The sequence below is a fragment of the Novosphingobium sp. FW305-C-111 genome (assembly GCF_058783565.1).
In genome coordinates this window covers 57,672-112,292 of record NZ_JBYSYP010000010.1, presented here as the reverse complement: position 1 = coordinate 112,292, position 54,621 = coordinate 57,672, and the positions used below count along the sequence as shown (strand labels likewise).

General features: G+C 66.7%; 56 protein-coding genes and 1 tRNA gene (2 of these 57 running past the window's edge). 19 read left to right on the top strand and 38 right to left on the bottom strand.

Annotation, left to right across the window (positions count from 1 at the left end; genetic code table 11):
• The 10 genes from rpmE to pyrH form a co-directional block, all read right to left on the bottom strand.
• Window positions 1–61, bottom strand: partial view of a 50S ribosomal protein L31 gene (gene rpmE / locus AC3WLD_RS12780; protein WP_492557349.1) — the start only. 164 nt of this gene lie to the left of the window's left edge; only the first 61 of its 225 coding nucleotides appear in the window; the start codon lies at window positions 59–61; its stop codon lies off the left edge, out of view.
• A 119-nt stretch (window positions 62–180) separates the two neighbouring features.
• Window positions 181–651, bottom strand: a complete 471-nt coding sequence (gene fabZ, locus AC3WLD_RS12775) for a 3-hydroxyacyl-ACP dehydratase FabZ (RefSeq protein ID WP_492557348.1) — start codon at window positions 649–651, stop codon at window positions 181–183.
• A 27-nt stretch (window positions 652–678) separates the two neighbouring features.
• Window positions 679–1,386, bottom strand: coding sequence for an OmpH family outer membrane protein (locus AC3WLD_RS12770; protein WP_492557347.1), 708 nt, complete (start codon window positions 1,384–1,386; stop codon window positions 679–681).
• A complete protein-coding gene (gene bamA / locus AC3WLD_RS12765) occupies window positions 1,386–4,130 on the bottom strand; it encodes an outer membrane protein assembly factor BamA (RefSeq protein WP_492557346.1) in 2,745 nt (914 codons plus the stop codon). Before bamA ends, AC3WLD_RS12770 begins: the two co-directional genes overlap by 1 nt.
• Before the next feature lie 228 nt (window positions 4,131–4,358).
• The gene (gene rseP / locus AC3WLD_RS12760) at window positions 4,359–5,474 is read right to left on the bottom strand and encodes an RIP metalloprotease RseP (protein ID WP_492557345.1); all 1,116 of its coding nucleotides are present in this window, start codon (window positions 5,472–5,474) and stop codon (window positions 4,359–4,361) included.
• Window positions 5,471–6,634, bottom strand: a complete 1,164-nt coding sequence (gene dxr / locus AC3WLD_RS12755; RefSeq protein WP_492557344.1) for a 1-deoxy-D-xylulose-5-phosphate reductoisomerase — start codon at window positions 6,632–6,634, stop codon at window positions 5,471–5,473. Before dxr ends, rseP begins: the two co-directional genes overlap by 4 nt.
• A 1-nt stretch (window position 6,635) precedes the next feature.
• A complete protein-coding gene (locus tag AC3WLD_RS12750; protein ID WP_492557343.1) occupies window positions 6,636–7,361 on the bottom strand; it encodes a phosphatidate cytidylyltransferase in 726 nt (241 codons plus the stop codon).
• A gap of 186 nt (window positions 7,362–7,547) precedes the next feature.
• Window positions 7,548–8,258 carry a polyprenyl diphosphate synthase gene (gene uppS / locus AC3WLD_RS12745; protein WP_492557342.1) on the bottom strand — a complete coding sequence of 237 codons (711 nt, stop codon included), beginning with the start codon at window positions 8,256–8,258 and terminating at the stop codon, window positions 7,548–7,550.
• Window positions 8,255–8,812: a ribosome recycling factor gene (gene frr, locus AC3WLD_RS12740; RefSeq protein ID WP_492557341.1), complete on the bottom strand. Its 558-nt coding sequence runs from the start codon at window positions 8,810–8,812 to the stop codon at window positions 8,255–8,257. The genes uppS and frr overlap by 4 nt, the downstream gene beginning before the upstream one ends.
• A 2-nt stretch (window positions 8,813–8,814) precedes the next feature.
• Window positions 8,815–9,537, bottom strand: coding sequence for a UMP kinase (pyrH, locus tag AC3WLD_RS12735; protein WP_492557340.1), 723 nt, complete (start codon window positions 9,535–9,537; stop codon window positions 8,815–8,817).
• A gap of 319 nt (window positions 9,538–9,856) precedes the next feature.
• Here pyrH and AC3WLD_RS12730 point away from each other — a divergent pair, with 319 nt between their 5' ends.
• Window positions 9,857–10,297 carry a hypothetical protein gene (locus AC3WLD_RS12730; RefSeq protein ID WP_492557339.1) on the top strand — a complete coding sequence of 147 codons (441 nt, stop codon included), beginning with the start codon at window positions 9,857–9,859 and terminating at the stop codon, window positions 10,295–10,297.
• Between the two features lie 64 nt (window positions 10,298–10,361).
• On the opposite strand, the gene tsf is transcribed toward AC3WLD_RS12730, so the two are convergent.
• Both tsf and rpsB read right to left on the bottom strand, forming a co-directional pair.
• The gene (gene tsf / locus AC3WLD_RS12725) at window positions 10,362–11,306 is read right to left on the bottom strand and encodes a translation elongation factor Ts (protein WP_492557338.1); all 945 of its coding nucleotides are present in this window, start codon (window positions 11,304–11,306) and stop codon (window positions 10,362–10,364) included.
• Between the two features lie 99 nt (window positions 11,307–11,405).
• On the bottom strand, window positions 11,406–12,164 hold the full coding sequence (gene rpsB / locus AC3WLD_RS12720; protein WP_492557337.1) for a 30S ribosomal protein S2: 759 nt from the start codon (window positions 12,162–12,164) through the stop codon (window positions 11,406–11,408).
• A gap of 371 nt (window positions 12,165–12,535) precedes the next feature.
• Between rpsB and AC3WLD_RS12715 the strand changes: the two genes are divergently transcribed.
• The gene (locus AC3WLD_RS12715; RefSeq protein WP_492557336.1) at window positions 12,536–12,805 is read left to right on the top strand and encodes a hypothetical protein; all 270 of its coding nucleotides are present in this window, start codon (window positions 12,536–12,538) and stop codon (window positions 12,803–12,805) included.
• On the opposite strand, the gene AC3WLD_RS12710 is transcribed toward AC3WLD_RS12715, so the two are convergent.
• Genes AC3WLD_RS12710 through AC3WLD_RS12700 form a run of 3 tightly spaced genes read right to left on the bottom strand, consistent with a single transcriptional unit; the run spans window position 12,753 to window position 15,232 of the window.
• Window positions 12,753–13,595 carry a CDP-alcohol phosphatidyltransferase family protein gene (locus AC3WLD_RS12710; RefSeq protein ID WP_492557335.1) on the bottom strand — a complete coding sequence of 281 codons (843 nt, stop codon included), beginning with the start codon at window positions 13,593–13,595 and terminating at the stop codon, window positions 12,753–12,755. The genes AC3WLD_RS12715 and AC3WLD_RS12710 overlap by 53 nt on opposite strands.
• Entirely contained in the window at window positions 13,592–14,341 is a 750-nt protein-coding gene (locus AC3WLD_RS12705; protein ID WP_492557334.1) for a phosphatidylserine decarboxylase, read from the bottom strand. Before AC3WLD_RS12705 ends, AC3WLD_RS12710 begins: the two co-directional genes overlap by 4 nt.
• A gap of 42 nt (window positions 14,342–14,383) precedes the next feature.
• A complete protein-coding gene (locus AC3WLD_RS12700; protein ID WP_492557333.1) occupies window positions 14,384–15,232 on the bottom strand; it encodes an alpha/beta fold hydrolase in 849 nt (282 codons plus the stop codon).
• Window positions 15,233–15,503: 271 nt separating this feature from the next.
• Between AC3WLD_RS12700 and AC3WLD_RS12695 the strand changes: the two genes are divergently transcribed.
• The 9 genes from AC3WLD_RS12695 to AC3WLD_RS12655 all read left to right on the top strand — a co-directional run bounded on the left by AC3WLD_RS12695 (window position 15,504) and on the right by AC3WLD_RS12655 (window position 24,321).
• Complete coding sequence (locus tag AC3WLD_RS12695; RefSeq protein WP_492557332.1) at window positions 15,504–16,715, top strand: tyrosine-type recombinase/integrase; 1,212 nt, start codon at window positions 15,504–15,506, stop codon at window positions 16,713–16,715.
• Between the two features lie 92 nt (window positions 16,716–16,807).
• Window positions 16,808–17,362: a hypothetical protein gene (locus tag AC3WLD_RS12690; RefSeq protein ID WP_492557331.1), complete on the top strand. Its 555-nt coding sequence runs from the start codon at window positions 16,808–16,810 to the stop codon at window positions 17,360–17,362.
• An 827-nt stretch (window positions 17,363–18,189) separates the two neighbouring features.
• Complete coding sequence (locus tag AC3WLD_RS12685; RefSeq protein WP_492557330.1) at window positions 18,190–18,399, top strand: helix-turn-helix domain-containing protein; 210 nt, start codon at window positions 18,190–18,192, stop codon at window positions 18,397–18,399.
• Window positions 18,400–18,571: 172 nt separating this feature from the next.
• Complete coding sequence (locus AC3WLD_RS12680) at window positions 18,572–18,787, top strand: hypothetical protein (protein WP_492557329.1); 216 nt, start codon at window positions 18,572–18,574, stop codon at window positions 18,785–18,787.
• Window positions 18,784–18,975: a hypothetical protein gene (locus tag AC3WLD_RS12675; protein WP_492557328.1), complete on the top strand. Its 192-nt coding sequence runs from the start codon at window positions 18,784–18,786 to the stop codon at window positions 18,973–18,975. Before AC3WLD_RS12680 ends, AC3WLD_RS12675 begins: the two co-directional genes overlap by 4 nt.
• Before the next feature lie 84 nt (window positions 18,976–19,059).
• Entirely contained in the window at window positions 19,060–19,869 is an 810-nt protein-coding gene (locus AC3WLD_RS12670; protein WP_492557327.1) for a MarR family transcriptional regulator, read from the top strand.
• 64 nt (window positions 19,870–19,933) lie between these two features.
• Window positions 19,934–23,134: a hypothetical protein gene (locus AC3WLD_RS12665; RefSeq protein WP_492557326.1), complete on the top strand. Its 3,201-nt coding sequence runs from the start codon at window positions 19,934–19,936 to the stop codon at window positions 23,132–23,134.
• A gap of 102 nt (window positions 23,135–23,236) precedes the next feature.
• Window positions 23,237–23,662 carry a hypothetical protein gene (locus tag AC3WLD_RS12660; RefSeq protein ID WP_492557325.1) on the top strand — a complete coding sequence of 142 codons (426 nt, stop codon included), beginning with the start codon at window positions 23,237–23,239 and terminating at the stop codon, window positions 23,660–23,662.
• Window positions 23,663–23,664: 2 nt separating this feature from the next.
• Window positions 23,665–24,321, top strand: coding sequence for a hypothetical protein (locus tag AC3WLD_RS12655; protein ID WP_492557324.1), 657 nt, complete (start codon window positions 23,665–23,667; stop codon window positions 24,319–24,321).
• Between the two features lie 108 nt (window positions 24,322–24,429).
• On the opposite strand, the gene AC3WLD_RS12650 is transcribed toward AC3WLD_RS12655, so the two are convergent.
• The 4 genes from AC3WLD_RS12650 to AC3WLD_RS12635 all read right to left on the bottom strand — a co-directional run bounded on the left by AC3WLD_RS12650 (window position 24,430) and on the right by AC3WLD_RS12635 (window position 26,600).
• Window positions 24,430–24,870, bottom strand: coding sequence for a hypothetical protein (locus AC3WLD_RS12650; protein WP_492557323.1), 441 nt, complete (start codon window positions 24,868–24,870; stop codon window positions 24,430–24,432).
• A 258-nt stretch (window positions 24,871–25,128) separates the two neighbouring features.
• Window positions 25,129–25,530, bottom strand: coding sequence for a hypothetical protein (locus AC3WLD_RS12645; RefSeq protein ID WP_492557322.1), 402 nt, complete (start codon window positions 25,528–25,530; stop codon window positions 25,129–25,131).
• 366 nt (window positions 25,531–25,896) lie between these two features.
• The gene (locus AC3WLD_RS12640; protein WP_492557321.1) at window positions 25,897–26,361 is read right to left on the bottom strand and encodes a hypothetical protein; all 465 of its coding nucleotides are present in this window, start codon (window positions 26,359–26,361) and stop codon (window positions 25,897–25,899) included.
• A 153-nt stretch (window positions 26,362–26,514) separates the two neighbouring features.
• Window positions 26,515–26,600: transfer RNA gene (locus AC3WLD_RS12635), tRNA-Tyr, on the bottom strand.
• A gap of 164 nt (window positions 26,601–26,764) precedes the next feature.
• Between AC3WLD_RS12635 and rlmB the strand changes: the two genes are divergently transcribed.
• Together rlmB and AC3WLD_RS12625 are read left to right on the top strand one after the other, a co-directional pair.
• A complete protein-coding gene (rlmB, locus tag AC3WLD_RS12630; RefSeq protein WP_492557320.1) occupies window positions 26,765–27,580 on the top strand; it encodes a 23S rRNA (guanosine(2251)-2'-O)-methyltransferase RlmB in 816 nt (271 codons plus the stop codon).
• Window positions 27,581–27,604: 24 nt separating this feature from the next.
• Complete coding sequence (locus AC3WLD_RS12625) at window positions 27,605–28,459, top strand: hypothetical protein (protein WP_492557319.1); 855 nt, start codon at window positions 27,605–27,607, stop codon at window positions 28,457–28,459.
• 94 nt (window positions 28,460–28,553) lie between these two features.
• Here AC3WLD_RS12625 and AC3WLD_RS12620 read toward each other — a convergent pair whose 3' ends face one another.
• From AC3WLD_RS12620 to AC3WLD_RS12610, 3 genes are all read right to left on the bottom strand, one after another.
• Window positions 28,554–28,826, bottom strand: coding sequence for an HU family DNA-binding protein (locus AC3WLD_RS12620; RefSeq protein ID WP_492557318.1), 273 nt, complete (start codon window positions 28,824–28,826; stop codon window positions 28,554–28,556).
• Window positions 28,827–29,005: 179 nt separating this feature from the next.
• Window positions 29,006–31,423, bottom strand: coding sequence for an endopeptidase La (lon, locus tag AC3WLD_RS12615; protein ID WP_492557317.1), 2,418 nt, complete (start codon window positions 31,421–31,423; stop codon window positions 29,006–29,008).
• Window positions 31,424–31,515: 92 nt separating this feature from the next.
• Window positions 31,516–33,132 carry an AMP-binding protein gene (locus AC3WLD_RS12610; protein ID WP_492557316.1) on the bottom strand — a complete coding sequence of 539 codons (1,617 nt, stop codon included), beginning with the start codon at window positions 33,130–33,132 and terminating at the stop codon, window positions 31,516–31,518.
• Window positions 33,133–33,260: 128 nt separating this feature from the next.
• On the opposite strand from AC3WLD_RS12610, the gene AC3WLD_RS12605 reads away from it, so the two are divergent.
• Complete coding sequence (locus tag AC3WLD_RS12605) at window positions 33,261–33,431, top strand: Flp family type IVb pilin (RefSeq protein ID WP_492557315.1); 171 nt, start codon at window positions 33,261–33,263, stop codon at window positions 33,429–33,431.
• Here AC3WLD_RS12605 and AC3WLD_RS12600 read toward each other — a convergent pair whose 3' ends face one another.
• From AC3WLD_RS12600 to AC3WLD_RS12585, 4 genes are read right to left on the bottom strand one after another with little or no spacing between them, the layout of a single operon-like run.
• Window positions 33,432–35,636, bottom strand: a complete 2,205-nt coding sequence (locus AC3WLD_RS12600; protein WP_492557314.1) for a CaiB/BaiF CoA-transferase family protein — start codon at window positions 35,634–35,636, stop codon at window positions 33,432–33,434.
• Between the two features lie 5 nt (window positions 35,637–35,641).
• The gene (locus AC3WLD_RS12595) at window positions 35,642–36,082 is read right to left on the bottom strand and encodes a Zn-ribbon domain-containing OB-fold protein (RefSeq protein WP_492557313.1); all 441 of its coding nucleotides are present in this window, start codon (window positions 36,080–36,082) and stop codon (window positions 35,642–35,644) included.
• Between the two features lies 1 nt (window position 36,083).
• Window positions 36,084–37,301: a thiolase C-terminal domain-containing protein gene (locus tag AC3WLD_RS12590; RefSeq protein WP_492557312.1), complete on the bottom strand. Its 1,218-nt coding sequence runs from the start codon at window positions 37,299–37,301 to the stop codon at window positions 36,084–36,086.
• Window positions 37,302–37,351: 50 nt separating this feature from the next.
• Window positions 37,352–38,053, bottom strand: coding sequence for a FadR/GntR family transcriptional regulator (locus AC3WLD_RS12585; protein ID WP_492557311.1), 702 nt, complete (start codon window positions 38,051–38,053; stop codon window positions 37,352–37,354).
• Window positions 38,054–38,155: 102 nt separating this feature from the next.
• Between AC3WLD_RS12585 and AC3WLD_RS12580 the strand changes: the two genes are divergently transcribed.
• From AC3WLD_RS12580 to AC3WLD_RS12570, 3 genes are all read left to right on the top strand, one after another.
• On the top strand, window positions 38,156–39,271 hold the full coding sequence (locus AC3WLD_RS12580; protein ID WP_492557310.1) for an amidohydrolase family protein: 1,116 nt from the start codon (window positions 38,156–38,158) through the stop codon (window positions 39,269–39,271).
• Between the two features lie 97 nt (window positions 39,272–39,368).
• On the top strand, window positions 39,369–40,970 hold the full coding sequence (locus AC3WLD_RS12575) for a pilus assembly protein TadG-related protein (RefSeq protein ID WP_492557309.1): 1,602 nt from the start codon (window positions 39,369–39,371) through the stop codon (window positions 40,968–40,970).
• 14 nt (window positions 40,971–40,984) lie between these two features.
• On the top strand, window positions 40,985–41,221 hold the full coding sequence (locus tag AC3WLD_RS12570) for a hypothetical protein (RefSeq protein ID WP_492557308.1): 237 nt from the start codon (window positions 40,985–40,987) through the stop codon (window positions 41,219–41,221).
• Between the two features lie 3 nt (window positions 41,222–41,224).
• Here the strand turns inward: AC3WLD_RS12570 and AC3WLD_RS12565 are convergent, their stop codons facing one another.
• From AC3WLD_RS12565 to AC3WLD_RS12520, 10 genes are all read right to left on the bottom strand, one after another.
• Entirely contained in the window at window positions 41,225–41,854 is a 630-nt protein-coding gene (locus tag AC3WLD_RS12565; protein ID WP_492557307.1) for a response regulator, read from the bottom strand.
• A complete protein-coding gene (locus tag AC3WLD_RS12560) occupies window positions 41,851–43,500 on the bottom strand; it encodes a sensor histidine kinase (RefSeq protein WP_492557306.1) in 1,650 nt (549 codons plus the stop codon). Before AC3WLD_RS12560 ends, AC3WLD_RS12565 begins: the two co-directional genes overlap by 4 nt.
• 51 nt (window positions 43,501–43,551) lie before the next feature.
• Window positions 43,552–43,911 (bottom strand): adenosylmethionine decarboxylase, encoded by a 360-nt coding sequence (gene speD, locus AC3WLD_RS12555; protein WP_492557305.1) that lies wholly within the window; start codon window positions 43,909–43,911, stop codon window positions 43,552–43,554.
• Window position 43,912: 1 nt separating this feature from the next.
• Window positions 43,913–45,523 (bottom strand): NAD(P)-binding protein, encoded by a 1,611-nt coding sequence (locus AC3WLD_RS12550; protein ID WP_492557304.1) that lies wholly within the window; start codon window positions 45,521–45,523, stop codon window positions 43,913–43,915.
• A complete protein-coding gene (locus tag AC3WLD_RS12545; protein WP_492557303.1) occupies window positions 45,513–47,087 on the bottom strand; it encodes a polyamine aminopropyltransferase in 1,575 nt (524 codons plus the stop codon). The genes AC3WLD_RS12550 and AC3WLD_RS12545 overlap by 11 nt, the downstream gene beginning before the upstream one ends.
• A 167-nt stretch (window positions 47,088–47,254) precedes the next feature.
• The gene (locus AC3WLD_RS12540; RefSeq protein ID WP_492557302.1) at window positions 47,255–47,464 is read right to left on the bottom strand and encodes a DUF350 domain-containing protein; all 210 of its coding nucleotides are present in this window, start codon (window positions 47,462–47,464) and stop codon (window positions 47,255–47,257) included.
• A 22-nt stretch (window positions 47,465–47,486) separates the two neighbouring features.
• The gene (locus AC3WLD_RS12535) at window positions 47,487–47,630 is read right to left on the bottom strand and encodes a hypothetical protein (RefSeq protein ID WP_492557301.1); all 144 of its coding nucleotides are present in this window, start codon (window positions 47,628–47,630) and stop codon (window positions 47,487–47,489) included.
• Window positions 47,630–48,886: a DUF4178 domain-containing protein gene (locus AC3WLD_RS12530; protein ID WP_492557300.1), complete on the bottom strand. Its 1,257-nt coding sequence runs from the start codon at window positions 48,884–48,886 to the stop codon at window positions 47,630–47,632. Before AC3WLD_RS12530 ends, AC3WLD_RS12535 begins: the two co-directional genes overlap by 1 nt.
• Window positions 48,883–49,506, bottom strand: a complete 624-nt coding sequence (locus tag AC3WLD_RS12525) for a DUF4178 domain-containing protein (protein WP_492557299.1) — start codon at window positions 49,504–49,506, stop codon at window positions 48,883–48,885. The genes AC3WLD_RS12530 and AC3WLD_RS12525 overlap by 4 nt, the downstream gene beginning before the upstream one ends.
• A 60-nt stretch (window positions 49,507–49,566) precedes the next feature.
• A complete protein-coding gene (locus tag AC3WLD_RS12520; RefSeq protein WP_492557298.1) occupies window positions 49,567–50,559 on the bottom strand; it encodes an SPFH domain-containing protein in 993 nt (330 codons plus the stop codon).
• A gap of 626 nt (window positions 50,560–51,185) precedes the next feature.
• Between AC3WLD_RS12520 and AC3WLD_RS12515 the strand changes: the two genes are divergently transcribed.
• Both AC3WLD_RS12515 and AC3WLD_RS12510 read left to right on the top strand, forming a co-directional pair.
• The gene (locus AC3WLD_RS12515) at window positions 51,186–52,301 is read left to right on the top strand and encodes a glycoside hydrolase family 130 protein (protein WP_492557297.1); all 1,116 of its coding nucleotides are present in this window, start codon (window positions 51,186–51,188) and stop codon (window positions 52,299–52,301) included.
• Between the two features lie 64 nt (window positions 52,302–52,365).
• Window positions 52,366–53,340 carry a sensor histidine kinase gene (locus AC3WLD_RS12510; protein WP_492557296.1) on the top strand — a complete coding sequence of 325 codons (975 nt, stop codon included), beginning with the start codon at window positions 52,366–52,368 and terminating at the stop codon, window positions 53,338–53,340.
• Here AC3WLD_RS12510 and AC3WLD_RS12505 read toward each other — a convergent pair.
• Both AC3WLD_RS12505 and hppD read right to left on the bottom strand, forming a co-directional pair.
• Complete coding sequence (locus AC3WLD_RS12505; RefSeq protein ID WP_492557295.1) at window positions 53,337–53,882, bottom strand: VOC family protein; 546 nt, start codon at window positions 53,880–53,882, stop codon at window positions 53,337–53,339. The genes AC3WLD_RS12510 and AC3WLD_RS12505 overlap by 4 nt on opposite strands.
• Window positions 53,879–54,621 carry the 3' portion of a 4-hydroxyphenylpyruvate dioxygenase gene (gene hppD, locus AC3WLD_RS12500; protein ID WP_492557294.1) on the bottom strand. 358 nt of this gene lie beyond the right edge of the window, so only the last 743 of its 1,101 coding nucleotides appear in the window; the start codon falls outside the window, past its right edge — the gene reads right to left on this strand; it ends in the stop codon at window positions 53,879–53,881. Before hppD ends, AC3WLD_RS12505 begins: the two co-directional genes overlap by 4 nt.

Below are 54,621 nucleotides of genomic sequence, written 5' to 3'. Positions count from 1 at the left end.
CGGTGCCGTCGGTCATCTGCACCTTGATCATGTGGTAGTCGGGGTGGATATCGGCCTTCATGGACTTGCTCCTTGATGGCCGGTTCCGACCGGCCTGGGATGCGGGAAAGCGGGGCGCTTAGCGGGATTCGCGGGCAAGCGCAACCTTCTCCCCTCCCGCAAGCGAGAGGGGGTGCTTACTCAGCTGTCGGCGATCATCGCGGTGAAGCTGCACTCGGTCGCCACCTTGTCGCCCAGCATGGCCTTGCCGGCGAACTTGCAGACACGGCTGCGCTTCTGGACGAAGGTCACATGGAGGTCGAGCAGGCAGCCGGGCTCCACCGGCGTGCGGAACTTCGCTTCCTCGATCGCCATGAAGTAGACCAGCTTCCCCGTGCCCGACAGGCCGAGCGACTCGACCGCCAGGACGCCGGCGGCCTGCGCCAGCGCCTCGATCTGGAGCACGCCGGGCATGATCGGGCGGCCGGGGAAGTGTCCCTGGAAGAACTGCTCGTTCATGCTGACGGCCTTGACCGCGTGGATCGACTGGTCGGGGACCAGCGCGACCACCCGGTCGACCAGCAGCAGGGGATAGCGGTGCGGCAGCGCCGCCATCACTCCCACTACGTCGAGCGTCTTCACGTCCACGGCTTCACCGCTGCCTTCGGTCACGCCGGTGCCCCCTTCACGCGAACCGGATCAGCGGCCTTCGGGGGCCGGACCGGCCGGCTGCGCCGGGGCAGCGCCGGGCTGAGCACCCTGCTGCGCGGCCTGGGCGGCGGCAGCTTCACGCTGGGCGCGCGGCATCCAGCCCTGCGGCGGGACCAGCTGCGCCGAGGGCAACAGCGCGTTGAGTTCGGCAAGGACGGCCTGGTTCATGTCATAGGCTGGATCGCCGCGCACGACGGTGTCCTGGCGGACGGCGAGCGTCACGCCCTTCTTGGCCATCGCCTGCTGCAGCGCGGTGCCGAGCTTGTCCTCGAGCTGTTCGATCACGTACTGGCGCGAGAGGTCGAGCGGGGCGAGCATCTGCTGCAGTTCCTGCTGGCCGGCCTGTTCGATCTGGCGGATCTGCAGCGCCTGCTGCTGGAGCGCGTTCCGGTCGGCCTTGGGGTTCTTCGCATCGGCGTCGAGCTTGTCGTAGAGCGGCTTGAGCTGCGCTTCGATCTGGGTCTTGCGGGTCTGCGCGGCGTCGATCGTCGCCTTGTAGGTCGTCGGGCGAAGGTTCTCGGCCTGCTGGTATGCAGCCGAGTTGAACACGATGCCTTCGGGATTCACGACGCCGATGCCGGCAACGATGCCCTTGGCAGCGGGGGCGTCCTTCGCGGCAAAAGCAGCCTGCGGCGCAGCGACGATAGCGAGGCCGAGGGCCGAGCAGAGCAGCGCGCGGTGGATCATGGTCTTCATCAGAATTGGGTTCCCACGTTGAAGGTGAAGGACTTGGTGTCGTCGCCAGGGGCCTTCATCAGCACCTTGGCAAAGTCGATGCGGAACGGTCCGAACGGCGAGTTCCAGTTCACGCCGATGCCCACCGAGATGCGCGGCTTCGGCGTGTCGCCCAGGTAGATTTCCCGGAACGGCTGGATCGTCGTCCCCAACGCCTGGTTGGCGTTGCTGGTCAGGCACGACGGGGGGTTCGGGTTGATCGGATTGGTGCTCGTCGAAGTCGCGCTGGCGGTGCAGACGCCGTTGACGAGGCTCGCGGTATCGATCTGCGTGTAGAGGGGCGAACCGCTCTGGTCGCGTGACTGGATGAACGTGCCGGCCGGATACGGGCTCGACTGGAGCACCGGCGCCGTGATCCCCCAGACCGCGCCGGCATCGGCGAAGATCGAGGGGCGCAGGCCCAGCTCGCGCGCGCCCGAGCCCAGCGGAATCTCGAGTTCTGCGTGGGCGAGGTAATAGTACTTGCCGCCCAGCGCGTCGTCGGTGACCTGATTGCGGTCGGTCACGACCACGAACTTGGTCGGGTCGTTCGGGAACGCCGGGTCGGCGATCAGCGGCTGGCGGATCACGCGGGGGCCGACGCCGCGAATGTCGAAGCCGCGGATCTGCGGTTCGCCGAGGTAGAAGCGGTCGGTCAGGCGGATGTCGTCGATGCCCTGAGCCGAGGAACCCCGGTTCTGCAGCGCCTTGATCGCCCCGCCCTCGCCCGACAGCGAGAAGATGAACCCGCCGCCGATCGGGAAGTAGCGCGCCGCGTTGGCGCGGATGCGGGCATACTTCACCGAGCCACCGAGACCGGCGAAATCGGTGCTGAGAACACCCTGGAAACCACGGGTCGGGCGAACGCGGTTGTCGAGCGTGTCATAGACCAGCGACAGGCCGAGGATCGAGCTGGTCCGCTTGCCGATGGCGTCGCACAGGTAGCGGCCGGCGAGCAGCGGGTTGCAGCTCTCGTTGCCGTTCTGGTCGATCGAGAAGAACTGCGTCTTGTCGAGCGTCACATCGTCGAGGTTGAAGGTATAGCGCCCGATCAGCGACATGTACTCGGTCAGCGCCACGCCTGCGCGCAGCTGGAAGCCGGTGGTCGCCTGCTTGTAGGTCGTGTTGCGCGAATTGTTGAAGTAATTGAAGCTGTTGTAGTCGCGCCGGTAGACGTCGATGCCGGCCGAGATGTTGCGGTCGAACAGGTACGGCTCGGTGAAGCTCAGCTGGACCGAGCGCGAATAGCGCGAATAATCCACACTCGCGCCCACCGTCTGGCCGCGGCCGCGGAAGTTTCGCTGCTGGATCGAGGCCTGGAGAATGAAGCTTTCAAGGCTCGAGAACCCGGCCGAGAGCTGGAGTTCGCCGGTCGGCTTTTCCTCGACGTTGGCCTCGAGCACGATCCGGTCGGGCGCGCTGCCCTGCTTCTGCTCGACCTCGAACTTCTCCTGGAAGTAGCCGAGCGACTTGATGCGGTTGGTCGAGCGCTTGACCTGGAACGCGTTGAACGCGTCGCCTTCGGCCAGGCGGAATTCGCGGCGGATGACCTTGTCCTGCGTCAGCGTGTTGCCGTTGACGTCGACCCGCTCGACATAAACGCGGGCCGCTTCCGCGAGCTGGAAGGTCACGCCCATGGTGAGCGTTTCCTTGTCGCGGTTGAACTGCGGACGGACGTCGGCGAAGGCATAGCCCAGGCCGCCGGCAGCCTCGGTCAGGCTGTCGACGGTGTCCTCGACCAGCTTGGCGTTGTAGGTATCGCCTTCCTTCATCGGCAGGTTCTTGGCGAGCTGATCGCCATCGAAGTCGCGCAGCTGGCTGTCGACGCCGATCTTGCCGAACTTGTACTGCTGGCCTTCCTCCACCACGTAGGTGATGATGAAGTCCTTCTTGTCCGGCGTGAGTTCCGCGACCGCGGAGACCACGCGGAAGTCGGCATAACCCTTCGTCAGGTAGAACTGGCGCAGCTTCTGCTGGTCGAACGCGAGCCGGTCAGGATCATAGCTGGTGCCCGAGCTGAAGATCTTGGTCAGCCCGGCCTGCTTGGTCACCATCTCGCCGCGAAGCTCCCCGTCGGAAAACTTCTCGTTGCCGATGATGTTGATCTTGCGGACCTTGGACTTCGGCCCCTCGGTGATCTCGAACACGATATCGACGCGGTTCTGGTCGAGCATGACCATCTTCGGCTCGACCGTCGCGGCGAAGCGGCCCTGACGCTTGTAGAGCTCGATGATCCGGGCGACGTCGGCGCGAACCTTGGACCGGGTGAAGATCTGGCGCGGCGAAAGCTTGATCTCGGGGAGGATCTTGTCCTCCTTGAGCCGCTTGTTGCCTTCCAGGATGATGCGGTTGATGACCGGGTTTTCCTTCACCTCGATCGTCACCGCGCCGCCGTTGTTGCGGACCCGGACGTCGGAGAACAGCTCGGTCGCGAAGAGGTCCTTCAACGCCTGGTCGCCCAGGGCCTGGGTGTAGGTGTCACCCACCCTGAGGCGGATGTAGGACCGGATCGTATCGGGCTCGAGCCGCTGTGCGCCGACGATGTTGACCGAAGTGACGGTATCGCCCTGCGGCGCGACCGGCGCGGGCGCGGGTGCCACGGTGGTTGCGATCTGTGCGAAGGCGACCGCCGGAATGCCTGCCAGCACCGTTGAGGCCATCAGTGCGACGGCGGTGCGGGTGGAGAACTCGGCAGGTCCGGTCAGGCCCGAAAAACGTCCAATCATCGGCAAGCGCCATCCCGTATCTTGTTGCGAACGGACGCTCCCGGATGGGCGGCGGCCGGTCGCGGCAAACAATGCCGCCCTGTGCCCGATGCAGCGATGCCAATCAAGCGAACTTGGCGGCGCATGGCCCGGACGACCCCGGTTTGGCCCCGCGAGTTGTGGAGAACCGGCCCCCCGACCGGCCGGGAGCGGACGTTGCCCCCGAATGACCCTTCCTGTGCCCGCGCCTCAGCTTCCGAACAGCTTCAACGACATCAGGTCGTTTGCCGTCACGAACAGCATCAGCGCGAGGACGAAGGCAAGACCGGTGCGAAACGCCCATTCCTGCCCGCGCGCGCTCACCGGCTTCCGGCGGACCGCTTCGGCCGCGTAGAAAGCGAGGTGACCGCCGTCGAGGACCGGAATTGGCAGGAGGTTAATGAACCCCAAGTTAATCGAGATCATCGCGACGAACCACGCGTAGTTCTGCCAACCCGAGACCAGCTGTTCGCCCGAGAACTTGGCGATCTTGATCGGCCCGCCAAGCTCCTGCACCTCGCGCTTGCCGGTGACGATCTGGACGATTCCGGTGACCATCATGTCGATGATCGAGCCGGTCTGGCGCACGCCCTCGACCACCGCCTGCACCGGTCCTACCGGCACGACCTCGGCGCTCGCCGGACCGATTCCGAGGTAGCCGATCCGCTGGGTATTGCCGAACTTGTCGCTTTCGACCTTTTCGCCGGCAACGACCGGCAACGGGGTCCGCGCACCGCCCCGCTCGACCACGATCCCGAGGTCTTCGCCGGGATGCTGGCCGACGGCCATGCGAACATCGAGGAAGTTGTCGACCTCGTTTCCGCGGATTTCCACGATCCGGTCGCCGACCTTGAGCCCGGCCTTCTCGGCAACCGAGCCGGCCTGGACCTCGCCGATCACATTCGAGACGACCGGCTTGCCATAAGCGAGCGCAAACCCGGCGAGGATCAGCACCGCGAACAGCAGGTTGGTCACCGGCCCCGCCAGCACCACGAGCGCACGCTGCCACAACGGCTTGCCGTTGAAGGTCCTGGCGCGCTCCTCCGGCGGGAGCGAGAGCCATTCCTCGCTCGGCTGGCTGGCCGGGTTCATGTCACCGGCGAACTGAACGTAACCGCCGAGCGGCAGAAGCGAGAGCTTCCAGCGGGTGCCGCGCTTGTCGGTCCAGCCGGCCAGTTCCTTGCCGAAGCCGATCGAGAACACGTCCGCCTTCACCCCGAACCAGCGGCCGACGAGGTAGTGACCCATCTCATGGATGAACACGAGCGGGCCCAGCACGAGCAGGAAGCCCAGGATCGTGATCAGCAGGCCTGGGGATTCGCTCAACGCACGGGCTCCATCAATTCGCGCGCGCGGATGCGGGCCTCCCGGTCGACCGCGATGACCTCGTCGAGCGAGGCCGGTGGCGGCGGGACGCCCGCATCGAGCGCTGCTTGCGAACATGCCACGATCCGGGTGAACGGAAGGTGACCTGCCAGGAATGCGGCGACCGCAATTTCGTTGACCGCGTTCAGCACCGCGGGAGCCGCGCCGCCAGCAACGACCGCCTCGCGCGCCAGCTTGGTCGCCGGGAAGCGCACTTCGTCGGGAGCACGGAAGGTCAGTTCGCCGATCGCGGCGAGGTCGAGCGGCGTACACGGCGTGTCCATCCGCGCCGGCCACGCCAGCGCCGAGGCGATCGGCACGCGCATGTCGGAGGGGCCAAGCTGGGCCAGCGTCGAACCGTCGCGGTACTCGACCATCGAATGGACGATCGACTGCGGGTGGACGATGATCCGCAGCCGGTCGCTGCCCACCGGGAACAGGTGGAAGGCCTCGATCAGTTCGAGGCCCTTGTTCATCATCGTCGCCGAATCGACGCTGATCTTCGCGCCCATCGACCAGTTGGGATGCCTGACCGCCTCGGCCGGGGTGGCACCGTGCAGACGTTCGAGCGGCCATTCGCGGAACGGCCCCCCGCTCGCGGTCAGGGTGATGACGCGGACGTGGTCAAGGTCGTTGCCGGCGAGGCACTGGAAGATCGCGTTATGCTCGCTGTCCACGGGCAGGAGCGTCGTACCGTGCTTCGCGACCGCCGCCAGCATGACGTCGCCGGCCGAAACGAGCGCCTCCTTGTTGGCGAGCGCGACAGTCCGCCCCTGTTCGATCGCCGCCATTGTCGGAGCCAGCCCGGCGCAGCCGACGATTGCGGCAACGGTGATGTCGGCAGGGCGCGATGCCGCCTCGACCAGCGCCGCCTCGCCGCCGGCAGCTGCGATGCCCGACCCGGCCAGCGCCTCGCGCAGCGCTCCAAGGTTCGCTTCATCGGCCACCACGGCGACCTCGGCCCGGAACTCCCGTGCCAGCTTGGCGAGCTCCGCGGCATTGCCGTTGGCGGTCAGCGCGACGACCTGCCAGCCTACCGGATTGCGGCGGACAAGATCGAGGGTCGAGGCGCCGATCGAGCCGGTCGCGCCGAGGATCGAGATGCGGCGGGGTCCGTTCATCTCAGCCCAGCCCCACCGCCCACGCGGTGCCGGCGATGATCGCCACCGGCAGCAGGCCATCGACCCGGTCGAACACCCCGCCGTGTCCAGGGATCAGCCGCGAACTGTCTTTGACCCCGGCCCGCCGCTTGAGCCAGCTTTCGTAGAAGTCCCCGGCCTGCGCCGCGACCGCCAGCCCCGCCCCGACCAGCGCGGCGACGCCGATATTGGTCACGGCCAGCGCCTGCGACAGGCTCGCACCCGTCGCACTGTCGGCGGAGATGAGGTAGCCCGCGAAGAGCGTGGCCCCGGCGGTCCAGATGCCCGCCGCCGCCATGCCCCCGGCGAGGCCCGACCAGGTCTTCGACGGACTGATCTTCGGCGCGATCTTCGGACCGCCGAGCGCGCGGCCGGTGAAGTAGGCGCCGGTATCGGTGCAAATGACGAGGCCCAGGACGACGATCAGCAACGGCACCGGCATCACGATCAGCGCGAGTGCGGCCCAGCCGACATAGAACGCGCCGGTAATCGCCGCCGTCCCCATCCGCACCGGATCGGGCGCGATCTTGCCGGCGAGCTGGACGTATTCGGCGAACACCGCAAACGCGACAAACGCGATGAAGCCGTCGAGCCAGATCCCGCCCAGCCACAGCGCGGTGCCCGCCACCAGCAGCATGACGACGGCGGAAGCGACGCGGACCGGCAGGTCGGAGCGCGCGGGGGCAGTCGGAGTTGCTGGCTCGCTCACATCCATCCCCCGAAGACATCGTCACCCTGAACTCGTTTCAGGGTCCCCTCTCGCATTGCTCCGAAAGGCTTGATGGACTGCGCAAATCGCGAGGCTGCTCTTCCGGAAAACTTCGGAGGAGTGCGGAGGCGGGATGCTGAAACGAGTTCAGCATGACGTGGGGTCAGTCGGAAGGGTGCGGGAAGCTCAACGTCCGCCATAGCGGCGCTCCCTTGTCGCGAACTGTTCAAGCGCTTCCTCAAGATGCGCGGGGGTGAAATCGGGCCACAGCACGTCGGTGAACCACATCTCCGCATAGGCCGCCTGCCACAGCAGGAAGTTCGACAGGCGAACTTCGCCCGAGGTGCGGATCAGCAGGTCGAGCGGGGGCAAGTCGGCGGTGTCGAGCTCCGCCTCGATGCTTTCCACGGTCACCGCGCCCTTGGCGGCGGCGGCGGCGGCGGCGCGGGCGATCTCGTCCTGCGAGCCATAATTGAGCGCGATGACCAGCGTGGTCCCGGTGTTGTGCGCGGTCTTCGCCAGCGCATCTTCGATCAGCTCGACAAGATCGGACGACAAGGCTTTGTAATTGCCGATGATCTTGAGACGGACCTGATTCGCCACGAATTCGTCGAGGTCCGAGATGATGAACCGCTTGAGCAGGCCCATCAGCGCCGAAACCTCGTCCTCAGGGCGCCGCCAGTTCTCGGTCGAGAAAGCATAGAGGGTCAGCGCCTCGAGCCCCATGCCCCGCGCCGCGCGGACCAGCTTGCGCACGGCTTCGACCCCGCGCTGGTGGCCGACCACGCGCGGCAGGTGGCGCTTCTTCGCCCACCGCCCGTTGCCGTCCATGATGATGGCGACGTGACGGGCGCCGTGGCCTTCACCACCGCCACGCGAGGCGGGAGCGGCGGTCACTTGCCGAGAATTTCCTTTTCCTTCTGCGCCGCTGCTTCGTCCGCAGCCTTGATCTGCTCGTCGGTCAGCTTCTGGAGGTCAGCCTCGGCGCGCTTGCGCTCGTCCTCCGAGATTTCCTTCTTGCTCTCGTCGGCCTTGAGCGCGTCCATGCCGTCGCGGCGGACGTTGCGGATGGCGATGCGCGCGCCTTCGGCATACTTGCTGGCGAGCTTGGCCAGCTCCTTGCGGCGCTCTTCGGTCAGGTCCGGGATCGGCAGGCGCAGGTTGTTGCCGTCGTTGATCGGGTTGAGCCCCAGCCCGGCCGAGCGGATCGCCTTCTCGACGGGGGCGATGTTCGACTTGTCCCACACCTGCACCGACAGCAGCCGCGGCTCCGGCGCGGAGACGGTCGCCACCTGGTTGAGCGGCATGTGCGCGCCATAGACCTCGACCGTGATCGGATCGAGCAGCGCGGTGTTGGCGCGGCCGGTGCGCAGGCCGGAGAGATCGCCCTTCAGCGATTCCACCGCGCCCTTCATCCGGCGTTCGAGATCGGCCTTGTCGTACTTGGCCATGGTCAGGCTCCCTTCTGCACGACCGTCTGGGTTCCCTCGCCCGAAAGCACCCGGGCGAGGTTGCCCTGCTCGCGGATCGAAAAGACGACGATCGGAATTGAATTGTCACGGCACAGCGCGACCGCGCTGGCGTCCATGACCTTGAGATTGTCCGCCAGCACCGTGTCGTAATCCACGGTATCGTAACGCTTTGCCGAAGGATTGGTCTTCGGGTCCGCGTCGTAGACACCGTCGACGCTGGTGCCCTTGAACAACGCGTCGCAGCGCATTTCGGCCGCGCGGAGCGCCGCGCCGGAATCGGTGGTGAAATAGGGCGCGCCGACACCGGCGGCGAATATCACGATGCGGCCCTTCTCGAGGTGGCGCTCGGCGCGGCGGCGGATCACCGGCTCGCACACCTGGTCCATCTGCACGGCAGACTGGACGCGCGTGCCGACCCCCAGCTTCTCGAGCGCCGACTGCATCGCGAGCGCGTTCATCACCGTCGCCAGCATGCCCATGTAATCGGCCTGGGCGCGGTCCATGCCCTTGGCCGCACCGGCCATCCCACGAAAGATGTTGCCGCCGCCGATGACGAGGCAGATCTCGAGGCCCGTCTCCTTCGCCGCCTTCACCTCTGCTGCGAGGCGCGCGACGTAATCGGTGTCGATGCCGAACTGCTGCTCACCCATCAGCACCTCGCCCGACAGCTTCAGGAGGATTCGTTTGAAGCGGGGCTCGGCCATGGGGTCCAGTCGGTCTGAGGGTTGCGGGGGCGCCAGACGCATTAGGGGGGAGCGCCCGGATTGCCAAGGGCGGAGGTTGGGGGCAGGTTGGGAAATGGAAGGCGGTGTCGGTTCGATGAAAGCATGGCGGTGCCTGATTGCGGTGTCCCTGCTCGGCGTCGCCGGGTGCAGCGTGAGCGCTTCGTCCGACTTAACTTGTACCCCGCCGGCGCAAAAAGCCTACGAGCCCGTCTTGACCGATCTCCAATCATACTTCCCTGCCCGTCTCGCCACGGAAGGAGAGCGCGCAGGAGGAAAGTGCCATCCCCGGTTGCCCCCGGTGATCGCGGAAATGGTCTCGTCGATGCTGGCCGATCTCAAGGAGCCGGTCATTTCGACAGGGCAAAGCGATGCCCTGCGGTTCGTCTGGACGGGATCGTACGGCGGCTATGCCGTCGTCCGGATCGAGCCGCGCGACGGGGGAAGGTGGCTGGTTTCGCGCCATCGGCCCGACGGTGTCGGTGGGCTGGAGACCCGCACCGAGCGCGCCTTGTCGGATGACGAAACCGCCCGGCTGGAGGCACTGCTCGCCAAGGATCCGTTCCGAGATTCCACCGAAGCAGGGCGTATAGGCCTCGATGGCAGCGAATGGTTGCTCGAGCGGATGGAGGGCGGGCATTACCAGCTCGTGCAGCGATGGTCGCCGGAGAAGGCCCGCGTGCGAGAGACAGGCCTCTATCTCTCTGGGCTGGCCGGCTTCGGGCCGCCTCAAATGTATTAGGCCAACGAAAAGGGCCGGGAAGCGCATCACTCCCCGGCCCCTTCGATCAAGCTTGGCGTGAAGCTTACTTCAGGCCCGCAGCCGCCGCGACTTCGGCCGCGAAGTCCGTTTCGGCCTTCTCGATGCCTTCGCCGAGCTGGAAGCGGACGTAGTCCTTCAGCACGATCTTCGCGCCGGCTTCCTTGCCCGCGTTGTCGACGACCTGCTGGATCGGGGTCTTGTTGTCCATCACGAAGACCTGGCTGAGCAGCGCATTTTCCTTGGCGAACTTGGCCACCGCACCGTCGGCGCGCTTGGCGAGGATCTCGGCCGGGATTTCCTTGCCGGACTTGGCGGCTTCCTCGGTCGCCTTCTCGAGCGCGATCTTGCGTTCACGCTCGAGCGTGTCGGCGTCGAGGTCGTCGGCCGAGAGCGCCTGCGGGAACGCGGCGGCGATGTGCATCGCGATCTGCTTGCCGAGCGCTTCGAGCTTGTCGGCCGGGGCTTCCGATTCGAGCGCGACGAGCACGCCGATCTTGCCGAGCAGCGGCGCGGCGGCGTTGTGCATGTAGGGCACGACCACGCCGTTCGAAACCGAGACGGTCTTCATCCGGCGGACCTGCTGGTTCTCGCCGATGGTCGCGACGTTGTTGGTCAGCTTGTCGGCAACCGTTCCCCCCTCGGGGTAGGCTGCGCCCTTCAGCGCCTCGACATCGTCCGACGACGCGCCCAGCGCGACTTCGGTGGTCTTGCGAACGAAGTCCTGGAACTGCTCGTTCTTGGCGACGAAGTCGGTTTCCGAGTTCACTTCGACGGCCACGCCGCGGGTGCCCGAAACGGCCACGCCGACGAGGCCTTCGGCGGCGGTGCGGCTCGACTTCTTGGCGACGGCGGCGAGGCCCTTGGCGCGCAGCGCATCGACCGCGGCTTCGAAGTCGCCGTTCGATTCGTCGAGGGCCTTCTTGCAGTCCATCATGCCGGCGCCGGTGCGCTCGCGCAGGTTCTTAACGTCAGCGGCGGTGTAAGCCATTGCGTTCATCCTTTTGAATACGCTTGAAACAGGTTGGCCGCGGCAGGGTCTGCCGCGGCCGGATTACCTTGGAGTGACAGGACCGACCGGCCCCATCGCTCACGCCTCGGCGGCGGCTTCCTCGGGAAGCGGCTCGTCCATCGCGCCGATGTCCGCGCCCGAAGCCACGGCGGCGTCACGGCCGCCTTTGGTCGCGGCAGCGGCAACCGCCTCGCAGTACAGGCGGATGGCGCGGCTGGCGTCGTCGTTCGCCGGGACCGGGAACGCGATGCCGTCGGGCGAGACGTTCGAATCGAGGATCGCGACGACCGGGATGCCGAGGACGTTGGCTTCCTTGATCGCCAGCTCTTCCTTGTTGGCGTCGATCACGAACATCACGTCGGGGATGCCGCCCATGTCGCGGATGCCGCCGAGCGACAGCTCGAGCTTGTCGCGCTCGCGGGTCAGCTGGAGCACTTCCTTCTTGGTCAGGCCCGCGGTGTCGCCCGAGAGCTGCTCTTCCAGCGTCTTGAAGCGCTTGATCGAGCCCGAGATGGTCTTCCAGTTGGTGAGCATGCCGCCCAGCCACCGGTGGTTGACGAAGTGCTGGCCCGAGCGGCGCGCGGCCTCGGCGATCGGTTCCTGCGCCTGGCGCTTGGTGCCGACGAACAGGACCTTGCCACCCGCCTGGACGGTGGCCGAGATGAAGTCGAGCGCGCGGGCCATCAGCGGCACGGTCTGCGACAGGTCGAGGATGTGGATGCCGTTGCGGGCGCCGAAGATGTACGGCTTCATCCGCGGGTTCCAGCGGTGGGTCTGGTGGCCGAAGTGCGCGCCGGCCTCGATCAGTTCGTGCATGGTGACGACGGGAGCCGCCATAGGTAATTCCTTTCCGGTTGTGCCTCTGGGATGCAGGAACCGCCGCGGAGAGCCCGCCGGATCGGCACCGGTATGTGCGCATCCCATGTGGATTTGCCCGTGAGTGAATCGACCGAAAACCGGTGCGAATCCCTGCGGGACGGGCGCCCTTAGACCAGATTGTGCGGGATAGCTACCCCCTGCCGACCCACCAGTTGCCGCATCCCACAAGCGCCCTGCCGCAATTCCCGCTTGACAGCGTGGAACAAAACAGGAACATTGCGACTCACCGGAGCGCACTCAGGAACAGTTAACCGACGATAGAGTTTTCCACAACAGATCCACAGGCATCCCACAGGGTTTGCAGATGGAGCATTCGAGGAACAGGTTCGATGTCCGCCATTCTAGCCACGCTCGTATTTGCCTTTGCCGGAACGCTGTCGATCGCCGTCATGGCGGCAACGTGGCGTCGCCATGGCGAGCAGGTGCGGGCGCTGGTTCGCGCTTCGCGCGCGGTTGCGGACCTGCGAGACGTGACGGTGACGACCTTTGCGCCTGTTCCGGTCGGAACGGTCGCTCTGCCCCGGACCCGCAAGCAGGTCGTTCGCGTCAGTACCCGGTCGGCGGTCCGTCCTCAGTCCGCGCAGCGCGCTGCCGCCTGACCCGCGCATATCGGATCACGCCCAGCGGCATGAGTGCGAGATAGACCGCACAGATCCCTACCAGCGTCCACCACGGTTCGGTCAGCAAGGCGGCGATCACCAGTCCGCCCAGCGCGATCAGTTCCAGCCGTACGCTCCGGCGGGGGCGCAGGGACGCCCAGCTCAGCGTCGGCATGTTCGAGATCATCAGGAAGGCGACGCCGACCAGCCATGGTCCGGTCAGGAGCGGCGAGCGGAACAGGTCGTCGCCGGTCGCGATCCACAGGTAGAGCGGCAGGAACGCAAGGCCCGCGCCGACCGGTGCCGGCACTCCGGTCAGGAATCCGGCCGACTTGTGCGGCTGGTCTTCGACATCGATCCGGGCGTTGAAGCGCGCAAGGCGCAGCGCGCAGGCGATGGCCACCGCCAGCGCGGCGAACCATCCGGCGCGCGGGGCTTCCTGAAGCGACCAGAGAAACACGATCAGCGCCGGTGCGACGCCGAACGAGACGTTGTCGGCCAGGCTGTCCAGCTCGGCGCCGAAGCGCGACTGGGCCTTCAGCAGCCGGGCGATGCGCCCGTCGATGCCGTCGAGCAACCCGGCAATGATCACCGCGAGGACAGCCTTGCGCCAGTCTTCGGCGACCTGCACCGGATCGGTCCCGGACGCGGCCGTCACGGCGAAGCGGATCCCGGTCAGCCCCGAACAGAGCGCCGCTGCGGTAATCGCATTGGGGGTCATCGCCCGCAGGGTCAGTCCCCCGGGCAGACGGCGACGCCGGAGCGGCGGTCCCTCCGGCAGCTCGCTCACTGGCTGACGCCCTCGATCAGCGGAGCCTGGCCGATTTCCGCGAGGACGGTCTCGCCCGCGACGCACTTCTGGCCCATGAGCACGCGCGGCTCGGTGCCGGCGGGCAGGTAGACGTCGACCCGGCTGCCGAAGCGGATCAGTCCGACGCGCTGTCCGGCCGCAACCATGTCGCCGGCCTTGACGAACGGGATGATGCGCCGCGCAACCAGGCCGGCGATCTGGGTAAAGCCGATCTGGAGGCCGTCACTGCGCTCGACGAGGAAGTGCTGGCGCTCGTTGTCCTCGCTCGCCTTGTCGAGATCCGCGTTGAGGAACTTGCCGGGGATATAGACCACCCGGCGAATCGTCCCCGCAATCGGCGAGCGGTTGATGTGGACGTCGAACACCGACATGAAGATCGACACGCGCGTCACCGGCTCGGCGCTCATGCCGGGCGATCCGCTGCCGTCCTCGGCGATCAGCTCATGCGGCGGCGGCACCTTGCGAATCAGGGTGATGAGGCCGTCGGCCGGCGCGACGACGAACCGCTCGTCATGCGGAGTCACCCTGTGCGGATCGCGGAAGAACGCGAGAATGCCCAGCGTCAGCCCGGCCAGCGGCCAGGCGATGGTTTCCCACGCAAGGAACGCGGTGACGATGCACAGGGCCGCCGCTATCAGGCCGAACTTGCGGCCTTCGGGATGGATGGCTGGCCATGACCAGCCGGCACTGCCGCGACCGCGGTTGTCGAGTATTTCTCCGGGCATCGGACCCATCTAGGGACTGCCACCGAAGGGGACAAGCGAAACTCAGGCTGCCGCGTGCGCGCTCGCCGGCATAACCCGCGAGAGAAATTCGATGACCGCCTCGTTGAACAGGTCATTCCGATCGCCCGCGACCATGTGCCCCGCCCCGCCGATGTCGGCGACCTCGAGCGCGGGAATCCTGCGCCGCAAGTCGGCAATACCCTCGTCGGTGACGATGTCGGACTTCAGCCCTCGGACCAGGAGCGTCGGAATCGTATCGATCCCGTGTGCCTCGTCGAGTATGTCGAGAATGTGCGCGTGATTGCGCGGACCGGCGATGAAGCTCGGATCCCAGTGCCAGCGGAAGCGTCCGTCGTCGCCCTCGCGCAGGTTCTTGCGCAGGCCGTCGAGACTCTTCGGTCGCTCGCCGCCCTTGTAGGCAGAAATCGCGTCTGCCGCCTCGTCGAGGCTGGCGAATCCATCGGGATTGGCAGTCATGAAGCCGACGATCCGTTCGACTCCTTCCGCGGCCATCACCGGCACCACGTCGACCAGCACGATTGCGGCCGGCTCGAGCCCGGAGGCTGCCGCAGCGAGCGCCGAGAGCCCGCCCAGCGACGCGCCGACGAGGGCGTAGGTCGGATGCGAAACCGCGGCGATCCCGCGCAGGTCCGCAACCCGGCGCATGATCGAATAGTCCCCCGACGGGTTCCAGTCGCTGTCACCGTGCCCGAGCAGGTCGTAGTTGAGGACGTGGTAGCCAGCCGCCGCCAGCTCCGATCCCGCCTTGTCCCAGCTGTGCCGGGTCTGCCCGCCGCCATGGCCGAGGATCACCGTCGGCGCCCCGGCCTGGCCCAGTTCGTCGGCCGCGATGCACAGGCCGCCCTCTACCGGAATTATTGTCGTAGTCATGGCGATTAACTGCGCGATTAAACGGCGCTTGGCAACCAAGATGGATGATAACGGTCCGGCTCTGGAAGGGCTGGTTGGTGGACAGGGCTTCTTCCGAACTTCTAACTTCGGACGATATCTTGGCCTATCACGCAATAGCATTTCGACACTGATATCCCTTGAATTTCAGGGATTTTCGCAGGTTGAAGCCCTCGCTCCCTATCCCAACCTGTCTTGACCTATCTCCAAATCGCGTGCAGTGTTGTGGGGACGATTGTGGGGACATGGCAGCATGGGCAAGCTTACCGCGCTCGGAATCAAGGCCGCGACGAAGCCGGGCAGCTATCAGGACGGGCGCGGTCTCATGTTGCTTGTGAAGCCGTCCGGCGCCCGATCGTGGATTCTCAGACTCCAGGTGAATGGCAAGCGCCGCGACTTCGGCCTTGGCGCGCTCGCGGACGTGGGGCTCGCCGAGGCGCGGGTACGGGCTGACGAGATCCGCAAGCAATGCCGCGCCGGCATTGATCCCGTAGCGAAGAGACGCGCCGAACGACTGGCACTCGCTGGCATCCCGACATTCAAGGCGGCCGCCGAGCAAGCGCATGAAGAGCAAAAGGGCGGGTGGCGCAACCTGAAGCACCGTGACGATTGGCTGAGCAGCCTTCGCCTGTACGCCTTCCCCTCGATCGGAGAGACGCGGATCGATCAGATTGACCCGCCGATGATCCGCGACGTGCTTTTGCCCATTTGGCTGGAGAAGCCGGAGACCGCACGGCGGGTCCGGCAGCGGGTGCGCGCTGTCATGGGCTGGGCCGCTTCGAAGGGCTTCCGCCCGGCGATCGATATGTCAGTGATGGACGCCGGCCTTCCGCGCCAGCCGAAGCGCACCGGGCACTTCGCCGCGATGGACTGGGAGAAGGTTCCGGACTTCTTCAGCAAGCTCCGCAGCGGGCAGGAGACCGTTGGACGGCTGGCGCTCGCCTTCACCATCTTGACCGCGGCACGCTCGGGCGAGACGCGCGGGGCGACTTGGGAGGAGATCGACCTAGAGGCCGCAGAGTGGCGCATTCCGGGCTCCCGGATGAAGGCCGGACGCGATCACGTTGTCCCCCTCTCCCCGCATGCGCTGGCAGTGCTCGAGCAAGCGAAGAAGCATCGCAGCGGCCAGCCGGGCGCGCCGATTTTCCCGGGGCGCAAGGGCGAGCCGGTCAGCGACATGACTTTGACGAAGATCCTTCGCGACATGGGCCTGAGCGAGACGGTTCACGGCTTCCGCTCGGCATTCAAAGACTGGGCGAGCGAGGCAACCGGCTTCCCGGATGCGGTGAGCGAGGCAGCGCTCGCCCATGCCGATCAGGACAAGACCCGGGCGGCATACAAGCGAACGGATTTCCGCAGGATGCGTGTCGAACTCATGGCCGCTTGGGGCAGCTACTGCACCGCGTCCGGGCAAGTGAGCGACCTTGCCGCTCGCCGCGCGAAGAAGGCCGCCGAGGCCGGATAGAGTTTCACTGGGCTTGCCCGATGGAAGCGGGGGGCGGAGCGGGTCGCAACGCTCCGCCCCCCTGAACACCCCCGACTAAACAGGAGTCGAAAATGTCTGTGAGCGAACTACCGATGAAGAGCCTCTCCAGCAAATGCCAGGCCGCCATGATGGAGCGCGCCGACCCGGTTGCGGACTATTGGGCCGCCTTCCAATCCCATAATCGCGGGGAGTTGGACGGGGACAGCTACATCGCGAAGCTGGAGACATTGGACAATTGGGAGCCTCCGACTTGCCGCGACTATGTGCGGAAGATTCACGCTCGGCTCACCGATGGGGGGTGTCCGCCAGAGGAGATTGCTGGCCAGTTTGTCCATCAAGCTGCGAAGTTACTCGAATGTGCTGAGGCCGCTCCGCCCTGCCCGCGCCAGCCGGCCGATATCATCGATCGGATTAAGGACTTGTGCGGATTCCTTGACTATATGCTTGCCACTGCGAACTACCAGCTCAGCGACATCACCTGTGGCGATTACCAAGTGCAGCACATGCGGGAATTAGCGGATAGCTGCATGGCGACCGTTATCGTGGCGATGGAGTTTCAGGAGCAGATCGCGGACGAAGTGGAAAAACTCCGCAGGTCGCTGGAGTCCCAACCGATCGCGGCTTAACCAGCATTGCAGGGGCTAGCGCGACGGCGTGAACGCGGGTTTCCCGACCCGTTGCCCCTGCACTCTTCGGGACCGCTGTGGGAGGCGGGATGAGCAATATTCCAGACGACGAACTGGCAGCTTACCGCCTTGCGAAGCGGCAAAGCGACGCGATTGCGCACCTCATGGAGGAGTATGACCCAGGCATTGCCTGCGATGTAGAAACGCTCATAGAGCTGGACCTCCGATGGCAAGCCGGCGACCCGGATATTCGGCCAACTGCCCCGCTTCTCCGAATAGCGAGGGCGATCGGGCTAGATAGATTGCTCGCGTTGCACCGGCTTTGCAGTCCGTACTCCGCGACGGGGTACTCGCTGCATTTTTCTCGGCGCGACAGTGCTGCCCCTCCTAGGTCGGACGATCGCACTCCGCGACGCTATCGGAACGAAATCGATCGCGCCCGGCGGCGCGCCGCCTCGGTCCGGAGGCATAATGCTCAGCGGCTTGGCCTGCGTACGCTCCAACTTCGCGAAGGCGGGCTAAGGCATCGCGAAGCGCTAACCCAAGCCGCGAAAGAGCTATTCCCCGGAAGGAGCAAGCGCTGGCAGGATGAGCTTTACAAGGAATTCCAGGAGACTGCCCGGAAGGCCAATTTTGTTGCCGGATTCGGGGTGGCGGGCTTCGGTCCAGTGGGGGCTCCGGTTGCAGCACTGAAGCACATTCGCCCTCCGAAAGGCCGCCCCGCCAAGTCGAAATGATGCAAAACGCGGTGACGACAGAAAGGCAATTTTTCCGCGATTAACACTGCCTCATTGTCACCCCCTATCCACACTGATCGGGGATGATCAATGCAAGTCGCACCCTCTGAATCCATCGCTCGCCCGGCCGTAGAACGGCTTGGCTACTCCGTCCCTGAGGCGGCCGAAGCAGTCCCTTGCAGCGTTCCGCACGTCTGGCGATTGATCGCACAAGGCAAGCTTCGTGCGACGAAGGTGGGGCGTCGGACGATCATCCCGGCAAGCGCCCTAAGGGACCTCGTTGAAGGCAAGGCGGCCTGAGCCGTGCCCGGCAAGCGAAAGGCCCCGGCTCGCGCCGAGGCCCCCGGAAGGACTGCAAATGACCGCCTAGACGGTACGCGGTTCGGCTGGCGCGCGCAATTGTTCGCGGCCCGATTTGCTGTCTCGCTGGAGATGGCCGCGGCGATCGCGGTGCTCGCCTTGGGAGGCGCTCATGGCTGAGGTCACCGGAAACGGCAAAGCGGTCATAGTCCAACTGGCCCATGGCTTTCGGGTCGATTTATTCGCGAGGTTCCCGCTTACTGGCGAGACCAGGCGCCTCGACCCCTGCCATTATCCCACCCTTCAATTGGCCCGCCAGTTCGCGGAGATGGTGGCCAAATCGACCGGGATCACGATCGAAGAGAAGCTGCGGAGCCCCCGCGCATGACCTCCGCCCAGCCGCTCCCCGCGGTCACCATCGCGCCACACCATGCCGGCGGCTTCGCGGTCTCGATCGGGATAGGCTGGCCCAGCCGCTTCCCGGATCACCGGAGCGCGCGCGAGCATGGCCAGGCGCTCGCCAGCGAGCGCGAATTGCCCCTTCTCGACCTCTGCGAAATCGAAAGGCCGGACTGAGTGTCACGGGGGCGGGATTTCACCACTGTACCGGTTGCGGCGATCGGAGATGGCCGGTTGACCGCCCATGACCTGCGAGTGCTCATGGCCATCAGCCTGCATGACGGTATGAGCCTGAAAAAGGGAAGCGGCGGGGGCTGCTACGCGAAGCACGAGACGCTTTGGAAGATGATTGGCAGCGATGCCGCGCGCTTCTCTCGGAGCCTCAAACGGCTTGTGGATACCGGGTACGTCACGAAAGAGGATCAACAAGGGGATGCTCGCCGCAAGACACTGCGCGTCGATTTTAGCGTCTCCGATACTTGTCAGCGAGAGCAACTATCTCGCGAGGCGGCCGAGAACGACACTCTAGATTTTGTTGACTCAGGCGACAACCATTTCGCGGAGATTGTTGACCATCCGGGCAACCTTCACGGAGAATTAGTTGACAACCGCGATCGTGAAAACAGCGGTTTCTCTAGCGAAATCGCTCCACACTATACTCCTCTAAGAGGTAAACTAGATTCAGTTAAAACTGATGGACTAGATTCAGTAGAAACTGCGCGCCCTTCGGTCGCGCTCCATGATGTCCAGGATCTTGTGAGCAAGGCGGGTGGACAACTTCGCACCGATGCGAGGTCACCCCTCTCCCAGAAAAAAGATGGCGCCAAAGCGCGGGCTACCGAGTGGGCGCGTCTCGCAACCGTCCTGCCCAGTGACTTCGAAACGCTCTCCGCTGAGACCAGACTTGAGAAGGTAGAGAAGGCAGTGGCGCAATTTGGCGGCATCGCCCGGCTCCACCCAGCCGATCGGGAAAAACTGTGCAGGTGGCTCTGCATCCTCGCCGAAGAATTTCCGGGCGTCTCGCCATGGGCGGGCCGGCTGATGGCCGCATATGTTCCGGAGGCCGCATGATCGCCCTCTCCCCCTTCCCTACCCCGCGACGTGCCCCGCGCGGCGAGCAAGAAAGGCACTCGCAATGAGCGTGACCCAGTTCCCCCTCTATCTCCGGACGGTGTACCAGCCGGACCCGGCAACGAAGTCCGCATTCCTCGCCGAAGTGGACGCGATCGCGAACGGCGGCGAAAAGCGCCTTGAACGGTTTGCGTCGGATACTCAGCGCATTCTCGACCAGGCGCTGAAGGTCCCCCGCAACTCGCTTGGCGCGCTCGACCTTGGAACCGAACAGGCGCGAGCGGCGGCCATCGCAACGGAAGGGCGGGCGGCCGCGGCGCGCGAACTGGCAGCGGCAACCCGGCTGGCAGCAACAAGCGCGGGCGACTACTCGCAACAGGCCCGGCTGGCGACCGCGGCGGCCGAAGCACTGGCGATCGATGAAGAGCGGGCGGCCATGGCGGCGCGCGCCCATGCCGAAGCCGTGGGGCAGCTACAGGCCGCATTGAACCGCCAGACGGGCGCAACCGACGCAGCCGCAGCGGCATCGGTTCGGGCGACGGCCGCAAACGACAACGTGACAATGGCGACTGGGGCGCAGCGCCAAGGGCTCCAGCAACTCGGCTATCAGCTCGGCGACGTGGCGACCATGTACGCGCTCGGCGCACGGCCGGCCCAGATCTTCGCCAGCCAAATTGGCCAGATCACGCAGGCAGTGCAGCTCATGTCGGGCGGCACTTCGCGCTTGGCGGGCTTCCTCGGCGGCCCATGGGGCATTGCGATCACCACGGCGACCATCGCACTCTCGCCCTTCATCGGGAAGCTTTTCGACTCCTCCGACGCAGCCGACAAAGCCGCGGACAGTTTCAAGAGCGCGGCGGACGAAGCGCGCGGGCTCATAGGCGCGATGAATGCCCTCGCGCTGAACGACAAGCGGATCCAGCTCAACAAGCTGACAGAGGAGCGGCTGGGGCTCGAGAACCTTGTCGCGAAGAACCCCTACGCGACGGACCCGGGCTACATGGGCGGCTGGTTTCAGGCACCGGGCGGGGCAAAGCGCCGGCTTGCCGAGATCCGTCAGGAGGAACTGCCCCTTCGCAATGAGATCAGTATCGCCGATGCCGAAAACGAAAAGGCGGACGCGAAGGCGCGCGAGAGGGAGCGCGAGAAGGCGAACAAGAGCCGCGACCATCATCGCGCCCGCGCGGCCGGGCTCAGCGATGCCGAGCGAGCCACCAAGCGCGCAACGGAGGCGACGGAGACCTTCATCACCTCGCTCCAGGACGAGATCGCCCGGCTGGGCCTGAACGCGAAACAACTGCGCATGCTTGAGGTGGCGAAGGCGCGCGACGCAGCGGTGACGGACGCCCAGAAAGCGAAGATCTCCGAACTCAGCGCGGCGCGTGAGATCGCGATCAAGCGCGAGGAAGCGCTCGCGAAGATCATGGAGCGGGTCCGGCAGGCCCAGACCATTGGGAAGGCAGACAATGACCGGCTGGCTGCGCTGGACCGCGAATTCGCCCTTCTCGGCAAGGTAGGCCCGGCGCGCGAGGTCGCGGCGCTGGAGCTGGAGAAAGAGGCCTTCATGGCGGAGCACGCCGCGCTGGGCATCCAGGGCGCTACCGCCGCATGGGAGGAATACTACCAGACCTCGCTCCGCAACATCTATGAACAGTCGCGGCTGGAGCGGGATGCAGAGGCCGCCGAGCGGGCTCGAGATGCGATCGCAGAGCTGGCTCAGTCGCTGAGCGGGCTTGGCGGCGCGGGCGGAATCGCGGGGACCTTGCTGAACCTCACACAAGGCCGGTTCGGCAACATCGGCGGCCCCTTCGGCGCATTGCTCCAGACGGTCAACGCCATCCCCATGGGCCGAAACCCGGACGGCAGCACCCGCTACCTTGCGGACCGGATCGAAGCGATTTTCTCCGGCAAGGGCTCCCCGTTCGGACAGACGATCGCCGGCCTTCTCCAGGGCGGCGGCATCGGCATCGCGGCCGGCTCGACCGTACTGGGGCAGCGCGGCAACAATGCGGGCTCCTTCATCGGCGGCGCGCTTGGCGAAGCGGCATTCAAGAAGCTCGCGCCAAAGTTGTTCGCGAAGCTTGGCGACTTCGCCGGGCCGATCGGATCGATCGTCGGCGGGCTACTTGGCGGCGTGCTCGGCTCGGCGTTCAACAAGGTGAAGAAGGGCTACGCGGTTGTCGGACAGGGCGGCGTGACCGTGGGAGGCAACAGTGCCGACCTCATGGCCAGCTCGAAAACGAGCGGCACGGGTATTCAGTCGGCGATCAATGCCATCGCTGAGCAACTGGGCGCGCAAGTCGGAGCCTACACAGTCTCGATCGGGAAGCGCTCGAGCGGCTGGATCCGGGTCTCCGCGTCCGGCTCTTCGAAGGTCGCGGACAAGTCCTACAACAAGGGCCCGGACGTGCTCTACAACGGGAAGGACGAAGCCGAGGCGATGCGAATCGCCATCCTGAACGCGCTTCAGGACGGGGCGATCAAAGGCGTTCGCGAGGGGACCCAGCGCCTCCTGAAGGCGGGCGGGGACCTCGAGACGCAACTCAAAAAGGCCCTCGACTTCGAGTCCGTATTCACCCGCTTGAAGGGCTATACCGACCCCGTGGGCGCGGCCCTCGATACACTGGACCGCGAATTCGAGCGGCTGAAGAAGGTATTCGGTGAGGCCGGTGCGACCGCGGCCGAATATGCCGACCTCGAAAAGCTTTACGGACTGGAGCGGGCGAAGGCGATCAAGTCGGCGCTCGACCAGGTGGCGGGCTCGCTGCGGTCCTTCCTCGATGACCTTGGCATCGGCGACAACGGCCTCTCCCTCCGCGATCGGCAGGCGGCTGCGCAGGCGAAGTATGCTCCTCTCGCTGAGCGGGTCCGCGCGGGCGACTCCACCGCTTTTGACGACTACGCCCAAGCCTCCCGCGACTTGCTGGATATCACCAGACAGCTCTACGGCTCCCAATCGCCCTATTTCGACCTCATGGGGCAGATCCGGAGTGAGGGACAGGGCGCGCTCGACAAGGCGCAGGCCGCTGCGGATCTCAGCGCCGGGCGCGACAGTCCTTTCTCGAATTCGCCTACGGCAAACACGTCCGACAACGCGGCGGTTGTGGGCGCGATCGATGCGCAAACCGAGGCCCTCTTGGCAGGGCTTGGCGGCCGGCTGGACCTCCTCAATTCGAACTTGGTCACCTCGCTCCAGATGCAGGCGGCGAACTCGAATGACGGCGGGGTCCTCTTCGGCCGAATCGGAAACAAGTCCAACTTTTGACCCAGGCCGGCCGCGCGTGCCCCGCGGTCCGCCCAACTGTGAAGGCGAATGAGTATGAGTGAGTTATCGAAGCGGCCGGCTTACGTCCGGCATAATGGGCGCATGAAGGCGTTCAGCGAACTGTCCGGTGCCGAGATCGCAGCGAGCGTCTCTCCCGCTACGCGCGGAACGCTCGCCCATGCGCTCGGCGCTGGCGCGGCCCAGCCGGCTGGCCCCCGGGGCCGGATCAAGGCGGTTGCGCACGCGATCGCGAACGACCCCGCCTGCAAGGGCAAAGCCGCGCTCGCGCTGCAAATGCTCGCCGATGACGACTACGCCGCGCTCAACGGCTCAGCTTTGGTGAAGCTGATCGGGCGCTCGCCCGCGTTGGGGAAAAACGACGATGACGCACGGGAGGAGATGCGCGCGGTGCTCGCCGAAACCGCCGGCTATGTCGCCTCCGCGCCAAGCCCTTCGACCCCAGCGAGCGTTGCGGAAATGTGGGACCGCGCGGCGAAGGCAAACCGCGGCGAATTCGGGGAGTCGTGACCATGGCGACCTCGAATTTCGCCGAGGCTCGCGCCTCGCTGGAGGCTGTTGACCTCACTTCGGAGAACGCCCGCATTGCCGATATCAACGCCGAGCAAGCGCGCATTGAGGCGGCCATAGAGAGGGCGCAGGAACGGAGCCGCGAAATCACGGCCATCCTCGCCGATCGGCGCGAGCCGATGGGGCAGGCCGTGGCGGACGCCCTTCTCGCCGATCGGGCCGCTCGCGATGCCGCAACGCAGGTCGATACCGACGAAGCGCTGAAGGCGGAGCGAACGGCGCTTGATTTGGGTATGCGCGAGCTTCGGAGCCGGTTCAGCTCTTTCGAAGAGGACAAGCGCGAGATCACGATCAGGGCGCGCGGGAAGTTGGCCGGTGCAGCCGGACCTTGGCTTGCCGAGTTGACAGCGGAAGCCCAGCGGGCCGCCGAGCAACTGGTTACGTCCTACGTCACGATTGCCGCGGTTACCGATGCGACGGGCTCGCAGCTCCCCCAGGGTTTGCAGCGAGCGGTAGAGGGCGTCATGGGCGAACTGCGCATGTTGCCTTGGCGCCGGCAGGTAGCGGTCTCGCCCGTGATCCTAGAGGCCCTCGAGCCGCTCAGGCGCAAGGGGCTGGCAGCGCCCTCCCGGATCCGGAGCGTTGTGCAAATGCCATAGCCAAGACTGCATCGAAAACGGGCGAAGTGGTATCCGCCCGGCCCGCGCGTTCCATTCCTTCCGCGCGGGACGCAGGCCGCCGGAGCATCGCGCTTCGGCGGCCTTTGCTTACCTGAGGCCTCGCCGCATTGCTTCTTCTGTGATCGTAGCCAGCAACTCGACAGCGAACTCATCTCCTAGCGCGTCAAAGCGCTCATGCAGTCGCTCGAGATAGGTGTCCGCAAGGTCTAGTGCTTTGAGGCACTCCCAGGCGGAACCGTCAATGAATCGCGCGACTTCCTGCACGATCGACTCGCGTTGACTGATCCAATTGTCGAGTAAGGCAATTGCCTCGATTTTCGCAGCCTCCTCGAAGGACATGCCTTCGGGCGGCTCAATCGTGGTTATTCGCTCATCGAAGAAATCAGCGGTCAATTGCCAGCGGAGGCGGACGCTGGTTTCTTCCCAATTTGCCATTGCAGCATTTGCCTGATCAACCGCCACCTGCCCTAGGGCGATCGCCTTTGCCCGGTTCCGCTCATTCTGCCGAGCCTGCCACCATTTCAGCATTGTGCCCCCTCGAATCGCGCTTGCTAACGATAGCCTCCCTTCCACGAACTGAAACTTTGAACTGTGCCAAACCGCAAAGGCGAGCGGCCGCCAGAAAAATGCGGTCCCCTAGCGCTATGGGGCGCAATTTTCGGTGGGTAGGACCCGCGATTTCATGCGCGAGACTATGGGTAACTGTCGCATTCGTGCGTAGAGCGGCAGCATCCTGTCGCCCTTGCCGATTGCGGATTTCTGCCCATCCACTCGTCAGTTCCCGGACTATTTAGCGGCGGCATCCGGGACTGCCACCGGAGCGGCATCTCTTACCCATTCGGGGGTAGCGTCGCCCGGTGTGCCATCTTGATCCTCCGGTTCGCCGAGCACGAAGTCTAAGCAATAGACGGAGAAAGTATGGGCGACGGACTGAGGCAAGAGAGTGGCGATGAACCTGCACTCGCCTTTGGCTCCGATCCGGGTTGCGCCCTGAGCAATGCCGCGCCCAGGCTTGAGCCAGTCACTGAGTATCAACGATCCGGAGACCGCCGCGCTGAAGGTTCGCGCCGAAGTGAGAGGATTGTCGATATCAATGCGGTAGTGGAGGAAGCAGTCCGGCTCCGCGAAAGTCGTATCGAGCGTGAAGAAGTGGACCTGCCCATCCGGCTTCGGCCGGAATGTCCCCATGAGCTTCGGCGAGTGAAAGCAGTACCGGTTCCCAATCCACCTCCCTTCTCGCCTTTCGTCCAGTAGGATCGCCGCCGGTGCTCGCGCAAGGCACAGGCAAAGCCAGCCAGCGCATACATATGCGAATGCAGTAATGCCATCGGCCCAAGCCGAGCCGGTTGCCATCACGCCAGGGAGTGTCGCGGTTCGCAAGCCGATGTAACTGGTAAGGACCGCCAAGCTAAGGCTGATCAGGTTGCTCTCATTGACGAATGCCTTTCGCCAATCGAGCACAGCGCGGAGCGGGGCCCGTCGCATTACCCGCCAAGCCCTTGCCGTCCGAATTCCCATGGCACTCCCCAATTGCATTGATCCATGAGGTTGAAGCTACACTCCGCCGAACAATGAGATCGCCTCCACACTCGGGATTCTAAAACGATCGGACGCGGCGCGAAGGAAAGTGAGAGTGACCTCATTCCGATACCCTGTCACGGGGTAGGCGTACATCTTCGTCGGGTGGAACTCATCTAACAGAGTGAGAAAATCCGCGAGCTCATCCTTCAAATCCAGCGCTTCGAAACGGGGCCGGTCTATTCGCTTCCAGGCCGCGAGCAGAGAATGTCCGACTCGCCTGCGGAAGACGCTTGGCTTTATCCCTTGCCGAAAGAGGCACGCTTTCAGGCACAGTTCCCAGCCGTGCGCATACAGGTGACGGATGGGCAGATCGAAGCGCAAACGGAACGCTTCGGCTTGGTCCTCGACCTGCGCGGTCAGCCGGTCCGCAGCGTCAAAGTAGGAGAGGCCTAAAAGATAGAACCCGATCGGGCTTTGGCGGTTGTCCAATTCAGCCATCTCTCCACCCCCGAATCGCGCAGCCTTGCAATAACTCCAAGCATCAAACCGGGGCTAGGGCACAACCGCGCCGCAGACGTGGGGACAAATGTGGGGACAGGCTCGACTCCGGAGAGAAATACCTAGGAAATTCAACTCTTTGAGAGGGCTGGTTGGTGGACAGGGCTAGATTCGAACTAGCGTACGCTTGCGCGGGCAGATTTACAGTCTGCTGCCTTTAACCACTCGGCCACCTGTCCACACCAGCCTGCCGGTGCGCGGGTCGCCCCGCTGATTGGTCCTGCAAAGGACCGCCCGGCCGAGGGAGCCGCGCATTTGGCGACCAATCGCTTGCCTGTCAATGCCCTCGCTGGCAGGGAGCGTCGGGAAATCGCACAACAATCGTATAACGACAGGAAACGACATGGCTGGCCGGGACGACCGACCGAAAGGAAAGGCGCTGCGCGGGCGCGCGGGGCGGATGCAGGGCGGGCGCGGCTCGGGCCGGGCGTCAAGCGGCGCGGTGCGGCTGTGGGGCCGCCACGCGGTCGAGGCCGCGCTGACCAATCCGGAGCGCGACGCCAAGAAGCTCTGGGGCACGCGGGAAGCGATCCAGGCGATGCTCGACGACAACGACGCCGAATTGCCGACCTCGCTCCCGGTCGAATATGCACAAGCCGTCGATCTCGCCAGGCTGGTCGCGCGCGACGCGCCGCACCAGGGGCTGGTGCTCGACTGCGCTCCGCTGCCCGACGTCGCGCTCGACGAGATCCTCGACGGCCACGATGGTGGACCGATCGTGCTGCTCGACCAGGTCACCGATCCGCACAACGTCGGCGCGATCCTGAGGAGCTGCGCGGCGTTCGGCGCCGCGGCGCTGGTCACGCAGGACCGCCATGCTCCGCCCGAATCGGGGACGCTGGCGAAGAGCGCGTCGGGCGCGCTCGAGGTCGTGCCGTGGGTGCGGGTAGTGAACCTGTCGCGCGCGCTCGAGCGGATTTCCGAAGCCGGCTACTGGCGTGTCGGCCTCGACGGGGACGGCGACACGGTGTTCCCGGGCGCGCTGCCGTCCGGGCCGGTCGCGCTGGTCCTTGGCGCCGAGGGCGAGGGAATGCGCCACAACGTCGCCCAGCATTGCGACACGATCGCGCGGCTGCCGATTGCCTCGGCGATCGAAAGCCTCAATGTATCGAACGCGGCCGCGATCGCGCTGTATGCGGTGGCGACTCGCGAGGGGTAGTCTGGCGGACGGGAGGACTTGGGGATGCGGAAAAAGATCGGCGTGATCGTCGCGGCGGGGCTCGCGCTGCTGCTGGCCGGATGCCTGCTGCTGCCGGGCAAGTTCGCCTCCGACGTCGACGTGCGCAAGGATGGGACGTTCACCTTCAACTACAAGGGCGAGCTCTATTTCATGCCGCTCGCCGACCCCAAGGCGGGTGAGGAGGCAGAAAGCGCGGTTTCTGCCGACTCCGGCGAACCCGAACCGTGCATCGACGAGGAAACGATCGAGGAACGGCCCTGCACCAAGGAAGAACTCGCCAAGCAGAAGGCCGACAAGGCCGATAAGGCGAAGGCAGCCGCGGAAAAGAAGGAACAGGACGCGGCGATGGCCCGCGCCATGCTCGGCGGGATCGATCCGAACGACCCGAAGGCGGCTGAGGCCCTCGCCGAGCGGCTGCTGCGCCAGCCCGGCTGGAAGTCCGTCGTCTACAAGGGCAATGGCGTATTCGACGTCGAATACACGCTGACTGCGCGGCTCGACCATGACTTCGTGTTCCCGACCATCGAAAAGATGAGCGGGGTCGCGCCGTTCGTCACCATCGTCCGCCGCAACGACGGGACCGTGCGGGTCGAGGCGCCGGGCTTCTCGTCGGGTCCGGCCAGCTCGCCGATGGCGGCGTTCATGCAGGCGATGTCGCAGGGAACGGGCCCCAAGCCCAAGGTCGAGGGCAAGCTGCCGACGCCGGAAGGGACATTCGCCATCATCACCGACGCGGAGATCCTCGCTAACGATACCGACGAGGGTCCGAAGCCGGATGCCGCCGGCAAGCGCTTGGCGTGGAAGATCGATGCGCAGACCCAGGTCGCGCCGACCGCACTGCTCAAACTCGCCCCATAGCCTGGCTCAGGGCGCAACGAAAAAGGCCGCGCCGGAGCCCCCGGCGCGGCCTTTTTGCTGGGTGGACGAAGCGCTCGGCCCCGCCCGCCGGAAATCAGTTCACCGCGTCCTTCAGGCCCTTGCCGGCCTTGAACTTGGGCTGCGACGACGCCTTGATCGACATCGGCTCGCCAGTGCGGGGGTTGCGGCCGGTCGAGGCCTTGCGCTTGGCGACCGAGAAGGTCCCGAAGCCGACGAGACGGACTTCGTCGCCCTTGCCGAGCGCGCCGGTGATCGAATCGAAAACCGCTTCCACGGCCTTGGTCGCGTCGTTCTTGGACAGGCCGCTCGCGTCTGCGACAGCGCCGATCAGGTCGTTCTTGTTCATTTGCGGAACCCCCTACCTATGATTTTATGAAACTGTTTGTGAATCGCCTTACGGGTGGCGGGAAAAGAGCGTGAAATCTCGGGACTGTCAAAGGCAAAAGCGCCGGGAATCGGGGCTTGAACCCCCATTCCCGACGCTTTTGAGACAAGCCGAAGCCTGACTGCCGGTTTCAACCGATATCAGTGCGCGGTCGGTGAGGCCGGTGCGGGGTGAACGACCTGTCCCGGCTGACTCGCCAGATCGTCCGCCTCGGTCCATTCGATCGCTTCCGGACGCGACACCAAGGCATGCGCCAGGACCTCGTCGACGTGGATGACGGGGATGATTTCCAGCCCCTCCTTCACGTTGGCGGGAATCTCGGCGAGGTCCTTGCGATTCTCCTCCGGGATCAGCACGGTCTTGATGCCGCCGCGCAGCGCGGCGAGCAGCTTCTCCTTCAGCCCGCCGATCGCCAGCACCCGGCCGCGCAAGGTGACCTCGCCGGTCATCGCGATGTCGGCGCGGACCGGAATGCCGGTCAGCGTGGAAACCATCGCCGTGACCATGCCGATGCCCGCGCTCGGCCCGTCCTTGGGCACAGCGCCCTCGGGCAGGTGGATGTGGAGGTCCTTGCGGTTGAAGATCGACGGCTTGATGCCATAGGCCGGGCTGCGCGCCTTGACGAACGAGAAGGCCATCTGGACGCTCTCGCTCATCACTTCGCCAAGCTTGCCGGTCGTGCGCGCCCCGCCCTTGCCGGGCACGGTCACGCTTTCGATCGTCAGCAGCTCGCCGCCGACTTCGGTCCAGGCAAGCCCGGTGACCGCGCCGACCTGGTTCTCCTCGTCGGAGACGCCGTGGCGGAACTTGCGCACGCCGGCGAAGTCGCTGAGGTTTTCGGCCGTGACGGTGACCGCAGTCTCCTTCCCCTCGAGGATCTTGCGCAGGCTCTTGCGCGCCAGCCTCGCGATCTCGCGCTCCAGCGTACGCACGCCCGCCTCGCGGGTGTAGTAGCGGATCAGATCACGCAGGGCTTCGGTTTCGAGCGTAAACTCGCCCTTCTTCAGCCCGTGCGCCTGGACCTGCTTGTCGATCAGGTGACGCTCGGCAATCTCGACCTTCTCGTCCTCGGTGTAGCCCTCGAGGCGGATGATCTCCATCCGGTCGAGCAGCGGTTGCGGCAGGTTGAGGCTGTTCGCGGTGCAAACGAACATCACGTCCGACAGGTCATAGTCGAGTTCGAGGTAGTGATCCTGGAACTTCGAGTTCTGTTCCGGATCGAGCACTTCGAGCAGGGCCGATGCCGGATCGCCGCGGAAATCCTGGCCCAGCTTGTCGATCTCGTCGAGCAGGAACAGCGGGTTGCTGGTCCCGGCCTTGCGCAGGTTCGACACGACCTTGCCCGGCAGCGAGCCGATGTAGGTCCGGCGGTGGCCGCGGATCTCGGCCTCGTCGCGCACGCCGCCCAGTGACTGGCGGATGAACTCGCGGCCCGTCGCCTTGGCGATCGACTTGCCGAGGCTGGTCTTGCCCACGCCCGGAGGGCCGACGAGGCACAGGATCGGCCCCTTCAGCTTGTTGGTCCGCGCCTGCACCGCGAGGTATTCGACGATCCGGTCCTTGACCTTGTCGAGCGCATAGTGATCGGCATCGAGCACGGCCTGGGCCGCAGCGATGTCTTTCTTCAGCTTCGACTTCTTGCCCCACGGCAGGCCGAGCAAGACGTCGAGGTAATTGCGGATGACGGTCGCCTCGGCGCTCATCGGCTGCATGGTCTTGAGCTTCTTGAGCTCGGCCACCGCCTTGGTGCGGGCCTCCTTCGACAGCTTGAGCTTGTCGATCTTGTCCTGCAGCTCGGCGATCTCGTTCGCTTCTTCGCCGTCGCCGCCGCCCAGCTCCGACTGGATCGCCTTGAGCTGTTCGTTGAGGTAGTACTCGCGCTGGGTCTTCTCCATCTGCCGCTTGACGCGGCCGCGGATCTTGCGCTCGACCTGCAGCACGCCGAGCTCGCCCTCCATGAACGAGAGCACCATCTCGAGCCGCTTGAGCGGATCGGTCTCGGTCAGCAGCGCCTGCTTGTCGGCCACCTTGGCGGCAATGTTGGCGGCGACGGCATCGGCCAGCTTGGCCGCGTCCTCGATGTCGCCCAATTGCGCACCGGCGTCCTGCGGCAACTTCTTCGACAGCTTGGCGTATTCGCCGAACTGTTCGACCACCGTGCGCATCATCGCCTCGATTTCCGAGCCGGTCGCGGTCGGGCTGTCGAGCGTCTCGACACCGGCGACCAGCATTTCGCCGTTGGCGCCGGCTTCCTCGCGCAGGGTCTTCAGCGTCGCGCGCTGCTGGCCCTCGACCAGCACGCGGACGGTGCCGTCGGGCAGCTTGAGCAACTGGAGCACGGTGGCGACGACGCCGGTATCGTAGAGGTCGTCACGCTCCGGATCATCACAGCCGGGATCGAGCTGGGCGAGGAGGAAGATGTCCTTGTCGCCGGCCATCGCCGCCTCGAGCGCGGCAACCGACTTCTCGCGACCGACGAAGAGCGGCACGACCATGCCAGGGAACACGACGATGTCCCGCAAGGGGAGCAGCGGATAGAGATTCATGGCTTCGTTCATTGTCCGTCCAACCCGGCCCGTCGCCGGGGTTTGAACCGAATATGGGGCGCAGGGGTTGGTCCTGCAATGGCGGGACGAAACCGCGCTGTGGATCAGGCGAGCGACAGCTCCCCCTCGGCCAGCATTCGCCGCAGTTCGGCCTTCTGGACCTTGCCGGACGGCGTGCGCGGCAGGTCGTGCGCGATGACCAGCGCCTCGGGTGTCTTCTGACGGGCAACGCCGAGCGTGCGGAAGGCGGCGTCGATGTCCGCGATGGTAGGAGCGGCTGCACCCTCCTGCAAAAGCAGCACTGCGCAGACCCGCTCACCCATCCGCGGGTCAGGCTGGCCGATCGCGGCGGCCTCGCGCACACCGGGAAGCGCCAGCAGCAGCTCCTCGACCTCGCGCGACGAGATGTTCTCGCCGCCGCGGATGATAATGTCCTTCTTGCGATCCGTGATGGCGAGGAAGCCGTCGACGTCGAGCTTGCCGATGTCCCCGGTGAGGAACCAGCCACCCGGAAGGAACGAGGATGCGTTCAGCGCCGGCTCGGAATAGCCGATGAACCGCTCCGGCCCGCGCACCGCAATCTCGCCCTCCATGCCGACGGGCAGATCGCGGCCGGCATCGTCGATGATCCGCACTTCGCAGCCCTCGTTGGGCGTGCCATCGGTGTTGAGCCGCTTGTCGAGCGGGTCGTCCGGATCGCACTGGCTGACGGTCGGCATTTCGGTCGAGCCATAGCAGCGGCAGCAGCGGATCCCCGCGGCCTCGCTCTCGGCCACCAGAGCCGGCGGAACCGTTGCCGCGCCGATGATGAACTGGCCGACGCTCGACAGGTCGCGGCCGTCGCGTCGTCCCGCTTCGAGCAGGCCGGCGAGGTGGAAAGGCGTCCCCGACATTTGCGGCACACGGAATCGCTCGACCAACTCGGCGGCGACCGCAGGGTCCCACGCTTCCATCAGCACCATGTCGCGCCCTTGCAGGGCGTGGCCGAGGACCGCCAGCGTCCCGGCGATGTGTCCGGACGGCCACGGCGACAGCCCTGCCCCTTCCGCAAACCGCTTCCCGTACTGCGCGCGGATCTCCGCCAGCAACGAGCGCGCGGTATGGCGTACGCCCTTGGGCGCCGCGGTGGTGCCGGAGGTGTATAAGAGAAGAGCGAGGTCATCCGGCTCGCCTACGGTTGCCGGGCACTCGCCTTGCGGCAACCGGTCGAGCGCCAGCGCCCCCTCGGGCACCTCGCTTCCGGCAACGATGTTGTGCGCGAGCGCGGGCAGCCGAGGCAACCGCGCCAGCCGGTCGAGAAAGTCGATCCCTCGCCAGCGATCGGGCACGATCAGCGCCTTCGCCCCGCTGTCCGCGAGGATCTGGCCCAGTTCGTGCGGGCCGAAGATGTGGACGATCGGCAGCAGCACGCAGCCCAGCGCCGCCGCCGCCTGGAAGATCACCGCGTTGGCGATCCCGCTCGGCATTTGCATCGCCAGTACGTCGCCCCGGCGCAGGCCGAGCGCGTAGAGCGATCCGGCAAGCTTGCGGCCGCGCCGGTGGAGCTCCGCCAGCGACACCTCGTCCCACCCGCCGGCCCACTGGTGATGGAGCATGGCATCAGGGTGGGCCGTGGCCGCCGCGGCAAACGCCTCGCCCAGCGAATGCTCTTCGGTCAGCCCTGCCGCCGCCCAGCGGCGAAACAGCTCTGCGGGCATGGCGGCGTTGTCGATCTCTCCCATGGCCCCCGTTTCGACATGGAAATGACGCCCCGTCAATACACCGTAAGGGGAAATCCGGATATCGCGCCGCTCGCCGATTTTACCCGGCGCGAGGCACCAGCGGGGCTCACCGCCAAGGGGCCTCGACCATGACATTCCTCACGCGACTGGCGCACGACCGCACCGGTGCGACCGCCATCGAATACGCGATCATCGCCTCGCTGGTGGTGATCGCAATGGTCGCCGCCGTGGGCGGACTGGGCGCCCTGGTCGGCAATTCGTTCGACAACACCGCGACGAGCTTCGAGGACACCCAGTAATCAGCCGATCACCTTGCGTGCCCGAAAGCCGGCGATGTCGTCCTCGGCAAATCCGAGCTCGCGCATGATCTCGTCGGTGTGCTCTCCCACGGCCGGTGCCGCGCGGCGGAAGCGGACCGGGACGTCGCCGAAGTTCCAGAATGCCCCGGGCTGCTCGACCGTGCCGTAAAGCGGCTGCTCGAGGACCGACACCAGGTTCATCTCGCGGTTGACCGGATCGTCGAAGAACCGGTTTGCCGCATCGACGCTGACGACGCGATCGCAGGGGACGCCGGCGGCTTCGAGCGCGGCGAGCAAGTCGGTGGAGGTACGCCGTGCCGCACCGGCCTCAAACCCCGCCTCCTCGCCCAGCACGGTCCGCAGCGCGGCCCGCTCGGCCTCCGAATGTGCCGCGACCGCGATCCATTCGCCATCGCCGCAGCGGTAAATGCGGTGGTACGGGCCGAACCCGGTCTGGTCGGCGGTGACGTGCTCCGTCTCGGACAGCGAGCCGTCCGGCAGAACCAGCAGTTCCCCTTGCGAGAACGCCGAGACGCCGAGCAGCGAGGTCTGCAGGTGATGCGCCTCGCCATGTGCCCGGCGGGCATAGAGCGCGGCCATCATCGCGACGAAACAGCTTTGGGCGGAAAGCACGTCCATGTGGCCGGGGCGGCAGAACACCGGCTTGTTGCCCTCGCCGGCGTTCTCGAACTCCCACCCGGCGATGGCGGAGAAGATCGAGTCGTAGCCCGGCCAGTTGCCCCGGCTCCCCCGCTGGCCATAGGCGCTGACATACGTGAAGCTGGTGTCCGGGGCGATCTCGTGAATGCTGTCCCACGACAGTCCCAGCTTCGCCGCGCCCTTGAAGCGCATGTTGTGGTGGACGCCTTCGCTCCAGCGCAGCAGCCGCTCGAGGATCGGCCGGGCTTCCGGATGGGTGAGATCGAGCGCGATCGAGCGCTTCGAGCGCGCCGCCGCCTGGTAGTAGCGGTGCATGAAGCGGATCCGGTCGCCGGTCAGCGCCTCGACCTTGATGACGTTTGCGCCCATGTCCCCCATCAGCGAGGGGCCCATGGGGCCGGCGAGGAACATGCCGAAGTCGACGACGCGGACTCCTTCGAGCACTTCGGCCGGAGCGCCGTTGGTCCCGGCCGGCGCTGCCGCACCGAGCCACCCCGCCTCGCCGCCTTCGCCCAGCCGGGGCGCCGGGCGGCCGGTCTTGAGCGGCGCGTCGGAATGGAACGGCACGTTGGGCTGCACCGTGCGGCCGAGGTCGGGATCCTCGACCTCGATCGCATAGCCGTTGGCGAGCACCTCCTCGTGGCGCAGCACCTCGCCCATCGGGTAGGCGGGTTCGACCGCGATGTCGGCGGCGCGCAGGTCGCGCAGCCAGTCCTCGATCGGCCGCATCCGGAACGCTGCGGCGGTGCCCTCGTCGGTGGAAAGGTCCGCCCCTTCGGCCAGGCATTCCCACATCGTCGGCATCGTCGCATAGTCGAACTGGCGCGGCGGATCCATGATCTGGAGCCAGTCCCCGCCCCGGCACTGCCACAGCTGCTGCGCCATCGCCCGCGGCTTGTCGGGGTCGTAGGGCGGATTGTTGGGCATCGGTCCCTTGGAGTTTCGCGCCCACAGCAGCGGGATCTGCGAGAGCAGGCCCTGCAGGATCGAGGTATGCGCCGCTCCGCCCTTGCCCGACTGCAGCCGCATCACCAGCCGGCCAAGGATCCCGCCGGCTGCGAGGTGCGCCGCGCCCCACGAGCCCGAGCGGAACCGCCAGACGATCGGGCCGCCGCGGTGGCCGTCGTTTTCGTAGAGCACGCCAAGCCGCGCCGACACGAGCAGCTCGTCATCGCTGCGCTCGACATCAGGATGGCCTTGCGGGCTCCCGGTAATCGCGCACGTGACGAGCCGGGGGAAGCGCGCCGCAAGGCTGGCATCGTCCAGCCCCAACGCCTTCGCCCGCGACGGGCGGAACTGGTGGAGCAGCACATCCGCCCCGGCCAGCCGCTCGTCCAGCACCGCCCGGCCCGCCGCTGTATCCAGGTCGAGCACCAGGCTGCGCTTGCCCCGGTTCCAGTTGGCAAACGGCGCGGTTCCGCGCGCCGGATCACCGCCTGGCCGTTCGATCTTGAGCACGTCCGCGCCCAGTTCGCCCAGCATCAGCCCGGCGACCTGCACGGCCATGCCTTCGCCGATCTCGACGATCCTCAGGTCCTCGAGCATGGGTCTCACACTTTCCGGAAGTTGGGCAGCACCCAGCCGTCCTGTATCGGGGTCCAGGCGACGGCGACCTTCATCCCGATATGGACGTCCTCGGCATTGCAGCCGTCGACGTTGGCGTTGAGGTGGACGCCCGGCGCGCCGTCGAGTTCGACCACGACGGGCACATAAACGTAAGGCTCGCCATCCTTCGGGTTGCGGTTGCAGACGACATAGCTGAACACCGTGCCCGTCCCCGGCAGCGTCGGCCACGCCTTGTCGCTGCTCGAGCACTCCGGGCAATAGGGCGATGGCGGCATCCGCATGTGGCCGCATTGCGCACACTGGCACACGGTCAGCCGGTGCTCCTTCGCCGCCTGCCAGAACGGCTCGGTGTCGGGGTTGGTGGTGATGCGGATCTGCTCGCCCGGGAGGTGGCGCGCGGGACCGTACGGGATCGGTTCGGCCATGTCAGGCGCTCCTCAGGATCAGGCTGGAGACGGGGAGCGAGGCGGGACCGCCGGAGACCAGCGCGAACTCGGCATCGGCGACCTGGTTGATCGCGGTGCCGCGGACCTGTTCGACCCCCTCGACCACGTGGGTCATGCCGATGATGTAGGCTTCGTTGAGGTTGCCGCCGTGGGTGTTGACCGGCACTCCGCCGTTCACCCCGCCGCGCGTCGCGGCGTCGTAGCGAACCTTGCCCGACAGGACGTAGTCGTTGCCCTCGCCTTTCGCGCAGAACCCGTAGTCCTCGAGTTGCATCAGCACCATCGGGCTGAAATGGTCGTAGATCAGGGCGACGTCCATGTCCCTGGCCGAGAGCCCGGACTGGGCCCACACGCGGTCGGCGGTAAACTTGTGGCCGCTGCTGGCGAAGTGCGGATCGGGCATCCCCATCCACGCGAAGGCCCGGCCCCACTCGCGCTGGCCGCCATGGGCGCAGGCGTGGACGACGGCCGGCTTGTGGCGGCAGTCCTTCGCCCGGTCCATCGTCGTGGTGATCACGGCGACCGCGCCGTCCGTCTCGAGGCAGAAGTCCAATCGCCGCAAGGGATCGGCGAGCATTGGCGAGGCTTCGTACTCGGCCTTTTCGAGCGGGGCCTTGCGCACCGCCTTGGGCCGGGTCGCGGTGTTGGCCCGGGTGGCCATGACGATTTCCGCAAAGGCGTCCTGCGTCGTGCCGTAGAGGTGCATGTGCCGCCGGGTCAGCATCGACATCAGGTGCCCCGGCCCGACCAGGCCCGAAGGCTGGAGAAAGCTGTTCTCGGGATTGGGGGCAGACGCGCCAAATACCACGCCGAGCCGGTGCTGGGGCAGCTGCTGGAGCGCCATCACGGTGACGGCATACGTGCAGTCCTCGTTGACGAGACCCGCCGTCGCCAGCCCGATCGCACCGGGGCAGCCGCCGCCGCCGCTCGTCAACGTCGCCGAGAACGAGACGTGGGGCATCCCCAGCGTCTCCATCAACGAGGCGGTGTCGAACTTGTCGAGATAGCCCGCACCGGCGGTCGAATAATACGAGAAGCCGTCGATATCGCGGACCGAAATCCCGGCGTCTGCGCAGGCCTTGAGGATCGCCTCGCCCGCCATGTCGTTGATCGTGCGCGGCCAGCTCTTGCCGCGAACGTAATAGTCCGTGGCCCCCACCCCCACGATCGCGCACTTGTCCTGGTTAGCCCACGCCATCTCGTCTCCCTTCGCGCCCCGCCGCTGCGGATGCGTTTTCGTACCAGGTGCTAGTTGTCGGCGTCGTCGTGGCCGGCCTGCGCCAACCATTCCGCGAACAGCTGGCCGCGCCGGCGCATCAGCAGCCGGGCGATATCCGCGTCGCCCTCCAGCACGGCGCGGCACAGCGCGTGCTGGAGATCGCGCATCCGCTTGCGGTCATGCTCCGACCTGAAGAAGAGGCCCTGCTGCTCGTCCATGCCGAACGAGAAGCCGATTGCCAGCACCAGCTCCATCGCCGGGTTGCCGGTCATCCGGGCGAGCAGCGAGACCAGCCGGTTCTCCGACTGGACCAGCTGGGCCGGGGTGTCCGCACGGTCGATGGCCGCTGCGAACGCGCGCAATTCATCGCGCAGGAGGTCGTCGGTGCAACCCGCCGCCAGCTCGCCGATCTGCTCTGAAATCAGACGGGTTACCGCGATCACATGCTCCAGCCGCGCGCCGTTGAGCCGCAGGTACCGGGCCAGCGCCCGCACCGAGTCGCGCGCGTCGGGACGATCGGAATAGAATCCTCCGTTGGTCCCGCGCCGGACCGAGATCAGCCGGTCGTTCGCCACCATCTTCGCGGCCTGGCGCAGCGTCGGGCGACTGACCTTGAAGCGGTCGAGCAGATCGGCCTCGCTGCCGATGTAGCTGCCCGGCTCGAGCGCCATGCTGAGGTCGGCAAGGCCCTTGGCGGTGCGTTCTACGAGGGTGTTAGTGCGGCTGGGCATGGCCTTAATAGATATCTGTTGGAGATATCCGTCAAGCTCTATTGACGCATTAGCCGATAAAGAGATACCTGTTGAATCGAAGCGATATTCGGAGAGCCTGCCATGAAGCCGTTCGTATTCAGCGCCGACAGCCACATCATGGAGCCAGCGGGCATCTTCCTCGACGGCCTCCCCGCCAGCCTCAAGGGGCACGCGATCCACACGCGCAAGGACGGCGAGTTCCTGATCACCGGCACCGCCGACAAGACGATCTACCGCTTGCGCGTGGGCCAGCACCGCGAAAAGGCGCTCGGCGACAATGAGCGCAAGGGCATCCGCGAAATCCCGGGCCGGCTGGAGGACATGGAGCTCGAAGGGATCGACGCCGAGATCTGCTTCCCCAGCCTCGGCCTGTGGCTCTACTGCCTCGACAGCCCGGAGGCCGAGGCGGCCTCGGCGCGGCTCTACAACGACTGGAACGACGCATTTCTGGGCGGCCACCGCGACCGCTTCGTGCGGTGCGGGATGCTGCCCGTCCTCGACTTCTCGAACACCATCGCCGAGCTCGACTACCTCGCCGGCAAGGGCTTCACCGCGGCGATGCTCCCGGCGGTGACCCCGGCGGCGCTGCCCAAGTACAATGACGAGAAGTGGGACCCGGTCTTTGCGAGAGCGGCGGCGCTCGGCATCGTGTTCGTGATGCACACCGGGACCGGCCTCGCCACAGTGATCCACGAGCGCGGCCCCGGAGCCGGCATCATCAACTACACGAAGCAGATGATGGATGCGCAGAACTCGGCGATGTATCTCGTCACCGGCGGGGTGCTCGACCGCAATCCCGGCGCGAGGGTCGCGTTCATCGAAAGCGGCGCGAGCTGGCTCGTCGCGCTGGCCGAGCGGATGGACGAGGTCGAGGAGGCGCACGCCAACTTCGTCTTCCCCAAGCTCTCGCGCCCTTGCAGCCAGATCATCGACGACCAGGTCTTCGCCAGCTTCCAGCACGACCGTGCCTGCATCGTCTCCGCAGCCGCCGGGTTGCCGGGGGCGAAAAACGTGATGTGGGGTTCGGACTATCCCCACGCCGAAGGCACCTTCCCGATCAGCCGCAAGCTGATCGACGACCTGTTCACGGGGCTCGCAGTATCGGAGGAGGTCCGCGCCAACGTGCTCGGGCTCAATGCGGCGCGGCTGTTCGGGATCGAGCCGGTGGTGAAGACCAGCGCGAAGCTCGCGGCCTGAACGCGCCCCGATCCGTAAACCTCCTGATCGGCTCTCGCCGGTTCGCCTAACACCATTTCGATAGGTTCGCCGCTTCCCGGAACGGAAACGGTGGATCATGTTCGGCAAGGCGATGGACGCGACAAGGCGATTGGCTGGACTGGCCTCCCGCCTGCTCCGCGCCCGCGAGGCCAATGCGACGCTGCTGATGGCGGTGGGGATGCCGGTGCTGGTCGGCGGTGCCGGGCTCGCGGTCGATACCGCGCAGTGGTACCAGTGGAAAGGCGAGCTCCAGTACGCGGCCGACCAGGCCGCGATCGCCGGGGCCTGGGCCCGGGTCAACGATCCCTCGGGCGACAGCTACCGCAGCCGCGCCCTCGAGGAGTTCGCCTCGAACCAGCAGGTCGTGACTTTCGCCGGCACCCCCAGCGTGGCGCTCGCCAACTTCCACGATGGCACCAACAATTCGGTGCTGGTCACCGCCACCGCCGCCAGGGAGCTGCCGTTCAGCGGTTTCCTCACCGGCAACGGCGTGTCGATCACCGTCCGGGCGCAGGCCACGTTCAAGGCCGGCGCGACCTATACGAGCTGCATCCTCGCGGTGAACGAAACCGAATCCGGCGCCGTGACCATCGGCGGCAGCGCGACCGTCACGGCGCGCTGCGGAATCGCGGCCCTGTCGAAGAGCAGCGAGGCGATCACCGTCAACGGCAACCCGACCGTCGATCCCGGCTGGGTGATCGCGGCGGGCGGGATCGACGACTGGTTCACCGCGAACACCAACGCCTCGATCAACGAGTACGTCACCGGATTGGTCGATCCGTTCGCTGGCTTGACCCCGCCCACCAACACCACGCCGCGCACCTACGCCTGCGCCGGCGGGACAACCACCTATACCGCAGTCGGCACGCAGCGCGTGCTGATCGAGGACAAGACCTACACCGGGACCAAGGCCAACAAGGTCACGACGCTGACGAAAACGGTCACCGTCAGCGACATCACCAGCCCCTATTCCGGCGCAGCGAGCAAGAACACCAGGACCGGGACCAGCAGCAACGCCGATACGGTGACGGGCACGGTGACCGGCTCGGGCAGCTCCTATACCCGCACCGACCGGGTCACGACGACGACCACCACCGTCACGGAAGTGACCAGCGCCACCGCCCCCTACCTCGCCGCGATGCAGCCGGGGACCTACAGCGACTTCGACACCGCCTGCACCACGACGATGGCGAGCGGGGTCTATGTGATCGACGGCGGCTCGTTCTCGATCAACGCGCAGGACGAGGTGCTCGGCAGCGGGATCATGATCGTTCTCAGGAACGGTGCCGGGATCCGCATCAATGGCGGCGCCACGGTGAACCTTTCGGCCATGACCGTCGCCCAGCTCGAAGCCGCGGGCGTGTCGAGCGCGCAGGCACAGACGCTTGCGGGCATGCTGGTGTTCGAGGACCGCGCGTCCGCCGGCAACCAGACGACCGGAGGCAACGCCAACATCATCAACGGCAACGCCGCGACCACGCTCGACGGCAAGGTCTACCTGCCGAAGAGCCCGATCCGCATCAACGGCACCGCAGCGGTTTCCAGCCAGTGCCTGATGATCGCCGCCAACACCATTTCCATCCTCGGCAACGCCGATCTCACCAGCTTCTGCCCGCCCGGCATCGACGAGAGCACGATCGTCGCCACGCTGATCGCGGGGGTGAAACTGGTTTCGTGAGCAGGAACGATGCCATGACGATTCCGATACCCCGCAACCGCACGCTGTTCGCGCTGCTGGTCGCCGCCGGGATTGCCGGTTCCGCGGTCGCGGCACTGGCGAACCGGAACGGGTGCGAGGCCGAACAGGAAGCGATGCTGCTGGCCGGCCCCTATCGCGCGGTGCCGGACCGGGCATCCTATGCCGCGGGCATCCTTTGTGCCCGGCACGGCAGGCCCGTGGCCTCGGGCCGCATGACCCTCAGCCGCTGAAGCTCAGGCGGGAACGCCGCTCTGCTGGACCATGATCGCCAGCGCGGTGCGGTTGGCGACGTCGAGCTTGGTAAAGATGCCGTGGAGGTAGATCTTCACCGTCGCCTCGGTCAGCCCGAGCTGTTCGGCGACTTCGCGGTTGCGGCGGCCCTCGGCAACGAGGCGGGCGATCGCCACCTCGCGCTCGCTGAGCTGGTCGCTCCACAGCGGACGCTGCTCTGCCGCCGCGGTCGAGAACGCGCGGTCGAGCAGGTCGGAGTCGATGAACCGTGCCCCTTCCTGCACCGTACGGATCGCGTCGAGCAGGCGGAACTCCGCGCCGTTCTTGTAGACGATGGCGTTGGCGCGCAGGTCCATCAGCGCCATCAGCACCTTGTCCTCGACCTCGGCAGCGAGGATCACCACCGGGCGCTGGTCCCCCGCCTTGCGCAGGGCGCGCAGCGTTTCGACGCCGTCCTTCACCGGCATGCGGATGTCGAGGATGACAAGGTCAGGGTTCGTCTCGGCAATCGCGGCGAGCGCAAGCTCTCCGTTTTCGACCGAGGCCACGACTTCGTGGTCCGCCGATTCCAGCGCAGCCTCGAGCCCGCTGCGGAAGAAGGCGTGATCGTCGGCGATGAGGATGCGGGTCACCTGAACAAGTCTCCGGGCAGTTCAACCGTTACACGTGCACCTCTCGAGCCATTGCAGACTTCGAGCGCCCCGCCAAGGGCCGCAGTGCGTTCGGCGATCGAGCGGGGCAGGACATCGACCGGGATGTCCTCAAACCCGCTGCCGTCGTCCTCGATTGCAATCGCGACGCGGCCGTCCTTCGTGCGGATGGCGACGTCGACCTTGCGGGCGTTGCCGGGCTTGACCGCGTTGGCGATGCCCTCGCGCAGGATCTGCTGAAGGTCGTGCGCGGTTCCGGCGCTGACCAGCAGCGGCTGGTCGGGCGCGCGCAGATCGACCTTGAGCCGCCACTGCTGCGCCAGAAGGTCGGCGAGCGCGCGCATGTCGTCTGTCAGCGAATGGGGATGATGCGGGTCGAGTTCGGTGCGCAGCCGGTCGATCATCGCCCGGATCGAGGCGTTTTCCTTGTCGAGCGCCTGCTTGGTCTTGGCGATGTCCGCGCGGACCTCTTCGGGTACGTTCTTGCGCATCTGCAACGACTGGAGCCAATAGCCCGCCCCGGCGAGCGACTGGGCTACGCTGTCGTGGAGATCGCGGGCGAGCGCGGTGCGCAGGCCGTTCATCGCCGCCTCGCGGGCGACGCTGTCGAACTCCCCGCGATCGATGCCGTGGGCGAGTTCGGCGATCAGGGCCGGACTGGCGCGCAGGGCGTCGGTTCCGACCGGCGGCAGCTCGCCCAGCACGATCCACGCCAGCCCGCTGCCGCACGTGACCGGCAGCGAAAGGCCTGCGTCGAACCCCGAGAGGGCGATCATGCCGTCGGGCTGCGCGAGGGGGACGCCTTGGACAATCTCGCCGGCCTCATCGAGTTCGAGGACATGGCGCCCTGCGGCATCGAACATCTGGGTGCGCAAGGGCGAAGTCCCCAGGGCGCTGCATGTCGCGAACGGCGGCTTGAACGCGCCGGCCTGCGCGTCGAGGCCGACGACCTGGCAGTCGCTCCGGTTGAAACTGCGCCAGCAAAGCAGGCCGGTCCGTGCGCCGGTCACCTCCATCGCATAACCCAGCGCCGTTTCGGGGGCGTCCGCGCCCTGCCCGCTTTCGAACCGTCGCAGCCGCGGAATCGGATTGATCTGGCGCGACAGCCAGATGGCCAGAATCCCGGTGGCTGCGTGGAGCAGGACGTGGCGGATATCCATCGTCAGGTCGATCTCGCCGGTCCGGCGCATCGCTTCCTTGACCGCTGGGATGTTGTGAACCGCACATGCCGTGAAATTGACGGCATTGAGGACCACCGCGGAGCGCACGGTCGCCTTCTCGCCGAACCGCAGCGCCGACCCGAGCATCGACAGGATCCCGATCGAAATCGCGAGCGTGAAGAACCCGTATTGCGACGGCTCGGTATGCTCGATCGCGATGATCATCGCCAGGTCGAGCGCGAAGACGACGTGGCGCAGGCGGAAATCCCACCACCAGCTGCGAATGGCGATGAACGCAGCGATGATTGCGAAGCCGAGATAGACCAGCGCGGCGACATCGTCGGGTTCGTGGACGTAGCCCAGGCCTTCGGGATCGCTCACCGCGAAGTAGAACATCAGGATGGCCAGAACCAGCCGGCCCACAGCCGTCGCCGTTGCCGTGTTGGGAACCCTGATCTTCGTGACCATTATGCGCCCTGCCCTGTGTCTCCCGCGTCATGGGTCCAAAGCGAGGCGGGGTCAAGGAAGGGGCTGGAGCCTCAGCACGTCCTGCCGCCGAACCACTTCGCCACCCAGCGCCGCCGCGATCACCGCAAGTCCCGCGGGGGCATCGGCACGTGTCCCGCAGACGAACAGGTCGACCGCAGCGACCCCGCTTTCGGGCCAGGTGTGGATCGAGATATGCGATTCGGCGAGCAAGGCGACCCCGGTCACCCCCATCGCCTCGCCGAAGTGGTGAAGCCGCACCTCGAGCACCGTGGCCCCCGCCGCTGCGGCGGCGTTGCGCAGGACGGTTTCGATGTGTGCAGGGTCGTCCAGACGCGAACACCCGGCTAGGTCGGCGATCAGGTGGAGGCTGGTTCCGGGCGGGTGGGCCATTTCAGCCAAGGCTCTTGAACGGGTGGGACAGGTGGCTGAGCGCCTTTTCGGCGGCGACGACCCCGCGATAGTGCGCTTCCTCGAACAGCGACAGCCCTGACAGGTCGGAATGGGCAAGCCACACCGGCGGCCCGGCGCTCTCCGCCGCGCGCCGCGCCGGATCGGAGCGGAAGCCGGGGGTCGGCGCGACCATCGCGTGGCCCCAGCGCCAGACGTCGATCCGCCGGATGGCCCCGGCAAGGTCGGAGTTCATCGCGAGCAGGTCGTCCGAGATCACCCGCTGCCATTCCGCGAGGCTGCGCGCCATCAGGACCCTGCGCGCCTGCTTCGGCGTCTCCCGGCTGAGCGGCAGGTACCAGGTCAGCACCGTCGGCCCCTGCCCGGCCGACCCGCTCTGGTGCGTGGCGACGACATAGCCCAGCGACTCGCTGGCGGTGGAGACGTTGTCCCAGGCGAGCGGCGAGCCCTTGCCGCCCGGGTGGCGATCAACCGTGACGTTGGCGACGACCCACGGGGCGTAGGTGAAATTCCCTTGCGCCACATGGGCCGGCGCGACCCGGCGGGCGACGAAGTGCGGCATGGCGAGGATCACCGCCCTGGCGCGGACCCGGGAAACCGTCTGGCGGGCGTGGTCGATCACGTCGGCCAGCGCAAGCTCGCCCTCCTGCCGGACACTGATGATGCTGGCGCCGCCCCGGACCTGCCCCCTGATCCGCTCGGCCATCAGGCTGGCGAGCCGCCCGTTGCCCTCGGGCCAGGTCAGCTCGCGGTCGCCGTCGCCGTTCGCCGCCCACCCGCGCCGCGCCGCGAAGTAGTGGACCCCGGCCCACGCCGAGACCTTCTCCGGCTCGCTGCCGTAATCGTCGCGGCAGCAATAGCGCAGGTAGGCGCGCAAGGGGCGCGAGGTGAACCCTGCCTGGTCGAGCCACGCCGAGAACGGCAGCTGGTCAAGGCCGCTGAATTGGGGGTCGCTGCTCGACAGTGCCATCGGGCTGGCGAAAGCGGGCTTGCCGTCGCTCCCGGCCGCGTTGCGGAACCCCGCCATCGCCGCCGAGAAACGGTCGCGCTGCGCCTTGTCCTCGGAGCTGAGGCCCGACGCCGGGAACAGCCCCTCCTGCCACCCGCCGCGCCACAGCAGCCGCTCCTCGAGGTCGGCGCACAGCTGATAGGGATCATAGATTGGCGCGCCGCCCTCGCCCTCGCCGGTGATCATCCCGAAGCCGCGCAGCATGTGCCGCAGCGCCGCCGCCTCGCGGTTGGGCACGGGCAGGTAATGCGCGCCCAGGGGGTAGGCGCTCACCGCGTTGCGGCCCGAGCGGGCATTGCCGCCGGTCTGGTCCTCCAGTTCGTAGAGCCGGAAGTCCGAAAACCCCGCCTCGGCCAGCCGCCACCCGGCAGCGAGGCCCGCGACCCCGCCCCCGGCGATGACCAGCGGCACGTCCTCGATCGGTCCGGTCGCTTCGGGAAACCTCGCATCGCGCAGCAGGTGCCCGCGCCTCCAGTCCGCCCCGCCCAGCTCGCCCGCGATGGCCTCCCCGCCGCAGCCGGACAGCCCCGCCGCGCCCGCCAGCGCACCGGCCCCGGCGATCAGGGAGCGCCGGTCAACCTTCATACGGCCCCCACTCCTCGGCGAAGGAGCGGACCAGAGCCTGGTTGTCCAGCCGGTTTACCGGGGTTGGCCGGCGGGCCATGTCGGGCGGGAAATCGAACAGCAGCGGCTCGCTTCTCGCCGTCAGGAAGCGCAGGCCCGGCGGCAGTCGCACCGCATCCGGCACCGCGCCGTGCGCCGCCATGGTGAAACCCCACTCGCCGAAGCTCGGGACATAGGCGTGATAGCCGCGCACGGTCAGCCCCGCCGCCTCCAGCGTCGTGGCGACCGTCCAGAACGAGCGCGGCGCGATCAGCGGCGAGGTGCTCTGCACCGTCATCACTCCGCCCGGCGCGAGCAGCCGAGAAACCTCGCGGTAGAAGCTTTCGGTATAGAGCTTGCCGAGCGAGAACTCGGTCGGATCGGGAAAGTCGACGATCACCGCGTCGTACTGCTTCCGCTCCTGCCGAACCCAGCGGAACGCATCGGCGTTGATCACGCGCAGCCGCGGCGAGGACAGCGCGCCGGCGTTGAGCTGTGCCAGCTGCGGCGTGTCGCGGAACAGGCGGGTCATCTCCGGGTCGAGATCGACCAGCGTAACGCCAGCGACGCGGGAATCCTTCAGCACCTCGCGCGCCGCCAGTCCGTCGCCGCCGCCGAGGATCAGGACCTGCTTCGGATCGGCCACCCGCCCCAGCACAGGCCACACCAGCGCCTCGTGATAGCGGTACTCGTCGCGGGTCGAGAACTGGAGGTTGCCGTTGAGATAAAGCCTGAGATCCTTGCCCTGCCGCGTCACCACGATCCGCTGGTAGGGGGTGGAGCGGGCATAGATCACCGGCTCGGCATAGAACGCGACCTCGGACCAGCGCTGGATCCGCTCGGCCGCGAGCAGCCCGGCGAACAGCGAGGCGATCACCACCAGCGCCGCGAAAATGTCGCCGGCGACCTTGCGCTGACCGCGCAGCACGACCAGCAGCGCCACCGCGACCGCGGCATTGAGCAGCCCGAAGGCGAAGCCGGTGCGGATCATTCCCAGCCACGGCACCAGCACCAGCGGGAACAGCAGCGAGGCGACCAGCGCGCCGACGTAGTCATAGGTCAGGACGTTCGAGACCAGCTCGCGAAAGGCGAAGCGGTGGCGCAGGATGCGGATCAGCAGCGGGATCTCGAGCCCGACCAGCGCGCCGATCGCCAGCACCAGGCCATAGAGCGCGACGCGGAAATCCTCGACCAGCGGAAACAGCAGGAACAGCCCCGCCGCCGACCACCCGCCCAGCGCGGCGATGATCAGCTCGACCCGGACGAACACCCCGATCTCGTCCCTCACCACGTAGCGCGACAGCCACGAGCCGACGCCCATCGCGAACAGGTAGGTGCCAATGACGGTCGAAAACTGGGTGACGCTGTCGCCAAGCAGGTAGCTGGCGAGCGTGCCGGCCAGCAGCTCGTAGATCAGCCCACAGGTGGCGACGACAAGCACCGACAGCAGCAGCACCGCCGCGAGGGATCGCGGCGGCAGCACCGCCGCGAGGGATCGCGGCCCTGCGGCGGCGGGGGTCGCGGAAGGATCCGGCTCGTCCGACATCGCTGTCACCCTGAACTCGTTTCAGGGTCCAGCGTCGGCCCCGCCTGAAGTCGTCGTGCCAAACCAAACCGGGGGGCCTCGCTCCCACTCCGCTGGCGGAGGAGCACGCCGGCTGGATGCTGAAACAAGTTCAGCATGACGAGGAATTTCACCGCAGGGTATCTTTTTTAGCCATGCACCGCAGCGGCGATGATGGTCGAGATGCCGACCGCCACCGCGCCGGCAAGGATCGCCACGGCGAGGTTCTGGCGCTCGATGATCTCCTTCCACAGCTCGCCGGGAGTCAGGCGGTCGACCAGCACGAAGCTGAGGATGAAGATGACGATGCCGAGCCCGGCATAGAGCATCGTGGCGAAAAACGTGTCGAGGGTGAGCATGGGCAGTGTCCTTCCCTGAAACTTACTTGTGGCTGGGGCCGCCGCTGGTCCCGGTCTGGCGCGGGCCTTCGTCGGAATAGGGCGACCAGGCCTGGTATCCCGCCCAGGCAAAGCCGGTGAGCAGCGAGAGGCACCAGGCGGCGAACATGATCAGGCGGGTGGTCATCAGTCGTCCTCCGATTCGCGGCGCCACCAGACGATCGCCAGCGGGAGCGCAGCGATGGCGATCAGCAGGGTCCAGAAATTGCCCCACGGATAACTGCCGGACTTGGCCGAGACGCTGACCGAGACCTTTTCGGGCTCCATCCACGTTGCCGGCAGCGGATCGCTCGGCCAACCGTGGGCGGAGGCGTCGACGTAGATGTCGTAGGTCCCGCGCGGCACGTGGCCGAACATCGTTTCCTCGCCGTAGCCGCCCTCGGTCCAGGGACCATCGGAATCGGTGCCGGAATAGCGCTCGATCGTGCCCGAACCATCGAGCGACTGCTGGCTGCGCGTATCGACGAGGGTGAAGTCCAGATCGACCCAGCGGTTGTCGAAGCCCGGGCTGGTCACGTCGCCGCGGACCGTGACGAACTGCCATGGCCGCTCGACCGTGATCGTGCCGATCTTGACCTCGCTGCGCGATCCGCCGACCGGGACGTCGAGACTGCCGCCGGTGCGGTTGGCCGGGCCAGCAAGCACCATCATCAGCGCCACCGCGGCAATCAGCGTGCCCACCGCGACCAGCAGCATGGCCGGCAGGTCGTCGCGCGCCTTGCCATAGCCCGAACCGTAGACCGGCGAAGGGTTGAACGTGCCGCGCGGCAGCTTGCGGGCGTTGACCGCGAAGGCGGCCATCACCGTGTCGGCATCGGCCGGGACGAGCTGGGTCCAGTTGATCTCCCCGTCGCTGTCCTCGCGCGAGAGGACGACGTCGCCGCATTCGTAGGACGAAGCCGTCGCCCGGTCGCCGCGAGCGACGCGCCAGTAGAACTCGCCGACGACAGTGGTCGTCTCCGCCACGGTCGGTTCGTCGCTGCGGGTGAAGCGCTCGCCGCGCCAGGTTGCCGAGCCGCCCTCGGCCTCCGGGAAATCGAGCAGCGGGGTGCCGAACTGCCAGTCACCCTCGAAACAGACCAGCCAGCGATAGCCGAGGTAGGGGTTGAACAGCAGGAACTCCTGCCAGGCGCTGCCGCTGTCCTTGCGGCGGAGCGCGCCGATCACTTCCCACAGCTCGCCGAACAGCACCCCGCGCGTCCCCGGCTCGATCGCCAGCGAACCGGCGGCGGCCTTGTAGGCCTTGATCACCGCGACTTCGGGGCGCGAGACGTCGAGGATCGAGCCGCAATGGCTGCAGGCGAGCGTGGTCGACCAGCCGGCTGCGCGGACCTCCACGCTGCCGCCGCAGTTCGGGCAGGTAATCGCGTGCGGCGCGCTCATGTGTAGGCCCGCGGCAAGGCCCAGCCGTCCACCGCGCGCAGGTTACGCGGCGAAAGGCCGGCGAGATCGTACCAGGCGCCGAGCCAGGCCTTGGTCCCCTCCTCGTCGCGCTGGAGCGAGAGCGCGGAGCCGTCCATCGCGCGGAAGTCGACGTTGGTCATGGTCCGGCCCGGCAGGGTGCGGAACGGCAGGTCGCCTTCGGAGCCGAGGCATTCGGCGTCCTTGACGTCGGTGGCGACGAAGCCCTTGCCGTCCGTCTCCAGATAGGCCCCCGGCTCGATCGCCTTGCCTTCCGCAAAGCGGCGGGCCGGTGGGGCCATCATCGGCCGCTCGGCGCGGGCGGTGAGCATGTACATGCCCATGGCCTCGGCCAGCCAGCGCTCGGTGCCGTCGGGTGCCATGGCCAGCCACTCGTTCCACGAGCCGCCAGACCAGCCCCAGCGCACCCGGCCGACCACCTGCAGCCCGCCCTCGACGCCGAGCACGGTGCCAAGCTGGATCGGCGAGATGTCGTAAGGCAGCTCCGCCACCTTGCCGATGTCTTCCGCCCCTTGCGCGGTGCGCAGCAGCAGCGACTGGCAATAGGCGCAGGTGGCATACGGCAGCGCGGCGCTGCGCACCGGCACCTCGGCCCCGCACGACGGACAGTTCAGCAAAGCCTTCGCCCCCCGACGGCGGTCTTAGCGGATGCGCGACAGCAGCTCGGCCTTCTTGGCCGCGAATTCTTCTTCGCTGAGCGCGCCCATCGTGACAAGCTTGTGGAGCTTCTCGATCATCGCCAGCGGGTCTTCCGCAGGCTGCGCGGCCGCGGCGGGCTGCGCCGTGCCAAGCCCCTGGGCCATCGCGCTGCCCAGCGCAGTCGCCGCCGCGACTCCGGCACCGATCCCCGCGACCCCGCCGCCGCCGTCGGACTGGGCCGCGTCTTCGATCGCTTCGGCCGCCTGGAAGCGGGTGTACTGACCAAGGTCACCGAGCACGCGCATCGAGCTCGCCTTGTCGAGATGGAGCTGGACCTCCTCGGGCAGCGACACGCTCTCGACATAGAAGGTCAGGCATTCGAGGCCCCATTGGGCAAACGCCTTGTCGACCTCGCCCCGAACCGCGTCGCTCATCGCCTGCTGGTTGGCGGCGAGATCGAGGAACGGGACGGCACTCCCGCCCAGCGCGGTCGCCAGAGCGGTCTGGATCGCGGCGCGCAGCTGGGGTTCGAGCGAGGCCGCGCTGACCTCGCCCATCGTGCCGAGCACGCGGCTGACGAACGGCGCGATTTCCTTCAGCCGGAACGAATACGAACCGAACGCGCGCAGCCGCAGCGGGCCGAGTTCCTTGTCGCGCACCGTCACCGGCTGGGCGGTGCCCCACTTGAGGCCCGCCTGTTCCTTCAGCGAGAGGAACACGACGTCCGACTTGAACGGCGACTTGAACGCCTTGTCCCAGTTCATCAGGTTGGAGAGCAGCGGCAGGTTGCCGGTCTCCAGCGTGTGCAGGCCGGGGCCGAAGTAGTCGGCCAGCTGGCCTTCATTGAGGAACGCCGCGACCTGGCCCTCGCGGACCGTCAGCTGCGCGCCGTTCTGGATTTCGCGATCGGCAAACGGCACGCGCCAGGCGAGCTCGCCGGCCTGCTCCTGCCATTCGATGACATCGACGAACTGCTTGCGAAGAAAATCGAACATTGGCCGCGTGGTCCCATCCTGAGGCCGCGCTATCGTAATGTCGTCGTGGCTGCTTGCAACGGAAACCGGATCACGTTTCGGCCGGCTTGTTGGATTTCGGAATGCGAGGAAGCCGCCTTCGCCACGTGAGGTGCGACAGGGCGATCGGTACGGCGCCGCACATGGCGCGCGGGAACCGGCGTGACGCGCATTGCGACCGACCGCAGGGAGCCACGCGCCCGAGCGGTTCGACCCTGAAGAGACGAGCGGATCGCACCGGGTCCGGGCTCGCAGGGAGGCCGGTGCGATTGCGGGACCTCGCGGTCCTGCCGGTAGATCTGCCGCGGCTCCGGGAAAGGCTCCATGGGAGCGGCCCGAGGCTGGTGATGCGGCCGATGCCGTCGTCCGTGGGGAGGCGCTGGTTGCAGGGCCCTGGCTGAGTGCCGTTCCTGCGCCCGCACCGATCGCCCGGTGCGCGAGGCGAGAGGCGGAGCGCTTCCCGCCTCGCAACACCCGTCGCGGCGGGGCGTATAAACCTATATGGTTCTTTTTGTCAATAGAATTTGCCAATTCACCTTTGATCCAGCAAGGCGGGAGCCGGACCCGTCCTGTCGCGTTCAGCGAAGGACTTGGCACGAAGGACCACGATGAGCGACTTTCCCACCGATCGAATTATCGTGGCCCCCGGCGACATCGACCTGTCCCGGTCGCCGCTCGCCGGCCATCTCGATGCCGAGACCTATGTGCTCGGCGCGTTCAATCCGGGGCTGACGCGGCTGCCAGGCGGCAACCTCGCGGCCTTCGTGCGCGTCGCCGAAGCACTGCGCGAACCGGTCCGCGACGGCCATGTCCACGCGATCCGCTGGGACGCCGGGCGCTATGTCCTCGATGCCTGGCCGCTCGATCAGGTAGATACGACAGACCCGCGCAAGTTCATGATCCGCGGCGGCCCCTGGCAGGTCATGGCCCTGACCTCGCTGTCGTGGATCCTGCCGGTGGAACTCTCGCCGGACGGGCTCGAGATCGTCGCTTTCCACTACGACGCGGCGATTGCGCCGGAAGCGCCGTTCCAGTGCTACGGCGTGGAGGACTCGCGCGTTTCAAGGGTCGGCGACCAGTGGCTGATGACCACCTGCTCGGTCAGCCCGGAGCGGCACTGCACCACGCTCCATGTCTCCGACGACGGCCTCCACTTCCGTCTCGCCGACATAGTGCTCGATCACCAGAATAAGGACATGCTGATCTTCGAAGGGCTGGTCGGCGGACAGTACTGGGCGCAGACCCGGCCGCTCGGCGACCTGTACTTCGCCTATCCGCCGGGGAGTCTGTGGCACGCCGGCCCCTCGATCAACCTGGCGACCTCACCCGATGCGCGGCACTGGAAGCCGATGCGCGAGCCCGGCCTGCGTCCGGCCGCGGGGATCGGCACGGCGCGGATGGGCGGCGGGGCGCCGCCGGTGCTGACCGACCGCGGCTGGCTGACCCTGTGGCACGCGGTCGAGCCGGGCGGAGTCGTCGGGATCTATCGCACGTTCTGGTCTCTGCTCGACCGGGACGAGCCGTGGCGGGTGGTGGCACAGGGCACGGCGGCGGTGCTCAATCCCGCGCCGGACCTGACAGCGCCGCTGGAGGACCTCATGTACATCCGCGACGTGGTGTTCACCACCGGGATCGCCGACGGCGGCGACCACTGGATCGTCGCCTCGGGCGAGGCGGACCTCGCCTGCCGGCTGACCCATGTCCCAAAGGCCGCCCTGACCTGATCGAAAAAGACGTTTTGCCAATCACTTATTGCAACTACCCGGCTTTGCTATAATCTTTCGGTAGATGGGCCGAGGGGGACAAACGATGGAGCGGCTGGTCGACCTCGCCACCCGCCTGCTTTTGCGCCGTCCGCCTGCTGTCCACGTCGTACCCGTTCTGTCCCTGACGATCGTCGCGGTGACCGCTGCACGAGATGCCATCGACGGCGGGCGAAGCGGTTTCCTGTTCGCGCCGTACCTGCCCATCGTGTTGCTCACCGCCATGCTGTGCGGCTGGCGGTTCGCCCTGCTGGCGCTGGCGGGCAGCATGCTGGCGGTGCACGTGACCTTCCTCCCCGGCGGATGGGGTGGCACGCCCTATGAAGGGGTGATCCCGGTCCTCGGCAGCCTGACCCTGTCGACCGTGATCATGGTCGGCATGGCCGAGTTCATGCGCCTGGTCGTGCGGCGCGCGGCAGAGCAGGCGCAGGACATGGAGACGTTCAATGCAGAGCTGGTTCATCGCAACAAGAACGCGATGCAGCTGATGATCGGGATGATCCAGCGCGGCTTGAGCGAGCCGGACATGGCCGACTATTTCACCAAGCTGCCACCGCGGATGATGGCCTGGGGCCGGGCCGGGGAACTGCTGCGCTATGGCGTGCTGCCGGCCTGCGACCTCAGGGACCTTATCGACATGGTGCTATCGCCGTTCCCCCAGGAACGGATCGACCTGGCGGGAGCCCCGGTCCGCATCGACCGCGACGTCGCGACGGCACTGGCCATGGCGTTGCACGAACTGGCGACGAACGCGTGCAAGTACGGCGCGCTGTCGACCAACAATGGCCGCGTGCTGCTGGCCTGGACGCAGGACGGCGCCTTGGTCCGGCTCGTCTGGACGGAACTGGACGGACCGCCGGTCGTGCCCCCCGTCCGGCAGGGCTTCGGCACCAGGCTCCTGAGCCGCCAGCGGGCCTTTGCCCACGTGGCCATCGACTACCTCCCGGCGGGGCTGCGCTCAGAGCTGGCATTCGCAAGCGCCGGGAGCGACGCCGCCTAGCCCGCCGGGTCTTCGTGCAGCCAGGCCGCCTGGCGCGGGGCACGCTTGGTCCGGCTCCATTCCTCGAGCATCTGCGGGGCCAGATCCTTGAGCTCGGCGTACTGCTCGGGCTTGCCGATGTTGCAGGCGAGTTCCAGCCGGTGGCCGTTGGGATCGAAGAAGTAGATCGAGCGGAAGATGCCGTGATACGTCGGCCCCAGGACCTCGACCCCCTGGCCCTCGATATGCGACTTGGCCGCCAGCAGCGCCGCCTCGTCCTCGACCTCGAAGGCGAGGTGCTGGACCCACGCCGGGGTGTTGGGGTCCTTCCCCATCTCGGGCTGGCTGGGCAGCTCGAAGAACGCCAGCACGTTGCCGCCACCGGCGTCGAGGAAGACGTGCATGTAGGGATCGTCCTCGCCGGTCGAGGGCACCTTGTCCTCGGCGAAGGCGGTCGTGTAGTCCATGCCCAGCACGCGGGCATACCACTCGACCGTCTCCTTCGCGTCGCGGCAGCGGTAGGCGACGTGGTGGATGCGCTTGAGGCCCGGGAAACCGCTCATGCGTCGACTCCTTCCACCTTCAGCGCACCACGGCGCAGCTGGTCGCGCTCCATGCTTTCGAACAGCGCGGTGAAGTTGCCCTCGCCGAAGCCTTCGTCCTTCTTGCGCTGGATGAATTCGAAGAACACCGGACCGACCATCGTCTCCGAGAAAATCTGGAGGAGCAGGCGCGGATCGCCCTTCTCCGTCGAGCCGTCGAGGAGGATGCCGCGCTGCTGCAGCTCCGCCACCGGCTCGCCGTGGCCGGGGAGGCGCTCGTCGAGCATCTCGTAGTAGGTTTCGGGCGGCGCGGTCATGAACGGGGTGCCGAGCGCCTTGAGCTTGTCCCAGCCGCCGAGCAGGTCGTCGCAGGCGAAGGCGACGTGCTGGATGCCTTCGCCGTTGTACTGCCGCAGGAACTCGTCGATCTGGCCGCCGCCGGCCTTGCCCTCTTCGTTGAGGGGAATGCGGATCTTGCCGTCAGGCGCGGTCATCGCCCGGCTGGTGAGGCCGGTGTACTCGCCCTTGATGTCAAAATAGCGGATCTCGCGGAAGCCGAACACGCGCTCGTAGAACGCGCCCCAGTGGGCCATGCGCCCGCCGTAGACGTTGTGGGTGAGGTGGTCGATCGTATGGAAGCCGGCGCCCACCGGGTGGCGATCGACGCCGGGTTCATAGACGAAATCGATGTCCCAGATCGACAGCGCGCCGTTGCCGTCCACCTCGTAGCGGTCGACGAGGTAGATGATCGAGCCGCCGA

What these genes read in the sequence shown, in the direction of transcription:
- AC3WLD_RS12600 (WP_492557314.1), bottom strand. Translation starts at nt 35,636, where the DNA reads ATGCTCGAGGACCTGAGGATCGTCGAGATCGGCGAAGGCATGGCCGTG.
- tsf (WP_492557338.1), bottom strand. Translation starts at nt 11,306, where the DNA reads ATGGCTTACACCGCCGCTGACGTTAAGAACCTGCGCGAGCGCACCGGC.
- AC3WLD_RS12690 (WP_492557331.1), top strand. Translation starts at nt 16,808, where the DNA reads ATGTCTGTGAGCGAACTACCGATGAAGAGCCTCTCCAGCAAATGCCAG.
- speD (WP_492557305.1), bottom strand. Translation starts at nt 43,911, where the DNA reads ATGGCCCACCCGCCCGGAACCAGCCTCCACCTGATCGCCGACCTAGCC.
- frr (WP_492557341.1), bottom strand. Translation starts at nt 8,812, where the DNA reads ATGGCCAAGTACGACAAGGCCGATCTCGAACGCCGGATGAAGGGCGCG.
- AC3WLD_RS12580 (WP_492557310.1), top strand. Translation starts at nt 38,156, where the DNA reads ATGAAGCCGTTCGTATTCAGCGCCGACAGCCACATCATGGAGCCAGCG.
- AC3WLD_RS12625 (WP_492557319.1), top strand. Translation starts at nt 27,605, where the DNA reads ATGCGGAAAAAGATCGGCGTGATCGTCGCGGCGGGGCTCGCGCTGCTG.
- AC3WLD_RS12535 (WP_492557301.1), bottom strand. Translation starts at nt 47,630, where the DNA reads ATGACCACCCGCCTGATCATGTTCGCCGCCTGGTGCCTCTCGCTGCTC.
- AC3WLD_RS12560 (WP_492557306.1), bottom strand. Translation starts at nt 43,500, where the DNA reads ATGGTCACGAAGATCAGGGTTCCCAACACGGCAACGGCGACGGCTGTG.
- AC3WLD_RS12665 (WP_492557326.1), top strand. Translation starts at nt 19,934, where the DNA reads ATGAGCGTGACCCAGTTCCCCCTCTATCTCCGGACGGTGTACCAGCCG.
- rpsB (WP_492557337.1), bottom strand. Translation starts at nt 12,164, where the DNA reads ATGGCGGCTCCCGTCGTCACCATGCACGAACTGATCGAGGCCGGCGCG.
- AC3WLD_RS12715 (WP_492557336.1), top strand. Translation starts at nt 12,536, where the DNA reads ATGTCCGCCATTCTAGCCACGCTCGTATTTGCCTTTGCCGGAACGCTG.
- AC3WLD_RS12705 (WP_492557334.1), bottom strand. Translation starts at nt 14,341, where the DNA reads ATGCCCGGAGAAATACTCGACAACCGCGGTCGCGGCAGTGCCGGCTGG.
- AC3WLD_RS12670 (WP_492557327.1), top strand. Translation starts at nt 19,060, where the DNA reads ATGGCCATCAGCCTGCATGACGGTATGAGCCTGAAAAAGGGAAGCGGC.
- AC3WLD_RS12530 (WP_492557300.1), bottom strand. Translation starts at nt 48,886, where the DNA reads ATGAGCGCGCCGCACGCGATTACCTGCCCGAACTGCGGCGGCAGCGTG.
- bamA (WP_492557346.1), bottom strand. Translation starts at nt 4,130, where the DNA reads ATGATTGGACGTTTTTCGGGCCTGACCGGACCTGCCGAGTTCTCCACC.
- lon (WP_492557317.1), bottom strand. Translation starts at nt 31,423, where the DNA reads ATGAACGAAGCCATGAATCTCTATCCGCTGCTCCCCTTGCGGGACATC.
- AC3WLD_RS12515 (WP_492557297.1), top strand. Translation starts at nt 51,186, where the DNA reads ATGAGCGACTTTCCCACCGATCGAATTATCGTGGCCCCCGGCGACATC.
- AC3WLD_RS12575 (WP_492557309.1), top strand. Translation starts at nt 39,369, where the DNA reads ATGTTCGGCAAGGCGATGGACGCGACAAGGCGATTGGCTGGACTGGCC.
- AC3WLD_RS12590 (WP_492557312.1), bottom strand. Translation starts at nt 37,301, where the DNA reads ATGGCGTGGGCTAACCAGGACAAGTGCGCGATCGTGGGGGTGGGGGCC.
- AC3WLD_RS12540 (WP_492557302.1), bottom strand. Translation starts at nt 47,464, where the DNA reads ATGCTCACCCTCGACACGTTTTTCGCCACGATGCTCTATGCCGGGCTC.
- AC3WLD_RS12610 (WP_492557316.1), bottom strand. Translation starts at nt 33,132, where the DNA reads ATGGGAGAGATCGACAACGCCGCCATGCCCGCAGAGCTGTTTCGCCGC.
- AC3WLD_RS12520 (WP_492557298.1), bottom strand. Translation starts at nt 50,559, where the DNA reads ATGTTCGATTTTCTTCGCAAGCAGTTCGTCGATGTCATCGAATGGCAG.
- AC3WLD_RS12510 (WP_492557296.1), top strand. Translation starts at nt 52,366, where the DNA reads ATGGGCCGAGGGGGACAAACGATGGAGCGGCTGGTCGACCTCGCCACC.
- AC3WLD_RS12675 (WP_492557328.1), top strand. Translation starts at nt 18,784, where the DNA reads ATGACCTCCGCCCAGCCGCTCCCCGCGGTCACCATCGCGCCACACCAT.
- AC3WLD_RS12640 (WP_492557321.1), bottom strand. Translation starts at nt 26,361, where the DNA reads ATGGCTGAATTGGACAACCGCCAAAGCCCGATCGGGTTCTATCTTTTA.
- AC3WLD_RS12660 (WP_492557325.1), top strand. Translation starts at nt 23,237, where the DNA reads ATGAAGGCGTTCAGCGAACTGTCCGGTGCCGAGATCGCAGCGAGCGTC.
- AC3WLD_RS12680 (WP_492557329.1), top strand. Translation starts at nt 18,572, where the DNA reads ATGGCTGAGGTCACCGGAAACGGCAAAGCGGTCATAGTCCAACTGGCC.
- AC3WLD_RS12595 (WP_492557313.1), bottom strand. Translation starts at nt 36,082, where the DNA reads ATGGCCGAACCGATCCCGTACGGTCCCGCGCGCCACCTCCCGGGCGAG.
- AC3WLD_RS12685 (WP_492557330.1), top strand. Translation starts at nt 18,190, where the DNA reads ATGCAAGTCGCACCCTCTGAATCCATCGCTCGCCCGGCCGTAGAACGG.
- AC3WLD_RS12585 (WP_492557311.1), bottom strand. Translation starts at nt 38,053, where the DNA reads ATGCCCAGCCGCACTAACACCCTCGTAGAACGCACCGCCAAGGGCCTT.
- AC3WLD_RS12570 (WP_492557308.1), top strand. Translation starts at nt 40,985, where the DNA reads ATGACGATTCCGATACCCCGCAACCGCACGCTGTTCGCGCTGCTGGTC.
- AC3WLD_RS12550 (WP_492557304.1), bottom strand. Translation starts at nt 45,523, where the DNA reads ATGAAGGTTGACCGGCGCTCCCTGATCGCCGGGGCCGGTGCGCTGGCG.
- AC3WLD_RS12505 (WP_492557295.1), bottom strand. Translation starts at nt 53,882, where the DNA reads ATGAGCGGTTTCCCGGGCCTCAAGCGCATCCACCACGTCGCCTACCGC.
- AC3WLD_RS12700 (WP_492557333.1), bottom strand. Translation starts at nt 15,232, where the DNA reads ATGACTACGACAATAATTCCGGTAGAGGGCGGCCTGTGCATCGCGGCC.
- dxr (WP_492557344.1), bottom strand. Translation starts at nt 6,634, where the DNA reads ATGAACGGACCCCGCCGCATCTCGATCCTCGGCGCGACCGGCTCGATC.
- AC3WLD_RS12650 (WP_492557323.1), bottom strand. Translation starts at nt 24,870, where the DNA reads ATGCTGAAATGGTGGCAGGCTCGGCAGAATGAGCGGAACCGGGCAAAG.
- rlmB (WP_492557320.1), top strand. Translation starts at nt 26,765, where the DNA reads ATGGCTGGCCGGGACGACCGACCGAAAGGAAAGGCGCTGCGCGGGCGC.
- AC3WLD_RS12695 (WP_492557332.1), top strand. Translation starts at nt 15,504, where the DNA reads ATGGGCAAGCTTACCGCGCTCGGAATCAAGGCCGCGACGAAGCCGGGC.
- AC3WLD_RS12645 (WP_492557322.1), bottom strand. Translation starts at nt 25,530, where the DNA reads ATGGGGACATTCCGGCCGAAGCCGGATGGGCAGGTCCACTTCTTCACG.
- AC3WLD_RS12655 (WP_492557324.1), top strand. Translation starts at nt 23,665, where the DNA reads ATGGCGACCTCGAATTTCGCCGAGGCTCGCGCCTCGCTGGAGGCTGTT.
- pyrH (WP_492557340.1), bottom strand. Translation starts at nt 9,537, where the DNA reads ATGGCCGAGCCCCGCTTCAAACGAATCCTCCTGAAGCTGTCGGGCGAG.
- AC3WLD_RS12620 (WP_492557318.1), bottom strand. Translation starts at nt 28,826, where the DNA reads ATGAACAAGAACGACCTGATCGGCGCTGTCGCAGACGCGAGCGGCCTG.
- AC3WLD_RS12545 (WP_492557303.1), bottom strand. Translation starts at nt 47,087, where the DNA reads ATGTCGGACGAGCCGGATCCTTCCGCGACCCCCGCCGCCGCAGGGCCG.
- AC3WLD_RS12770 (WP_492557347.1), bottom strand. Translation starts at nt 1,386, where the DNA reads ATGAAGACCATGATCCACCGCGCGCTGCTCTGCTCGGCCCTCGGCCTC.
- AC3WLD_RS12605 (WP_492557315.1), top strand. Translation starts at nt 33,261, where the DNA reads ATGACATTCCTCACGCGACTGGCGCACGACCGCACCGGTGCGACCGCC.